Source organism: Hydrogenophaga sp. (genome assembly GCF_051858985.1).
In the GTDB taxonomy this organism is placed as follows: Bacteria; Pseudomonadota; Gammaproteobacteria; order Burkholderiales; family Burkholderiaceae_C; genus Hydrogenophaga.
Map to the genome: position 1 here is coordinate 391,463 of NZ_JBHYGM010000003.1, position 52,926 is coordinate 444,388.

Annotated in this window: 61 protein-coding genes and 1 tRNA gene (2 of these 62 only partly in view); 39 read left to right on the forward strand and 23 right to left on the reverse strand. The window is 66.5% G+C overall.

From position 1 onward, the window contains the following. Positions 1–273: the 3' portion of an SDR family NAD(P)-dependent oxidoreductase gene (locus ACTIEY_RS14235; RefSeq protein WP_439519791.1), read on the forward strand. The gene continues 654 nt to the left of window position 1, outside the view; the window shows 273 of its 927 coding nt (coding positions 655–927); its start codon lies beyond the left edge, outside the window; the stop codon is at positions 271–273. Then, a complete protein-coding gene (locus ACTIEY_RS14240) occupies positions 270–1,082 on the forward strand; it encodes an SDR family oxidoreductase (RefSeq protein WP_439519792.1) in 813 nt (270 codons plus the stop codon). The genes ACTIEY_RS14235 and ACTIEY_RS14240 overlap by 4 nt, the downstream gene beginning before the upstream one ends. On the opposite strand, the gene ACTIEY_RS14245 is transcribed toward ACTIEY_RS14240, so the two are convergent. After that, positions 1,042–1,734 carry a TetR/AcrR family transcriptional regulator gene (locus ACTIEY_RS14245; RefSeq protein ID WP_439519793.1) on the reverse strand — a complete coding sequence of 231 codons (693 nt, stop codon included), beginning with the start codon at positions 1,732–1,734 and terminating at the stop codon, positions 1,042–1,044. The genes ACTIEY_RS14240 and ACTIEY_RS14245 overlap by 41 nt on opposite strands. 154 nt (positions 1,735–1,888) lie before the next feature. Between ACTIEY_RS14245 and pcaF the strand changes: the two genes are divergently transcribed. Continuing rightward, positions 1,889–3,094, forward strand: coding sequence for a 3-oxoadipyl-CoA thiolase (pcaF, locus tag ACTIEY_RS14250; RefSeq protein WP_439519794.1), 1,206 nt, complete (start codon positions 1,889–1,891; stop codon positions 3,092–3,094). Positions 3,095–3,097: 3 nt separating this feature from the next. Here pcaF and ACTIEY_RS14255 read toward each other — a convergent pair whose 3' ends face one another. Then, positions 3,098–3,736, reverse strand: a complete 639-nt coding sequence (locus ACTIEY_RS14255; RefSeq protein WP_439519795.1) for a trimeric intracellular cation channel family protein — start codon at positions 3,734–3,736, stop codon at positions 3,098–3,100. A 30-nt stretch (positions 3,737–3,766) separates the two neighbouring features. Here ACTIEY_RS14255 and ACTIEY_RS14260 point away from each other — a divergent pair, with 30 nt between their 5' ends. The 3 genes from ACTIEY_RS14260 to ACTIEY_RS14270 all read left to right on the forward strand — a co-directional run bounded on the left by ACTIEY_RS14260 (position 3,767) and on the right by ACTIEY_RS14270 (position 5,661). Further along, positions 3,767–4,522 (forward strand): sulfite exporter TauE/SafE family protein, encoded by a 756-nt coding sequence (locus ACTIEY_RS14260; RefSeq protein WP_439519796.1) that lies wholly within the window; start codon positions 3,767–3,769, stop codon positions 4,520–4,522. Positions 4,523–4,588: 66 nt separating this feature from the next. Continuing rightward, positions 4,589–5,206 carry a nucleotide-binding protein gene (locus tag ACTIEY_RS14265; protein WP_439519797.1) on the forward strand — a complete coding sequence of 206 codons (618 nt, stop codon included), beginning with the start codon at positions 4,589–4,591 and terminating at the stop codon, positions 5,204–5,206. Beyond that, complete coding sequence (locus ACTIEY_RS14270) at positions 5,206–5,661, forward strand: MaoC family dehydratase (protein ID WP_439519798.1); 456 nt, start codon at positions 5,206–5,208, stop codon at positions 5,659–5,661. Before ACTIEY_RS14265 ends, ACTIEY_RS14270 begins: the two co-directional genes overlap by 1 nt. A 114-nt stretch (positions 5,662–5,775) precedes the next feature. Here ACTIEY_RS14270 and ACTIEY_RS14275 read toward each other — a convergent pair whose 3' ends face one another. The 3 genes from ACTIEY_RS14275 to ACTIEY_RS14285 all read right to left on the reverse strand — a co-directional run bounded on the left by ACTIEY_RS14275 (position 5,776) and on the right by ACTIEY_RS14285 (position 7,509). Further along, a complete protein-coding gene (locus ACTIEY_RS14275) occupies positions 5,776–6,099 on the reverse strand; it encodes a hypothetical protein (protein WP_439519799.1) in 324 nt (107 codons plus the stop codon). 149 nt (positions 6,100–6,248) lie between these two features. Then, positions 6,249–6,722: a tRNA (uridine(34)/cytosine(34)/5-carboxymethylaminomethyluridine(34)-2'-O)-methyltransferase TrmL gene (gene trmL / locus ACTIEY_RS14280; protein ID WP_439519800.1), complete on the reverse strand. Its 474-nt coding sequence runs from the start codon at positions 6,720–6,722 to the stop codon at positions 6,249–6,251. Positions 6,723–6,780: 58 nt separating this feature from the next. Beyond that, a complete protein-coding gene (locus ACTIEY_RS14285) occupies positions 6,781–7,509 on the reverse strand; it encodes a ComF family protein (RefSeq protein WP_439519801.1) in 729 nt (242 codons plus the stop codon). Positions 7,510–7,563: 54 nt separating this feature from the next. Between ACTIEY_RS14285 and ACTIEY_RS14290 the strand changes: the two genes are divergently transcribed. From ACTIEY_RS14290 to ACTIEY_RS14325, 8 genes are all read left to right on the forward strand, one after another. Beyond that, the gene (locus ACTIEY_RS14290; RefSeq protein WP_439519802.1) at positions 7,564–8,472 is read left to right on the forward strand and encodes a biotin synthase; all 909 of its coding nucleotides are present in this window, start codon (positions 7,564–7,566) and stop codon (positions 8,470–8,472) included. Between the two features lie 201 nt (positions 8,473–8,673). After that, positions 8,674–9,105, forward strand: coding sequence for a DUF2244 domain-containing protein (locus ACTIEY_RS14295; RefSeq protein WP_439519803.1), 432 nt, complete (start codon positions 8,674–8,676; stop codon positions 9,103–9,105). A gap of 124 nt (positions 9,106–9,229) precedes the next feature. Next, the gene (gene coxB / locus ACTIEY_RS14300; RefSeq protein ID WP_439520298.1) at positions 9,230–10,402 is read left to right on the forward strand and encodes a cytochrome c oxidase subunit II; all 1,173 of its coding nucleotides are present in this window, start codon (positions 9,230–9,232) and stop codon (positions 10,400–10,402) included. Between the two features lie 40 nt (positions 10,403–10,442). Beyond that, positions 10,443–12,068 carry a cytochrome c oxidase subunit I gene (gene ctaD / locus ACTIEY_RS14305; protein WP_439519804.1) on the forward strand — a complete coding sequence of 542 codons (1,626 nt, stop codon included), beginning with the start codon at positions 10,443–10,445 and terminating at the stop codon, positions 12,066–12,068. Positions 12,069–12,084: 16 nt separating this feature from the next. Next, complete coding sequence (locus tag ACTIEY_RS14310) at positions 12,085–12,198, forward strand: cytochrome oxidase small assembly protein (RefSeq protein WP_439519805.1); 114 nt, start codon at positions 12,085–12,087, stop codon at positions 12,196–12,198. 22 nt (positions 12,199–12,220) lie between these two features. Then, positions 12,221–12,841 (forward strand): cytochrome c oxidase assembly protein, encoded by a 621-nt coding sequence (locus ACTIEY_RS14315; protein ID WP_439519806.1) that lies wholly within the window; start codon positions 12,221–12,223, stop codon positions 12,839–12,841. Beyond that, a complete protein-coding gene (locus tag ACTIEY_RS14320) occupies positions 12,838–13,044 on the forward strand; it encodes a DUF2970 domain-containing protein (protein ID WP_439519807.1) in 207 nt (68 codons plus the stop codon). Before ACTIEY_RS14315 ends, ACTIEY_RS14320 begins: the two co-directional genes overlap by 4 nt. A gap of 65 nt (positions 13,045–13,109) precedes the next feature. Beyond that, the gene (locus tag ACTIEY_RS14325; RefSeq protein WP_439519808.1) at positions 13,110–13,991 is read left to right on the forward strand and encodes a cytochrome c oxidase subunit 3; all 882 of its coding nucleotides are present in this window, start codon (positions 13,110–13,112) and stop codon (positions 13,989–13,991) included. An 85-nt stretch (positions 13,992–14,076) separates the two neighbouring features. Here the strand turns inward: ACTIEY_RS14325 and ACTIEY_RS14330 are convergent, their stop codons facing one another. Next, positions 14,077–14,310: a twin transmembrane helix small protein gene (locus tag ACTIEY_RS14330; protein ID WP_439519809.1), complete on the reverse strand. Its 234-nt coding sequence runs from the start codon at positions 14,308–14,310 to the stop codon at positions 14,077–14,079. 41 nt (positions 14,311–14,351) lie between these two features. On the opposite strand from ACTIEY_RS14330, the gene ACTIEY_RS14335 reads away from it, so the two are divergent. The 8 genes from ACTIEY_RS14335 (at position 14,352) to ACTIEY_RS14370 (ending at position 22,006) form a co-directional block, all read left to right on the forward strand. Continuing rightward, a complete protein-coding gene (locus ACTIEY_RS14335; protein ID WP_439519810.1) occupies positions 14,352–15,092 on the forward strand; it encodes an SURF1 family protein in 741 nt (246 codons plus the stop codon). Beyond that, a complete protein-coding gene (locus ACTIEY_RS14340) occupies positions 15,073–15,750 on the forward strand; it encodes an SCO family protein (protein ID WP_439519811.1) in 678 nt (225 codons plus the stop codon). The genes ACTIEY_RS14335 and ACTIEY_RS14340 overlap by 20 nt, the downstream gene beginning before the upstream one ends. Position 15,751: 1 nt before the next feature. Further along, on the forward strand, positions 15,752–16,918 hold the full coding sequence (locus tag ACTIEY_RS14345; RefSeq protein WP_439519812.1) for a COX15/CtaA family protein: 1,167 nt from the start codon (positions 15,752–15,754) through the stop codon (positions 16,916–16,918). Then, on the forward strand, positions 16,915–17,820 hold the full coding sequence (gene cyoE / locus ACTIEY_RS14350) for a heme o synthase (RefSeq protein WP_439519813.1): 906 nt from the start codon (positions 16,915–16,917) through the stop codon (positions 17,818–17,820). Before ACTIEY_RS14345 ends, cyoE begins: the two co-directional genes overlap by 4 nt. Before the next feature lie 4 nt (positions 17,821–17,824). Further along, positions 17,825–18,436 (forward strand): SCO family protein, encoded by a 612-nt coding sequence (locus ACTIEY_RS14355; protein WP_439519814.1) that lies wholly within the window; start codon positions 17,825–17,827, stop codon positions 18,434–18,436. Positions 18,437–18,470: 34 nt separating this feature from the next. Beyond that, a complete protein-coding gene (locus ACTIEY_RS14360; protein ID WP_439519815.1) occupies positions 18,471–19,130 on the forward strand; it encodes a response regulator in 660 nt (219 codons plus the stop codon). Further along, on the forward strand, positions 19,127–20,461 hold the full coding sequence (locus ACTIEY_RS14365) for an ATP-binding protein (protein WP_439519816.1): 1,335 nt from the start codon (positions 19,127–19,129) through the stop codon (positions 20,459–20,461). Before ACTIEY_RS14360 ends, ACTIEY_RS14365 begins: the two co-directional genes overlap by 4 nt. 66 nt (positions 20,462–20,527) lie before the next feature. Next, positions 20,528–22,006 (forward strand): Do family serine endopeptidase, encoded by a 1,479-nt coding sequence (locus ACTIEY_RS14370; protein WP_439519817.1) that lies wholly within the window; start codon positions 20,528–20,530, stop codon positions 22,004–22,006. 5 nt (positions 22,007–22,011) lie between these two features. On the opposite strand, the gene ACTIEY_RS14375 is transcribed toward ACTIEY_RS14370, so the two are convergent. Further along, complete coding sequence (locus ACTIEY_RS14375; protein ID WP_439519818.1) at positions 22,012–22,914, reverse strand: LysR family transcriptional regulator; 903 nt, start codon at positions 22,912–22,914, stop codon at positions 22,012–22,014. 103 nt (positions 22,915–23,017) lie between these two features. Here ACTIEY_RS14375 and styA point away from each other — a divergent pair, with 103 nt between their 5' ends. From styA to ACTIEY_RS14395, 4 genes are read left to right on the forward strand one after another with little or no spacing between them, the layout of a single operon-like run. Then, entirely contained in the window at positions 23,018–24,262 is a 1,245-nt protein-coding gene (styA, locus tag ACTIEY_RS14380) for a styrene monooxygenase subunit StyA (RefSeq protein WP_439519819.1), read from the forward strand. 19 nt (positions 24,263–24,281) lie between these two features. After that, positions 24,282–24,587 carry an EthD family reductase gene (locus ACTIEY_RS14385; protein WP_439519820.1) on the forward strand — a complete coding sequence of 102 codons (306 nt, stop codon included), beginning with the start codon at positions 24,282–24,284 and terminating at the stop codon, positions 24,585–24,587. Beyond that, positions 24,584–25,105 (forward strand): styrene monooxygenase NADH-dependent flavin reductase subunit StyB, encoded by a 522-nt coding sequence (gene styB / locus ACTIEY_RS14390; RefSeq protein WP_439519821.1) that lies wholly within the window; start codon positions 24,584–24,586, stop codon positions 25,103–25,105. Before ACTIEY_RS14385 ends, styB begins: the two co-directional genes overlap by 4 nt. Beyond that, entirely contained in the window at positions 25,102–26,550 is a 1,449-nt protein-coding gene (locus tag ACTIEY_RS14395; protein ID WP_439519822.1) for an aldehyde dehydrogenase family protein, read from the forward strand. Before styB ends, ACTIEY_RS14395 begins: the two co-directional genes overlap by 4 nt. Before the next feature lie 6 nt (positions 26,551–26,556). Here the strand turns inward: ACTIEY_RS14395 and ACTIEY_RS14400 are convergent, their stop codons facing one another. Together ACTIEY_RS14400 and ACTIEY_RS14405 are read right to left on the reverse strand one after the other, a co-directional pair. After that, the gene (locus ACTIEY_RS14400; protein WP_439519823.1) at positions 26,557–27,528 is read right to left on the reverse strand and encodes a Bug family tripartite tricarboxylate transporter substrate binding protein; all 972 of its coding nucleotides are present in this window, start codon (positions 27,526–27,528) and stop codon (positions 26,557–26,559) included. Between the two features lie 30 nt (positions 27,529–27,558). Beyond that, positions 27,559–28,593, reverse strand: coding sequence for a CDP-6-deoxy-delta-3,4-glucoseen reductase (locus tag ACTIEY_RS14405; RefSeq protein WP_439519824.1), 1,035 nt, complete (start codon positions 28,591–28,593; stop codon positions 27,559–27,561). Positions 28,594–28,674: 81 nt separating this feature from the next. Between ACTIEY_RS14405 and ACTIEY_RS14410 the strand changes: the two genes are divergently transcribed. Beyond that, complete coding sequence (locus tag ACTIEY_RS14410) at positions 28,675–29,613, forward strand: SDR family oxidoreductase (RefSeq protein WP_439519825.1); 939 nt, start codon at positions 28,675–28,677, stop codon at positions 29,611–29,613. On the opposite strand, the gene ACTIEY_RS14415 is transcribed toward ACTIEY_RS14410, so the two are convergent. Both ACTIEY_RS14415 and ACTIEY_RS14420 read right to left on the reverse strand, forming a co-directional pair. Next, on the reverse strand, positions 29,585–30,565 hold the full coding sequence (locus tag ACTIEY_RS14415) for a calcium/sodium antiporter (protein ID WP_439519826.1): 981 nt from the start codon (positions 30,563–30,565) through the stop codon (positions 29,585–29,587). The two genes, ACTIEY_RS14410 and ACTIEY_RS14415, sit on opposite strands and share 29 nt — an antisense overlap. A 70-nt stretch (positions 30,566–30,635) precedes the next feature. Next, a tRNA-Leu gene (locus ACTIEY_RS14420) sits at positions 30,636–30,720 on the reverse strand. Between the two features lie 40 nt (positions 30,721–30,760). Between ACTIEY_RS14420 and cysM the strand changes: the two genes are divergently transcribed. The 4 genes from cysM (at position 30,761) to ACTIEY_RS14440 (ending at position 33,634) form a co-directional block, all read left to right on the forward strand. Beyond that, positions 30,761–31,663: a cysteine synthase CysM gene (gene cysM / locus ACTIEY_RS14425; protein ID WP_439519827.1), complete on the forward strand. Its 903-nt coding sequence runs from the start codon at positions 30,761–30,763 to the stop codon at positions 31,661–31,663. Positions 31,664–31,676: 13 nt separating this feature from the next. Continuing rightward, positions 31,677–32,231 (forward strand): NUDIX domain-containing protein, encoded by a 555-nt coding sequence (locus ACTIEY_RS14430; protein WP_439519828.1) that lies wholly within the window; start codon positions 31,677–31,679, stop codon positions 32,229–32,231. A gap of 87 nt (positions 32,232–32,318) precedes the next feature. Next, the gene (locus ACTIEY_RS14435; protein ID WP_439519829.1) at positions 32,319–32,546 is read left to right on the forward strand and encodes a sulfurtransferase TusA family protein; all 228 of its coding nucleotides are present in this window, start codon (positions 32,319–32,321) and stop codon (positions 32,544–32,546) included. 44 nt (positions 32,547–32,590) lie between these two features. Continuing rightward, positions 32,591–33,634, forward strand: coding sequence for an NAD(P)-dependent oxidoreductase (locus ACTIEY_RS14440; protein ID WP_439519830.1), 1,044 nt, complete (start codon positions 32,591–32,593; stop codon positions 33,632–33,634). Positions 33,635–33,646: 12 nt separating this feature from the next. Here the strand turns inward: ACTIEY_RS14440 and ACTIEY_RS14445 are convergent, their stop codons facing one another. From ACTIEY_RS14445 to ACTIEY_RS14460, 4 genes are all read right to left on the reverse strand, one after another. Continuing rightward, positions 33,647–36,616: a valine--tRNA ligase gene (locus ACTIEY_RS14445; RefSeq protein WP_439519831.1), complete on the reverse strand. Its 2,970-nt coding sequence runs from the start codon at positions 36,614–36,616 to the stop codon at positions 33,647–33,649. A gap of 67 nt (positions 36,617–36,683) precedes the next feature. Next, positions 36,684–36,866 (reverse strand): DUF2783 domain-containing protein, encoded by a 183-nt coding sequence (locus tag ACTIEY_RS14450; protein WP_439519832.1) that lies wholly within the window; start codon positions 36,864–36,866, stop codon positions 36,684–36,686. Then, complete coding sequence (locus tag ACTIEY_RS14455) at positions 36,863–38,593, reverse strand: FAD-dependent oxidoreductase (RefSeq protein WP_439519833.1); 1,731 nt, start codon at positions 38,591–38,593, stop codon at positions 36,863–36,865. The genes ACTIEY_RS14450 and ACTIEY_RS14455 overlap by 4 nt, the downstream gene beginning before the upstream one ends. A gap of 190 nt (positions 38,594–38,783) precedes the next feature. Beyond that, positions 38,784–39,398 (reverse strand): VOC family protein, encoded by a 615-nt coding sequence (locus ACTIEY_RS14460; RefSeq protein WP_439519834.1) that lies wholly within the window; start codon positions 39,396–39,398, stop codon positions 38,784–38,786. 288 nt (positions 39,399–39,686) lie between these two features. Here ACTIEY_RS14460 and ACTIEY_RS14465 point away from each other — a divergent pair, with 288 nt between their 5' ends. The 6 genes from ACTIEY_RS14465 to queF all read left to right on the forward strand — a co-directional run bounded on the left by ACTIEY_RS14465 (position 39,687) and on the right by queF (position 44,797). Then, positions 39,687–40,109, forward strand: a complete 423-nt coding sequence (locus tag ACTIEY_RS14465; protein WP_086125420.1) for a rubrerythrin family protein — start codon at positions 39,687–39,689, stop codon at positions 40,107–40,109. A gap of 155 nt (positions 40,110–40,264) precedes the next feature. Continuing rightward, positions 40,265–41,614 (forward strand): (Fe-S)-binding protein, encoded by a 1,350-nt coding sequence (locus tag ACTIEY_RS14470; RefSeq protein WP_439519835.1) that lies wholly within the window; start codon positions 40,265–40,267, stop codon positions 41,612–41,614. An 11-nt stretch (positions 41,615–41,625) separates the two neighbouring features. Beyond that, positions 41,626–42,216: a DUF3501 family protein gene (locus ACTIEY_RS14475; protein WP_439519836.1), complete on the forward strand. Its 591-nt coding sequence runs from the start codon at positions 41,626–41,628 to the stop codon at positions 42,214–42,216. Positions 42,217–42,276: 60 nt separating this feature from the next. After that, entirely contained in the window at positions 42,277–43,053 is a 777-nt protein-coding gene (yaaA, locus tag ACTIEY_RS14480; protein ID WP_439519837.1) for a peroxide stress protein YaaA, read from the forward strand. 11 nt (positions 43,054–43,064) lie between these two features. After that, positions 43,065–43,955 (forward strand): 2OG-Fe(II) oxygenase, encoded by an 891-nt coding sequence (locus tag ACTIEY_RS14485; RefSeq protein WP_439519838.1) that lies wholly within the window; start codon positions 43,065–43,067, stop codon positions 43,953–43,955. Then, positions 43,952–44,797 carry an NADPH-dependent 7-cyano-7-deazaguanine reductase QueF gene (queF, locus tag ACTIEY_RS14490; protein WP_439519839.1) on the forward strand — a complete coding sequence of 282 codons (846 nt, stop codon included), beginning with the start codon at positions 43,952–43,954 and terminating at the stop codon, positions 44,795–44,797. Before ACTIEY_RS14485 ends, queF begins: the two co-directional genes overlap by 4 nt. A gap of 15 nt (positions 44,798–44,812) precedes the next feature. Here queF and ACTIEY_RS14495 read toward each other — a convergent pair whose 3' ends face one another. The 3 genes from ACTIEY_RS14495 to ACTIEY_RS14505 form a co-directional block, all read right to left on the reverse strand. Next, complete coding sequence (locus ACTIEY_RS14495; protein WP_439519840.1) at positions 44,813–45,595, reverse strand: anti-sigma factor; 783 nt, start codon at positions 45,593–45,595, stop codon at positions 44,813–44,815. Between the two features lie 10 nt (positions 45,596–45,605). Beyond that, positions 45,606–46,178 (reverse strand): RNA polymerase sigma factor, encoded by a 573-nt coding sequence (locus tag ACTIEY_RS14500; RefSeq protein ID WP_439519841.1) that lies wholly within the window; start codon positions 46,176–46,178, stop codon positions 45,606–45,608. 173 nt (positions 46,179–46,351) lie between these two features. Further along, complete coding sequence (locus ACTIEY_RS14505; protein ID WP_439519842.1) at positions 46,352–47,413, reverse strand: histone deacetylase family protein; 1,062 nt, start codon at positions 47,411–47,413, stop codon at positions 46,352–46,354. 32 nt (positions 47,414–47,445) lie between these two features. Between ACTIEY_RS14505 and ACTIEY_RS14510 the strand changes: the two genes are divergently transcribed. Next, complete coding sequence (locus ACTIEY_RS14510) at positions 47,446–47,973, forward strand: cysteine hydrolase family protein (protein ID WP_439519843.1); 528 nt, start codon at positions 47,446–47,448, stop codon at positions 47,971–47,973. A gap of 14 nt (positions 47,974–47,987) precedes the next feature. On the opposite strand, the gene ACTIEY_RS14515 is transcribed toward ACTIEY_RS14510, so the two are convergent. The 4 genes from ACTIEY_RS14515 to ACTIEY_RS14530 form a co-directional block, all read right to left on the reverse strand. Beyond that, a complete protein-coding gene (locus tag ACTIEY_RS14515) occupies positions 47,988–48,830 on the reverse strand; it encodes an enoyl-CoA hydratase-related protein (RefSeq protein WP_439519844.1) in 843 nt (280 codons plus the stop codon). After that, positions 48,790–50,028: a Y-family DNA polymerase gene (locus ACTIEY_RS14520; protein ID WP_439520299.1), complete on the reverse strand. Its 1,239-nt coding sequence runs from the start codon at positions 50,026–50,028 to the stop codon at positions 48,790–48,792. The genes ACTIEY_RS14515 and ACTIEY_RS14520 overlap by 41 nt, the downstream gene beginning before the upstream one ends. A 114-nt stretch (positions 50,029–50,142) precedes the next feature. Beyond that, positions 50,143–50,643: an anti-sigma factor domain-containing protein gene (locus tag ACTIEY_RS14525; RefSeq protein ID WP_439519845.1), complete on the reverse strand. Its 501-nt coding sequence runs from the start codon at positions 50,641–50,643 to the stop codon at positions 50,143–50,145. Further along, entirely contained in the window at positions 50,640–51,794 is a 1,155-nt protein-coding gene (locus tag ACTIEY_RS14530) for an alpha-hydroxy acid oxidase (RefSeq protein ID WP_439519846.1), read from the reverse strand. Before ACTIEY_RS14530 ends, ACTIEY_RS14525 begins: the two co-directional genes overlap by 4 nt. Positions 51,795–51,990: 196 nt before the next feature. On the opposite strand from ACTIEY_RS14530, the gene ACTIEY_RS14535 reads away from it, so the two are divergent. Then, a complete protein-coding gene (locus tag ACTIEY_RS14535) occupies positions 51,991–52,302 on the forward strand; it encodes a DUF4124 domain-containing protein (RefSeq protein WP_439519847.1) in 312 nt (103 codons plus the stop codon). Positions 52,303–52,333: 31 nt separating this feature from the next. Here ACTIEY_RS14535 and ACTIEY_RS14540 read toward each other — a convergent pair whose 3' ends face one another. Beyond that, positions 52,334–52,926: the 3' portion of a Bug family tripartite tricarboxylate transporter substrate binding protein gene (locus ACTIEY_RS14540; RefSeq protein ID WP_439519848.1), read on the reverse strand. It continues 397 nt past the right edge of the window; 593 of the gene's 990 nt are visible here — the last part of the coding sequence; its start codon lies off the right edge, out of view; the stop codon is at positions 52,334–52,336.

The following is a 52,926-nucleotide window of genomic DNA, read 5'->3' on the forward strand; positions in this document are numbered from 1 at the left end:
GTGTCCGCCGCTGTCGCGGTGCTGTGCAGCGAGCAGTTCCGGCAATCGGGCGTGATCTGCTCGGCCGCCGCCGGGCACTACGCCCTGGTGCAGGTCTGCAGCACGCTGGGCCTGCAGCTCGACCCGTCTGCCGCCCCGGATCCCGAAACACTGGTGGAGCGCTGGGACGAGATCGCTGATGACCGCGCGATGCGCGTGTTTCCCAACGCGGGTGCCGAGACCACCGCCATCCTGGAGGCCATTCAGGCGCTGCGCGCGGGCGTGGCGCCGTGAGCCATGCCTTCGCCGGACGCTGCTGCGTCGTCACCGGTGCAGGCGGTGGCATTGGCGAAGCGGTGAGTCGGGCTCTCGCGGCGCAAGGCGCGCGCGTGGCCCTGCTCGATGTGGACCTGGCGCGTGCCCGTGCGGTGGCGCAGACCCTGCCACACGCGCGGGCCTACGCCTGCGATGTGGCCGACTCCACCGTGGTGCAGGGCGCGATGGACGCCGTGGCCAGTGACCTCGGGGCGATCGACGTGCTGGTGAACAACGCAGGCATCATCGGTGGCGCCGAATACGCGCGCAACCTGGCGAGCCGCGCGGCCCAGCTCGATGAACTGCAGCAGGCCGGCGCCATCAGCACGCCCACCAACGCCACCGCCAGCATGACCGACGCCCAATGGCGCGCCATGCTGTCCACCCACCTGGACGGCACCTTCTACTGCACACGCGCCGTGCTGTCCGGCATGCAGGCGCGCCGCACCGGCGCCATCGTCAACATGAGCTCGATCATGGGGCTCTCCGGGGGCAACGGCGTGCCGCACTACGCGGCGGCCAAGGCCGGCATCATCGCCTTCACCCGCGCCGTGGCGCAGGAGGTGGCGCCGTTCGGCATCCGTGTCAACGCGGTGGCGCCAGGCTTCATCGACACCGCCATGCGCTCGCAATTGCCGCCCGCCATCGCGGCCGGCCACGTGCGTGCCACGCCCATGGGCCGGCTGGGCACCGCAGCCGAGATCGCCGACGCCGTGCTCTACCTGTGCAGCCCGGGCGCCTCGTTCGTCACGGGGCAGGTGCTGGGGGTGAACGGCGGCTACCTTTGACGCCAGCGGCCATGGGCGGCGGCTGGGTGAAGTCGCGGCTGCGCAGCAGTTCCTGAACCGCGGGTGAGGTACCCAGCAGGTTCAGCGTGAGCTCCACGTACATGCGCTGCAGGTCGGGGATGGAATGGCGCCCGTTCTTCCGGTACCAGTTGGCCACGCCGTTGAGCATGGCCAGGATGGCGAAGGTCGCCACCCGCGCGCTCGGCACCGAAAAAGCGCGTTCCCGGATGCCCGCATCCACCAGGCTCTGCAGCAGTTCCTCGTGCCGGTCGCGCAGCGCCACCAGCACGGTGCGGTTCTCGGGCAGCAGGCTGCGCAGCTCCATCGTGCCGATGAACACCTCGGGCTGGCGCCGGGCGTGGAATTCGACGTGGGCGGCCACGAAGGTGCAGAGCTTGGAGAGCGTCCCCTGCTCCTGCGCCACTTTTTGCGCCACCTCGGCAACCAGATCCTCCATGATCCCGCGCAGCAGCACGAAGAGCAGGTCCTGCTTGTTCTCGATGTGGTTGTAGAGCGATGCCGCCTGGATCCCGATCTCGTCGGCCAGCGTGCGCAGGCTCACACCGTGGTAACCGTGCCGCGCGATCAGCCGGATGGACGCCTCGCGAATCGCCTTCTGCGTGATCTCGCCGCTGACGCGCCCTTTGGCCATGGTGTGTTTCCTTGCTGAACTGGCAAGGTTTATAACGCAGGCCGTCTTTCAGCCTCCAGCGGGCGGCATCTGGAACGCAGCGCCAATAACCCGTGCCGACCGCGCCACTTTGCGGCTGTGGTTACAGTCACAGACCCATACGAGGAGCACCCACATGACCCAGCAAGCCTTCATCTGCGACGCCATTCGCACCCCCATCGGCCGCTACGGCGGCGCCCTGTCCAGCGTGCGCACCGACGACCTGGGCGCCATCCCGCTCAAGGCCCTCATGGACCGCAACCCCGGCGTGGACTGGGCTTCCGTGGTGGATGTGATCTACGGCTGCGCCAACCAGGCCGGCGAGGACAACCGGAACGTGGCGCACATGGCCAGCCTGCTGGCGGGCCTGCCGGTGGAGGTGCCGGGCGCCACCATCAACCGCCTGTGCGGCTCGGGGCTGGACGCGGTGGGCACGGCGGCGCGCGCCATCAAGGCCGGTGAGGCCGGGCTGATGATCGCGGGTGGCGTGGAGAGCATGAGCCGGGGGCCTTTCGTGATGCCCAAGGCGGAGTCGGCCTTCAGCCGCAACAACGCGGTGTACGACACCACCATCGGCTGGCGCTTCGTGAACAAGCTGATGAAAGCGCAATACGGCGTGGACTCCATGCCGGAGACGGCCGAGAACGTCGCCACGGACTACAAGATTGAACGCGAGGCGCAGGACCGCATGGCGCTGTCCAGCCAGTTGAAGGCCGTGGCCGCACAGCAGGCTGGCCACCTGGCGCGGGAGATCGTGGGCGTGACGATTCCGCAGAAGAAGGGCGACGCAATCGTGGTGGAGCAGGACGAACACCCGCGGGCGACGAGTCTGGAGTCGCTGGCGAAACTCAAGGGTGTGGTGCGGCCCGACGGCACGGTGACGGCGGGCAACGCGAGCGGCGTGAACGACGGCGCCTGCGCGCTGTTGCTGGCCGACGAGGCGTCGGCCACGAAGAACGGTCTCACGCCCAAGGCGCGTGTGGTGGGCATGGCCACGGCCGGCGTGGCGCCGCGCGTGATGGGCATCGGCCCGGCGCCGGCCACCCAGAAGGTGCTGGCACTCACGGGCCTGAAGCTGGAACAGATGGACGTGATCGAGCTCAACGAGGCGTTTGCCGCGCAGGGCATCGCCGTGCTGCGCATGCTGGGTTTGAAGGACGATGACGAGCGCGTGAACGCTTGGGGCGGCGCCATCGCCCTGGGTCACCCGCTGGGCGCCAGCGGTGCGCGCCTCGCCACCACGGCCATCAACCGCCTGCACCACACCGGCGGGCGTTACGCGCTGTGCACCATGTGCATCGGGGTGGGGCAGGGGATTGCGCTCGTTCTTGAGCGCGTCTGAAGGCTACAGCTTCCACGCGGGGAGTTGCCAGTTGCGCCATAGCGCGAGGCCGCGCAGGCCGGCCGTGAACACCACGCAGGCCACCAGCGCGAGCCACCCCGGCGCCTCGATCTGCCACAGGCCGACATACAGCCAGCCGCCGGCGAACGCGCACAGCGCGTAGGGCCGGTGGTCCTTGAACGCGGTGGGGATCTCATTGCAAACCACATCGCGCAGCACGCCGCCAAACACACCGGTGATCAAGCCCATGAGCACGGCCACCAGAGCCGGCATCTCCAGCAGCAGCGCCTGGTGCACGCCGGTGGCGGTGAACAGGCCCAGGCCCAGGGCGTCTGGCCACTGGATGGCACGCTCGGTGAGCTTCACGTGGCGCCCGCGCAGGAACACCATGGCGAGCGCGCACAACACCAGCACGCCCCAGAGCATTTCCACGTGGCGCACCCAGAAGAACGGGCGCTGGTCCAGCAACAGGTCGCGCAGTGTGCCACCGCCGAAGGCGGCCAGGAAACCCACCACCGCCACACCCACCGCGTCCAGCCGCATGCGCGCTCCCATGAGAATGCCGGAGAGCGCGAAGGCGGCCGTGGCCGCGAGTTCGACCAGCAGCCTCAGGGTCTCGCCCCAGAATTGAACGTTTTGCATCTCCCGGATTGTCCACCTCGCTGACCTCGCATGCCCCTCATCACCGACCCGCATTTCTATTTCGTCGCCATCCCTGCGGTGCTGCTCCTGGGCATGAGCAAGAGCGGATTCGGGGCCGGCTTCGGTTCGCTGGCGGTGCCCATGATGGCGCTGGCCGTCACGGTGCCGCAGGCGGCCGCCATCCTCATGCCGGTGTTGCTGCTGATGGACCTGCTGGGCATGGCCGCCTTCCGCAAGAACGTGGACCCCCACCTGCTCATGTTCCTGATTCCCTGGGGGCTGGCGGGCATCGTCATTGGTGCCTTGCTCTTCAAGGTGCTGGACGCGCGGCTGGTGGCCGGCATCGTGGGGGTGTTCACGCTGCTGTTCCTGGCGCAGCGCCTGCTCTTTCCGCCGCGGGCGGACAGTGCGCCACCGCCGCGGTGGGTGGGGGCGATCCTCACGGTCACTTCGGGATTCACCAGCTTCATTGCGCATGCGGGAGGCCCGCCCATCAACGCTTACGTGATACCGATGCGACTCTCGCCAGTGCTGTTCACGGGCACCATGGCGTTCTTCTTTTTCTTCGTCAATCTCGCGAAATGGATTCCCTACGCCTGGCTGGGCCTGCTCGACCTCCGCAACATGACGACGTCGCTGGCGCTGCTGCCGTTCGCGCCCATCGGGGTCTGGGTGGGTGTGCGGATCGCCCATCGCATCCAGCCGGTGTGGTTCTATCGGCTCGTGTACAGCGGCATGTTCCTCACCGGCTGCAAACTGGTGTGGGACGCCGTGGCGATACCATAGGGACCCATTCCGCCTTCCCCACCGCGCCACGCGGCCGGGGTGTCTACACGCACAAAGGAGCTTCACATGCCCATCGTGGTGGTTGCCAATCCCAAAGGAGGCGTGGGCAAGTCCACGCTGTCGACCAACGTCGCCGGCTACTTCGCCCGCCAGGGCCATTCGGTCATGCTGGGCGATGCGGACCGGCAGCAATCGTCGGCGTTGTGGCTCAAGCTGCGTCCACCCACCGCGCGCCCCATTCAGACCTGGGACATTTCTGAAGAGCTCGTCGGGCGCCCGCCGAAGGATGTGACCCATGTGGTGCTGGATACGCCGGCCGGGCTGCAGGGTTCGCGCCTGAAGGACATCCTGAAAGTGGCCGACAAGGTGCTCGTGCCGCTGCAGCCCAGCATCTTCGACATGTACGCCACGCGCACCTTCCTGGACGAACTGGCCCAGTCCAGCCGCGCGACCAAGGTGCAGGTGGGCCTGGTGGGCATGCGCGTGGACATGCGCACCATCTCGGCCGACAAGCTGCGGGAGTTCGTGGTGTCCCTGGGCCTGCCGGTGCTGGGCGCGCTGCGCGACACGCAGAACTATGTGCACCTGGCCGCTCGCGGCCTGACGCTGTTCGATGTGGCGCCCGGTCGGCTGCAGAAAGACCTGGCCCAGTGGGAAGGCATCTGCCAGTGGCTGGACCGCTGATGCGCAGCTTTGAAACCCTGGCCGATCTGGCGGCCTGTGTCGGGCAAGAGGTGGCGGTGAGCGACTGGATCGAGATCACCCAGGAACGGGTGAACCAGTTTGCCCAGTCCACCGGCGACCACCAGTGGATCCATGTGGACGTGGAGCGCGCGAAAGCCGGGCCGTTCGGCGCACCGATCGCGCACGGCTTCCTCACGCTGTCGCTGCTGCCGGCGTTTTTCGACTCGGCCCTGGACATCCAGGGTGCCCGCATGGGCGTGAACTACGGTTTGAACCGGGTGCGCTTTCCCTCCCCGGTGCCCGTGGGCAGCCGCCTGCGCGGACGCATGACGCTGCAGGCCGCCGAACCGATCGATCGCGACGGGCTGCAACTGACCTGGCTCGTGGTGGTGGAGCGCGAGGGCGGCGAGAAGCCAGCCTGCGTGGCCGAGTCGATGGCGCGCCTGTATCCCTGAGGCGCTTCATCCGGAGCGAGGTCTCCCCTTCCAGAGACACCGAGGAACCGGCTCCGCCGGGCCTCAGGTGTCGCCCCCTTGAGGGGGTCGCGCGCAGCGCGGCGGGGGTGCTCGCTACTTGATCAGAACGAGCTGCTTCGGCTCGAGCCAGCCTTCAAAACACTGAATCAGCGCGTTGATGCGTTCGGCGGCGATGGACTGGTTGTGCTGCTGGGAGATCAGCTGGAAGGCGTCGTTGCGCAGCAGCCAGAGTTCCTGCGCGGTGCGGGCCTGATCGATCTTGCTGCGCAGGCGTTGCGCTGCCTGGGTCGTGCAGTCCGCGATGCTGCGCATCAACTGGTTGCGGATCATGGCCAGGTCTTTCAGACTGGCCGACCGGGGCGAGCGCTGATGCGGCGCCTGGTGCACCCCGAAGATCCGGGCAAGAGAAGTGATCAATATGGTCTCCGTGCAGCCCGCGGGTTGGCGGGTAGCTGGTCGGACCATGCCATTGGATGATCGGCATGGCCTGTAACAGGCTGCAAGCGAGATGTTGCGCGTTTCGCGGCCGTTGTGAAGCAGGCTCCCCCGCGCCCGCGTGACCTGCGTCACGGAACCGGTCGGGAAAATTGAATCTGGCGCCAGGCCTCGTACACCGTGACCGCCACCGCGTTCGACAGGTTGAGGCTGCGCTGGCCTTCCAGCATGGGCAGGCGCAGGCGTCGCCCGGCGGGAAAGGTTTCTCGCAGTGCTTCGGGCAGGCCCCGGGTTTCGGAGCCGAACACCAGCCAGTCGCCGGCCTGGAAGGTGTTGTCGAACACGCTGTGGCTGGCACGCGTGGTGAAGGCGAAGACGCGTTGCGGGTCGGGCGACTCGGCCTGCAGGAAGGCTGCCCAGCTGGCGTGACGGCGAATGTCGGCGTACTCGTGGTAGTCCAGTCCGGCGCGGCGCATGTGCCGGTCGTCCATGGAAAAACCCAGCGGTTCGATCAGGTGCAGCGTGCAGCCCGTGTTCGCGCTCAGGCGGATCACGTTGCCCGTGTTGGGCGGAATCTCGGGTTCGACAAGGACGATGTGGAACATGGGTCTGCGGGTTGGGGGTGGACTGTAACCCGCGCCGCCGGGCGCGCCAGCCGCTCGTTCAGGGCGTTCGCGCGAACACCAGCGCGCTCACCCGCGCAGCGCCGGCCTGCAGCAAGGCCTGGGCCGATGCGTGCAGCGTCGCGCCGGTGGTCGTCACATCGTCCACCAGCAGCACGTGCGCCGCGTGGATATGGGCCACGCGTTCGGGATGCGCCGCGAACACCCCGCGCAGGTTGTGCAGCCGCTGTTCGCGAGTGAGCGTGTGCTGGTCCGGTGCCTCCACCAGCCGCACGAGCGCGTCGGCACATGCCGAGGAGGGAGCCGCGATGCCTTGCCGCCGCGCCAGGTGCCGCAGGGCCTTGATCAGCTCCCAAGCCTGGTTGTGACCTCGCTCGCCCAGCCGCCGGGCGGTGAGCGGCACCGGGACCATCAGGTCGCCGAGCGCCAGCAGTTCACGCGCAAGCGAGGCGTTCAGCAACAACTGCGAAAAAGGCATGGCCCAGCCCGGTTCACCACGGAACTTGAACCGCGCGATCAGTCGATCCCAGGGATAGCCGTAGTCCACCGCAGCGGCGCAAGCCTGCAAAGCTGGGGGGATGGTGCGGGTCACGCAGGCGCCGCAACGCGAGAGGCCCTCGGGCAGCGGCGCTGCGCAGCCGGTGCAGCGCGCCGCAGGGCCGGCAAAGCGCGCGGTGCAGGAATCGCACACCGGGCCAGCGGGCCATGCCCCGCACACCTGGCAGATGCCGGGAAGAGGGTCGAGCAGGCTTCGCCAGGTCGGGAACATGGGGCGCCAATATACTGGGCCGCTTTTCCCAGTACTCCCCCTGCGGGCCCCCGATTGAACACGTCTTCCGTTCCCGAAACTGCCGTGCCTGGGCTGGATCCCGTCGCCGCGCAGCGCTGGCAACGGCTGGCGCGCAGCGAAAGCCCGTGGTTGCATGAGGAAGTGGCCACCCGCATGGCCGAGCGGCTGCACTGGTTTCGCGAACAGCCCACCAGCTGGTTGCACTGGGAGCCGGTGGCCGGTGGCCTGCGGACGCACCGCTACCTGCGCACGCTGCTGCCACAAGCTCCCTGCCACGTGGTGGCCGAGCGCCTGGACGAGGCGCTGGAAGCCACGCGCGAAGGCGCCGGTCCGGCCTGGAACCCCGTCAACTGGGGACGCCACAAGGGCGCGATGCCGGCGCAGGCACAGACCCGTGTGAGCATGGTCTGGGCGAACATGCAGCTGCACATGGAGCCGCGCCCGCAGGCGTTGATCCAGCGCTGGAATTCGCACATCGAAACCAACGGCTTCCTCATGTTCTCGTGTCTCGGTCCGGACAGCCTGCGCGAGCTCCGGCCGTTGTTCGCGCGACACGGCTGGCCCGAGCCCGCCCACGCCTACACGGACATGCACGATTGGGGCGACATGCTGGTGCACAGCGGCTTTGCCGAGCCGGTGATGGACATGGAGCGCATCACCCTGTCTTACAGCGGTGCCGAGCCTTTGCTCAAGGAACTGGGCGAACTGGGGCGCAACCTGAGCACCGCGCGCTTCCCGGCCTGCCGTTCGCGCGCCTGGCGAGAACGCCTGTGCCGGGCCATCGAAACCGAACTTCCCCGCGCGCCCGACGGGCGGCTGCTGCTGACCTTCGAGGTCATCTACGGCCACGCCTTCAAGCCGGTGCCCCGCGTGGCCATGGGCCCGTCGACGACCCTGCCGGTGGACGACCTGCGTGCCATGTTGCGAAATCCGCGCCGCTGATACCGATCCGTCGCACTTGAATGTGTTGGTACTGCCCGGGGCAGCGGGTGAGCGCCGCTACAATCCGGGGTTGTCGTTTCGTCAAGGGCATCTTCCCTGCATCGGCGCGTCGGCCTGATGGCTGGCGGCAGCTTGAATCGGTGGTGGTTGGTGAGCCATACCTGCAGCGTCTATCGCTTCGCGACCCGGTCTGAGCAAGGCATGGAATGGTCGCTCAAGCGCAATTGTTCGGTCACACCCGCTCAGCTGGGCTGGCTTTACGCCTCCCTGTGCGTGGTGTCGCTGGGTGTCGCGGCGGGTTTCTGGTTTCAGGGCGCCACCCTGGTGCTGCCTTTTGCCCTGCTGGAACTGGTGGCGGTGGGCGCGGCGTTCCTGGTGTACGCCCGTCACTCCACCGACCGCGAGCGCATCCATTTGCTGGATGGCCGGCTGGTGGTGGAGCTGGAAACGGCGGGAAGGCTGAAGCGGTGCGAGTTCGCCCGCGAGTGGGTTCGGGTGGAGCCGCGAGGACATGAGGGTCAGCTGATCGAAGTCCGCGGTGGAGGCCAGTCGGTGACAGTGGGGCGGTACCTGCGCTCCGATCTCCGGCCGGTGCTGGCGAGGGAAATCCGGCTGGCATTGCGGGGTGGATGACGAGTGCGTTGGGTGGGTTTCGGTGGGCGAGCCCGGGAAAATTTGTTCTAATCGGCATTGATATAAATCAATACTTATATTTGAGGCGCTTAAAGTGAGTACGACGAAGAAAACGGTGCATTCCCTGCGAAATCGGTGGTCCACGCTTTGCGCAGCAGGTACCACCCTGGCGCTGGGGGCCGGTGCCTGGACCTCCGTGGCGGCCCAGGTCAAGGACCTTCCCGGCGGCCCCGCCGTCAACCAGTTGAACTTTCACCCCCCAGTGACCCGCATTGCGGTGGAGCAGCACTGGTTGCACTGGTTCATGATGGTGCTGTGCGCCGTCATCTTCGTCATCGTCTTCGGCGTGATGTTCTATTCCATCCTGAAGCACCGCAAGTCGGTCGGCCACAAGTCGAAGGTGCTGGCCGAGCCGATCTGGGTGGAGCTGGGCTGGACCATCGTCCCGCTGCTCATCGTCATCGGCATGGCGCTGCCCGCGACCAAGGTGCTGGTGGCCCAGAAGGACACCACCAACAGCGACCTCACCATCAAGGCCACGGGCATGCAGTGGAAGTGGGGATACGACTACATCAAGGGCGAAGGCGAGGGCATCGGCTTTGTCTCCACGCTGGACAACAGCCACCGCGTCATGTCCAACAGCGGCAAGCCGGAAGCGACCGACGACTACCTGCTCAAGGTCGATAACCCGCTGGTCGTGCCGGTGGACCGCAAGGTGCGCATCATCACCACCGCCAACGACGTGATCCACGCCTGGATGGTGCCTGCCTTCGGCGTCAAGCAGGACGCCATCCCCGGCTTCGTGCGCGACACCTGGTTCCGCGCCGAGAAAACCGGCGATTTCTACGGCCAGTGCGCCGAGCTGTGCGGCAAGGAACATGCCTACATGCCCATCCATGTGAAGGTGGTGACGGCCGAGCAGTACACCGCGTGGGTGGCGGACCGCCAGAAGGCGATGGCCGCCGCGGCCGATGACCCGAGCAAGGTCTGGAACCTGGCCGACCTGGTCAAGCGCGGCGAATCCGTGTATGCCGCCAACTGCGCCGCCTGCCACCAGGCCAACGGCAAGGGCGCTGGGCCCATCAAGGCCCTGGACGGCTCGGCCATCGTCACCGACGCCGATCACGCCAAGATGATCGGCGTGCTGCTCAACGGCGCTGCGGGCGGTGCCATGCCGGCCTGGAAGCAGCTGTCCGACACCGAGCTGGCTGCGGTCATGACCTTCGCCAAGAACAGCTGGTCGAACAAGACCGAGCAGGTCATCCAGCCCGCCGAAGTGCAGGCTGCGCGCAAGTGACCCGTCTGGCTAAAAACATAGAGTCTCAAAGGAATCGATGATGAGTGCAGTTCTTGACCACCACGACGCGCACGGCCACGACCACGATCACGACCACCACGCCCCGACGGGCTGGCGTCGCTGGGTCTACGCCACCAACCACAAGGACATCGGCACGCTGTACCTGCTGTTCGCCTTCACCATGCTCATGGTGGGCGGCGTGCTTGCACTGCTGATCCGTGCCGAGCTGTTCCAGCCGGGCCTGCAACTGGTGAACCCCGGGCTGTTCAACCAGCTCACCACCATGCACGGCCTGATCATGGTGTTTGGCGCCATCATGCCGGCCTTCGTGGGCTTCGCGAACTGGATGATTCCGCTGCAGATCGGTGCCGGCGACATGGCGTTCGCCCGCATGAACAACTTCAGCTTCTGGCTGATGATCCCGGCAGCCATCATGCTGGTGGCCTCGTTCTTCATGCCGGGTGGCGCACCCGCCGCCGGCTGGACGCTCTACGCCCCGCTGACCCTGCAGATGGGCCCCAGCATGGACGCCGGCATCTTCGCGATGCACATCCTCGGCGCCTCCTCCATCATGGGCTCGATCAACATCATCGTCACCATCCTCAACATGCGCGCGCCTGGCATGACGCTGATGAAGATGCCGATGTTCTGCTGGACGTGGCTGATCACCGCCTACCTGCTGATCGCCGTCATGCCCGTGCTGGCCGGCGCCATCACCATGACGCTGACCGACCGCCACTTCGGCACCAGCTTCTTCAACCCCGCCGGCGGCGGCGACCCGGTGATGTACCAGCACATCTTCTGGTTCTTCGGCCACCCCGAGGTCTACATCATGATCCTGCCGGCCTTCGGCATCGTGAGCCAGGTCGTGCCCGCGTTTGCGCGCAAGAAGCTGTTCGGCTACGCCTCCATGGTCTATGCCACCGGCTCCATCGCCATCCTTTCCTTCGTCGTCTGGGCGCACCACATGTTCACCACCGGCATGCCGGTGACGGGCCAGCTGTTCTTCATGTACTCCACCATGTTGATCGCAGTGCCCACGGGCGTGAAGATCTTCAACTGGATCGCGACCATGTGGAAGGGCTCGATGACTTTCGAGACGCCGATGCTGTGGGCCGTGGGCTTCATCTTCGTGTTCACGATCGGCGGCTTCACTGGCCTGATCCTGTCGGTGGCGCCGATCGACATCCAGATGCAGGACACCTACTACGTGGTGGCGCACTTCCATTACGTGCTGGTGGCGGGCTCGCTGTTCGCCATGTTCTCGGGCATCTACTACTGGCTCCCCAAGTGGACCGGCGTGATGTACAAGGAATCGCGCGGCAAGATCCACTTCTGGTGGTCGATGATCTCGTTCAACATCACCTTCTTCCCGATGCACTTCCTGGGCCTGGCCGGCATGCCACGCCGCTATGCCGACTACCCGATGCAGTTCGCCGACTTCAACGCCATCGCTTCCGTCGGCGCCTTCGGCTTCGGCATCGCCCAGGTCTATTTCTTCCTCTTCGTGGCCCTGCCAGCGATGCGCGGCCAGGGAGAAAAGGCCGTTCAGAAGCCTTGGGAAGGCGCCGAGGGCCTGGAATGGGAAGTGCCTTCGCCCGCACCGTTCCACACTTTCGAGAACCCGCCCAAGCTGGACGCGACCGCCACCAAGGTGATCGGTTGAACCAGAGAGCATGGTCATGACGACGTCTGAACAGAAGAAGAACAACCGCCGCCTGGGCCTGATCCTGGCCTCGGTGGCCGTGGTGTTCTTCCTCGGCTTCGTCGGCAAGCGGTTCCTGCTGGGTTTCTGACCCCGCAACCTGGGCACACACCATGGGACTTCAGCGCGAAAACCTCAAGATGGTGAGCAAGCTCTGCGTGATCGCGCTGGGCATGTTCGCCTTCGGCTATGCGCTGGTGCCCATTTACCGACACATCTGCGAGGCCCTGGGCATCAATGTGCTGGCGGTCTCCGAACTGCGCGTGCCCGGCGCGGCGCCCACCAGCATGCCCGCCAATTCCCAGGTGGATCGCACGCGCACCATCACCGTGGAGTTCGATGTGAACACCCGCGGTCCCTGGCACTTCAAGCCGGCGGTGCGTTCCCTGCAGGTGCATCCTGGCGAGCTCACCACGGTGGTGTACGAGTTCCAGAACATCCAGAACCGCACCATGGCCGCGCAGGCCATTCCGAGCTACGCGCCCAAGCAGGCGGCCGCCCACTTCAACAAGCTGGAGTGCTTCTGCTTCACGCAGTACACGTTGCAACCCGGCGAGAAGAAGGAATGGCCAGTCGCCTTCGTGATCGATCCACGACTTTCGAAGGACGTCAGCACCATCACGCTGTCGTATACGTTCTTCGAGGTGGGTGGCAAGGTGCCCGATGCGCCGCGAGACGATCTTCCGCAGGCCTTGAGCCCGGTGGTGGTCAAGCAGGCAGCAGGAGCCGTATGAACGAACCCGTCCATCGTCGCAAGGGCACGTTCCTGGGCACCGTGAGGGCGGTGCTGTGGGGGTTCCTCGGCGTGCGCCGCAATGCGGACTACCAGGACGACATTGCCAAGCTCAACCCGCTGCACCTGATCGCGGTGGGCCTGGGGATGGCGCTTCTCTTCGTGCTGGGGCTCATCCTGCTGGTGAACTGGGTGGCCGGCTGAAGTCCAGCGAACCGTTTTTTTGATTCTTAGACATTGATACAAGCGAAAGCAAAACAGGAGTGAGCATGTCAGCAGCATCCCACGGCACGACGCCCTACTACTACGTCCCCGGTCCCTCGCGCCACCCCGTGATGGCCGCCATCGGCCTCTTCTTTGTCATCCTGGGCGCCGGTCAGTGGATCAATGGCGCCGGCTGGGGCGCGTATTCGCTGGCCTTTGGCCTGCTGTTCTGGCTGTTCGTGCTGTTCCAGTGGTTCAGCGAATCGGTGCACGAGAGCGAGACCGGCATGTACGGCCGCAAGATCGATCTCTCGTTCCGCTGGAGCATGAGCTGGTTCATCTTTTCGGAAGTGATGTTCTTCGGCGCCTTCTTCACCGCGCTCTGGTGGACGCGCACGCACTCGGTGCCGGCACTGGGCAGCTTCGAGAACTCGCTGCTCTGGCCGAATTTCTCGGCTGTGTGGCCCAGCGTGCAGGCCGGTGCCACCGCGTCACCCGGTGGCATCGTCGAGCCCTTCCAGACCATGGGCCCTTTCTGGCTGCCCACGATCAACACCGCGCTGCTGCTCACTTCCGGCGTGACGCTCACCATCGCTCACCATGCACTGCAGGCAGGCAACCGCGCGCGCACCATCGCCTTCATGTGGATGACCGTGCTGCTGGGCATCATCTTTCTGTTCGTGCAGGGCTACGAATACGCCCACGCCTACGCCGACCTGAACCTCAAGCTGTCGTCGGGTGTGTTTGGTTCCACTTTCTTCATGCTGACCGGCTTCCACGGTTTCCACGTGTTCGTGGGCATGTTGATGCTGCTGTTCATCACCCTGCGTCTGCAGAAGGGCCACTTCACCGCCCAGCGCCATTTTGGATTCGAAGGTGCGGCCTGGTACTGGCACTTCGTGGACGTGGTCTGGCTGGGCCTCTACATCCTGGTCTACTGGATGTGATTCGACGGGGGCGGGAACTTCGCCCCGGAATGGCCCCCAAGAAAAAGCGCCTCCCGGCGCTTTTTTGCTGAGAGAACGGATCGAATCAGCCGCGCAACGGCAAGCCGGTGGGCTGGATCCAGCCCATGAAGTAGCTGATGATCACCACCACGAAGAGCAGGATGGAAAAGCCCACGCGAAAGGCCAGGGCTCGGGCCATGTGGTTCTTGCGCGGTGCGGTGCCTTCCTCCTCATTCCGGCCACCGCGCATCATGTAGACCAGCGCGGCGCCCAGGCTTCCAATGATGGCAACGAACGCCACGATGACCAAATATTTCATCCCCCGGATTATGGGTGCCTCGCGCGCCCGCCGCTGACCCCATGCCGAGTTCCCGCTTGCGTTTCTGGATCGTCACGGCCGCCACCGCGCTGACGATGGCGATCACGGCCTCGCTGGGTCTGTGGCAGCTCGACCGCGCGGCGCAGAAGCTGGCCCTGCAGGCGCAGATCAGCGAACGCAGCGCGTTGCCCGCCTGGAACAATGCCAATCTTCTGCAGAGTGCGGACCTCGGGACCGGGGTGCATCGTCCCGTGGAACTGGTGGGTGAGTGGGTGCAGAACGCCAGCGTCTTCCTGGACAACCGCCAGATGAACACGCGGGTCGGATTTTTCCTCGTCACGCCCTTGCGGCTGGCGGGCAGCGACCGCGTGGTGCTGGTGCAGCGCGGCTGGGTGGGTCGCGATTTCACCGATCGCACCCGCGTGCCCTCCATCGCCACCCCCACGGGCGAGGTGCGCGTCCCGGGCCGGCTGGCCCCACCGCCCGGCAAGCTGTATCAGCTGGGCGAGGCGGGCACGGGCCCGATCCGGCAAAATATCGACCTCGCGGCGTTCACGCGGGAAACCGGCCTGCCCCTGCTGGAGGTGTCGGTCCTGCAATCCGGTGCTGCCTCCGATGGTCTGTTGCGCGAATGGCCGCAGGTGGCCGTCGATGTGAGCAAGCACCACGGCTACGCCTTCCAGTGGTTCTCCCTGTGTGCCCTTGCGGGCATCCTGTATTTCTGGTTCCAGATCGTTTCCCCTCGCCGAAAGCGCAGATCCCATGGTACAGACGCCCGATGAACCCCTGACGATGACCGTGCACAGCCTGCCGCGACTGGACGAGGCAGGCGCCCAGGCCGTGGCCAGCACACGTTCGGGGCGCTGGAAGCTGATCGGCCTCATGCTGGTGTGCGCGGCGCCCGTGATCGCCTCTTACTTCACCTATTACGTGATCCGCCCGGAAGGCCGACGCAACTACGGCGAGCTCATCGATCCGCAGCGTCCCTTGCCCAACTGGAGCGGCACCAACGCGCAGGGACAGCCAGTGGCGCTGGCATCGCTCAAGGACCAGTGGCTGCTCATCAGCGTGGCCGACAGCGCGTGCGCTGAAGCCTGCCAGCAGCACCTGTATCTGCAGCGCCAGTTGCGCGAGACGCTGGGCCGCGAAAAGGACCGTCTCGACTGGGTTTGGTTGCGCACGGGTGATGCGGCGCTCTCCGCACCGTTGAAGCAGGCCACCGCTGCAGCCCAGGTGCTTCACGTGGACGCACAGGCGCTGGCCGGCTGGTTGCAGCCAGCCCCTGGCCAGAAGATCGAGGACCACCTGTATGTGGTCGATCCACTGGGCAACTGGATGATGCGGTTTCCGGCGAACCTGGATCCTGCACAGGCCAAGCGCGATCTCGACCGCCTCCTCAGAGCCTCTGCCTTCTGGGACAAGGAAGGCAGGCAGAACTGACATGGAAGCCCAGCCTTTGTACGATCTGGCCCCCGTCGCCCGCCTCATGCTGCTGGGCGTGGTGATCGCGCTGGGGCCGCTGGCCTGGGTGTGGCTGCGCAACCGGCACGCGCCGCCCGCGCACCGCTTGCGCGTGCTCACGCTCGTGACGCTGTTCCTCACGTTTGACCTGGTGCTGTTCGGCGCCTTCACGCGACTCACCGACTCCGGCCTCGGTTGCCCGGACTGGCCGGGCTGTTACGGCAGCGCAAGCCCGGTGGGCGCGAGCGCATCCATTGCGGCGGCGCAGTCGGCCATGCCCACGGGTCCGGTCACCTTCTCCAAGGCGTGGATCGAAATGATCCATCGGTACCTGGCCACCGCGGTGGGTGTGCTCATCCTCGTGCTGGCGCTGGTGAGCTGGATCGAACGGCGTCGGCTCGCGGTGTCTTTCGTCTGGCCGCTGGTGACGCTGGTGTGGGTGTGCCTGCAGGGCGCTTTTGGCGCGCTCACCGTCACCATGAAGCTCTTTCCCGCCATCGTCACCCTGCACCTGCTGGGGGGCATGGTGCTCCTGGCACTGCTTCGCGCGCAGTCGGTCAGCTACGCACTGGCCGAGCCGGGCAGCAAAGGCCCGGTGGCCCTGGCCGGGCGGTTGCGGCTCGCCTTGGGCCTTGTGACGGGCTTGCTCTGGCTGCAGATCGCGCTGGGCGGCTGGGTCAGCACCAACTACGCCGTGCTGGCCTGCAGCGAGTTTCCCACCTGCCAGGGAAGCTGGTGGCCGGCCATGAATTTCCGCGAAGGCTTCACGCTCTGGCGCGAGCTCGGCCAGAACCGCGCGGGCGACGCCATTGCCTTCCCGGCCCTCACCGCCATTCACTACGTGCACCGCCTGATGGCATACGCCGTGCTGGCCGCCATGGTCTGGCTGGGCTGGCGCCTGTGGCGCGAGCCCGGCATGCGCAGCACCGCGCGCGCCGTGTTGCTGCTGGCCGCGTGGCAGTTTGCCAGCGGCCTCACCAACGTGGTGCTGGACTGGCCCTTGCTCGCCGCGGTGGGCCACACCGGTGGCGCCGCTGCGCTGGTGGTGGTCTTCACCGGCGCGTTCGCGGGCACGCGCCGCGCCCGCCAGCACGACGCCTCGCCGGTGAACGCCACCCCGATGCATTTCTCCAGGCCCACCCCATGAGCGCTGCGTCCACTCCTCCCGTTGCCCTGCCCATGCCCTCGGTCTGGCGGCAATACCACGCGCTGACCAAGCCGCGCGTGATCCAGCTCATCGTGTTCTGCGCGCTCATCGGCATGGTGCTGGCCGTGCCTGGAGCCCCCACCTGGGCGCAGGTGCAGCTCGCGGCCATCGCGTGTTTCGGCATCTGGCTGGTGGCGGGTGCCGCCGCCGCCTTCAACTGCGTGGTGGAGCAGCACATCGACGCGAAAATGAAGCGCACGGCCTGGCGGCCCACCGCCAAGGGCGAGCTCACGAACGGCAAGACCCTGTCGTTCTCGGCCGTGCTGTGCGCTGCGGGTTCTGCGGTGCTCTATTTCTGGGTCAACCCCCTCACCATGTGGCTGACGTTCGCCACGTTTGTGGGCTACGCGGTGGTCTACACCGTCATCCTCAAGCCGCTGACGCCGCAGAACATCGTGATCGGCGGGGCCTCTGGCGCCATGCCGCCGGTGCTGGGCTGGGCCGCCATGACCGGTGTGGTTGCGCCCGAAGCGCTGATCCTGTTCCTCATCATCTTCCTGTGGACGCCGCCGCACTTCTGGGCGCTGGCGCTCTACCGCGTGGAGGACTACCGCAAGTCCGGCCTGCCCATGCTGCCGGTCACCCACGGCTCGGAATTCACGCGGCTGCAGATCCTGCTCTACACGGTGGTGCTGTTTGCGGCCTGCCTGATGCCCTTCGTGATGCGCATGAGCGGCTGGATCTATCTGGCCGCCGCGATCGCCCTGTCTATCGGCTTTTGTGGCTACGCCTTTGCCCTGTGGCGCAACTACTCCGACGCGCTGGCCCGCAAGACCTTTCGCTTTTCCCTGATCCACCTGTCGCTGCTGTTTGCCGCGCTGCTGGTTGACCACTACATCTGAAGACATGACGCACCTGCACCTTCAACGCCGCCAACTGATGCTCGCCACCCTGGGCGCCACCGGTTTGTTGCTCGCTGGCTGTTCCGACGAGCCCGCCCCGTCGTTCGCCGCCATCGACATCACGGGCGCCGACTACGCCACCGGCTTCTCGCTCACCGATCACAACGGCCAGCCTCGCACGCTGGCCGACTTCAAGGGCAAGGTGGTGGTGGTGTTCTTTGGCTTCACGCAGTGCCCCGACGTGTGCCCCACGTCCATGAGCGAACTCGCGGAGGTCAAGCGCCTGCTGGGTGCCGATGGCGATCGGCTGCAAGGCCTGTTCATCAGCGTCGACCCCGAGCGCGACACGCCCGAGATCATGAAGCAGTACATGGCCAGCTTCGACCCCACCTTCCTGGCGCTGTACGCCGCGCCCGATGCGCTGCCCGATGTGGCCAAGAGTTTCAAGGTCTATTACAAGAAGGTGGACGGCCCCACGCCCACCAGCTACACGATGGACCATTCAGCCGGCAGCTACGTGTACGACCCGCAGGGCCGCATCCGCCTGTACCACCGCTATGGGAGCGGTGCCGCCGCACTGGCAGGCGACGTGAAGAAGCTGCTGTCGCAGGCCTAAGACAGGCCTAAGTCAAGCCCGGCAACATCGTCTTATGAGGCTGCTGCTGGTCGAAGACGACACCATGATCGGCGAGGCCGTGCTCGACCTGCTGCGCGCGGAGCACTACGCGGTGGACTGGGTGCGCGATGGCGAGATGGCCACCACCGCTGCGAATTCGCTCGATTACGACCTCATCCTGCTGGACCTCGGGCTGCCGCGCCGCGACGGGCTGGAGGTGCTGCGCGATCTGCGCGCGCGAAAGAACCGCGTGCCGGTGCTGATCGCCACCGCGCGCGACTCCGTGCAGCAGCGCGTGCAAGGGCTGGACGCGGGGGCGGACGACTACATCCTCAAGCCCTACGACCTGGACGAACTGCTCGCGCGCATCCGGGCCCTGGTGCGACGCGCGGCAGGGCGCGCCGAGCCGGTGTACGAGCACATGGGCGTGAGCATCAACACCGCCACGCGCGAGGTGAGCGCGCACGGCCAGCCGGTGGTGCTCTCGGCGCGCGAATGGGCCGTGCTCGAGCCGCTGATCGCGCGGCCCGGCCTGGTGCTCTCGCGCGAACAGCTGGAGGAAAAGCTGTACGGCTGGAAAGACGATGTGAGCAGCAACGCGGTGGAGGTGTACATCCACGGCGTGCGCAAGAAGCTCGGTGCCGGGCTCATCGTCAACGTGCGGGGTGTCGGCTACATGGTGCCCAAGGCATGAGGTTGTCCCTGAACTCGCTGCGCACACGCCTGCTGGGCCTGCTGCTGCTGGCCATCGTGGGAGCGGCCTGCCTGCAGGCGGCCATCGTGTACCGGCAGGCGCGGGCCGAGGCCGACGGCATCTTCGATTACCACATGGAGCAGATGGCCCAGGCGCTGCGCGCGGGCGTGCCGCTGCCGGGTCTGGGTCTGCCGCCGCAGGAAACACCACCCCAGGAGGCGTTTGACTTCTTCGTGCAGGTCTGGACGCACGACGGACTGCGCGTGTTCCAGTCCGGCACCGGCGCGGACCTGCCGCAGCGCGCCGTGCTGGGCTTCGCCAACATCGAGGTCGACGGCAGGCCTTATCGCGTGTACTCCATGCGGTCACGCTCCCAGTTGATCCAGGTGGCGCAGGACATGCGACCGCGGCAGGCCATGGCGCGCACGCTCGCCTGGCGCACCGTGTGGCCCATTGCCTGGATGGCGCCGCTGCTGATGCTGGTGGCCTGGTGGGTCGTCAGCGCCTCGCTGGCGCCGGTGGCGCGGGTGCGACGGCAGCTGGCCCAGCGCGATGCCGACGAGCTCACCGAGGTGGGCGAAGAGGGTCTCCCCGACGAGGTGCGCCCGCTCGTGCACGAACTCAACCTCCTGCTCGGACGCGTGCGCCAGGCCTTCGACGCGCAGAAGCATTTTGTGGCGGAAGCCGCGCACGAACTGCGCTCGCCGCTGGCGGCGTTGCGCTTGCAGGCGCAAGGTCTGCAGCGCGCACGCGACGACGCCACCCGCGATCTCGCGGTGGAGCGTCTGCTGGCGGGCATCGACCGCGCCACGCGCCTGGTGGAGCAGTTGCTGGTGCTCGCGCGCCAGCAGGCCCACCGGCTGGAGGAAGCGCCGGCCCAACCCGTGCCGATCGCGGCGCTGGCGGGGCAGGTGGTGGCGGATGCCGCGACGCAGGCCGCGGCCAGGCACATCGACCTGGGCCTGCGCTCGTCCGAGGCCGCGCTGGTGGTGGGGCATGCCGAGCCGCTGCGCATCCTGCTGGCCAACCTGGTGGACAACGCGCTGAAGTACACGCCCGAGGGCGGCACCGTGGACGTGAGTTTGTCGCGCGAGGGTGAGCACCTGATGCTCGCAGTGGAGGACAGTGGCCCCGGCATCGATGAACGCGACCGGGAGCGGGTGCTGGACCACTTCTACCGAGTCCCTGGCCATGCCGCCACCGGCAGCGGACTGGGCCTGGCGATCGCGAATGCCATCGCTCAGACGCATGGCGGCCCCCTGTTCCTGGACCGCTCTCCGCGTCTGGGCGGCCTGCGCATCGGCCTTCGCCTGCGCCTGGCGCCGGCCTAAGAATCGTCTAACACTGCGGGTTCACAGTGGCGGCATGTTCAATCTGCCTCTGCTGAAGGAGTTTTCATGAAAACCATGTCCCTCACCGCTTCGCGTCTGGTGCTTTCGCTGGCGGCGGCCGGCATCGTCGGCGGGGCCAGCGTTGGCCTCGTGTCGGGCTACCGGGCCAACGCCGCCGTGCCCGCCGTCACCGCGCAGGCGTCCGCCACCGCCCCGGCGGCCCTGCCGGACTTCGCCCAGATCGCGCAGCGGCACGGCGCGGCGGTGGTCAACATCAGCGTGATCGGCAAGACCGCGCCTGACGACGAGCAACAGGCCGCCGCACGCCGCGCGCCCGGCATCGACCCCGACGATCCGTTCTTTGAGTTCTTCAAGCGCTTCCAGATGCCCGATGCACCGGGTGGCGGGCGTCCGATGCCCGCACGCGGCCAGGGTTCTGGCTTCATCGTGAGCGCAGACGGCCTGGTGCTGACCAATGCGCACGTCGTGAAAGATGCCGAGCGGGTCACCGTCAAACTGACCGACCGGCGCGAGTTCGTGGCCAAGGTGCTGGGCAGCGACCCGAGGACGGACGTCGCGGTGCTGCGCATCGACGCGAAAGACCTGCCGGTGGTGCCCCTGGGCAGTGCGCGCGACCTGCAGGTGGGTGAATGGGTGCTGGCCATTGGCTCGCCCTTCGGCTTCGAGAACAGTGTGACGGCCGGTGTGGTCAGTGCCAAGGGACGATCCTTGCCCGACGACAGCTTTGTGCCCTTCATCCAGACCGACGTGGCCGTGAACCCGGGCAACTCGGGCGGGCCGCTGTTCAACGCGCGCGGCCAGGTGGTGGGCATCAACTCGCAGATCTACAGCCGCACCGGTGGCTACCAGGGCGTGTCGTTCGCCATCCCCATGGAGACGGTGCTGCAGGTCAAGGACCAGATCGTTGCCCACGGCAAGGCAAGCCACGCACGCCTGGGTGTGTCGGTGCAGGAGATCAACCAGACGCTGGCCGAATCGTTCCGGCTGGACAAGCCCCAGGGCGCTCTCGTCTCAGGCGTGGAGCGCGGCGGGCCTGCGGACAAGGCCGGGCTGTTGGTGGGCGACGTGATCCGGCAGGTGAACGGCCAGGCCATCGTGGGCTCCGGCGATCTGCCAGCGCTGATCGGCCAGGCATCGCCCGGTGCCGACGTGCGCCTGGACGTGTGGCGACAGGGCAAGGGCGTGGTCGTGAACGCGAAGCTCGGGGACGCTGCCGACAAGGCGGTGAAGACCGCGCGCGCTGAAACCCCGGCGGACCAGGGCCGCCTGGGTCTGGCCTTGAGGCCGCTGGCGCCCCAGGAGCGGCGGGAAGCGGGTGTGGACGCAGGCCTGCTGGTGGAAGACGCTCGAGGCCCCGCTGCGCTGGCCGGCGTTCAGCAAGGCGACGTCCTGCTGGCCATCAATGGCGAACGGGTGCAGAGCGTGGATCAGGTCAAGGCGATGCTGGGCAAGTCCGCCCAGTCACTCGCCTTGCTGATTCAGCGCGACGGCGACCAGATCTTCGTGCCGGTTCGCCTGGGCTGAAACCTTCAGACTGTGCGGCCAGGCGCGGGCGCGGCGATCTCCAGCAGGAAATCGATGAATGCGCGAGCGCGCGACGACAGCACACGGGTTTGCGGGTACACGATGTGGATCGGCAGGGAGGTCGGCCAGTCGTCCGGCAACAGGCTTTTCACGCGCCCGTGCCGGAGGTCATCGCCCACGACCCAGCTCGGTACCCGCGCGATACCCAGGTGGGCGCGCGCGGCGTCGTACATGGCGTCTGCGCTGTTCATGCCCAGTGTGCTGGGTACCTCGATGGTCTGGCGCCCATGTTCGGAATCGAACACCCACCGGTTGGCCTTGGCAAAGCCGGTGTAGACGATGCAGTTGTGGTGCAGCAGATCGGTTGGATGACGCGGCTCGCCATGGGCTGCGAGGTACTCCGGTGTCGCCACGATCAGGTGTTCGATCGCGCCCATGGATCTGGCCACCAGCGTGCTCGATGCCAGATCGCCGATGCGCACCGCCACTTCCACCCCGTCCTCCACCAGATTGACGGCCTGATCGCTCAACCGAACGTCCAGACGCACTTTCGGATGCTGCTTCATGAAGACCGCCAGTCTTGGAAGGACCATCGCGCGACCGTAGGAATCCGGCAGTGAAATGCGCAGCAGTCCGGAGGGCTCAGCGCGTTGGCCGCCCACCGCGGCTTGTACGGCGTCGGCCGCGTCGAGCAATTGCAGCACGCCTTCATACAGACGGGCGGCGTCCTGCGTGGGATTGAGCTTGCGCGTGGTGCGCGCAAACAGCTGCACCTTCAGCTCGGATTCCAGGGCTGCGATGTGCTTGCTGACCGTCGACTGCGTCAGCCCCATCTCTCGCGCGACGGCGGAGAAACTTCGCAACTCGTAGGCGCGCGCAAAGGCGGTGTAGGCGCTGAGACCCTGCATTCTTTTCAGTCGGAAAATGAATGGATGTTATCGAATTCATGGCCTTCTGCAAGGACATGGCTGTTTGCACAATGGCTCGCATACCAACAGAAGGAGACGGAACATGAGCAAACATATCGCCATCGTCGGCGGCGGCGTCGGTGGCTTGCACCTCGGGCTCTACTTGCGTGCCCGCGGCATTGCGGTCACGGTGTACACCGACCGGCAACCGCATGAATTCGCCGGTGCCAGGCTGCTGAACACAGTGGCCCACCACAGCATCACGGTGGCACGCGAAACCGAACTGGGTGTCAATCACTGGCCCACAGACCAGTACGGCTACTACTGCCACTACCACCATTTCGGTGGTGAGCAGCCGTTGTTCTTCCGGGGCGACTTCAAGTCGGCGAGCCGCGCGGTGGACTACCGCCTCTACCTGCCGCGCCTGATGGAAGACCTCGCCAGCCGGGGAGGGCGTTTCGTCTACGGTGCGTTGAATGCCGATGACGTCACCCACCTGGTCGACGGTGCCGATCTGGTGGTCGTGTGCGCCGGCAAGGGACCGCTCGGACAGATGTTCCAGCACGATCCTGCCCATTCCCCTTTCGATGGCCCGCAGCGCATGCTGTGCGTGGGTCTGTACAAAGGGGTGAAGGAGGAAGCCACCCGAAGCGTCACCCTCTCGGTGTCGCCGGGGCAGGGCGAACTGATCGACATCCCCACGGTTACCTTCAGCGGCATGGCCCACGCCCTTCTCATGGAAAACGTGCCGGGCGGCGATATGGAGACCCTGGCCCACCTGCGCTACGAAGAGGACCCTCGCTTCTTCCTCGACACTTTGCTGGACAAGCTGGAGAAGCACCACCCCACCGTGTACCGCCGCATTGATCGGGAAGTCTTCGACCTGGCCCAGGGTGGGCTGGACCTGCTGCAAGGTGGCGTCACGCCCACGGTGCGCCAGGGGCACATGACGCTGCCCGGCGGCAAGATCGCTATCGCGCTCGGCGATGTGCAGGCGGTGGTCGATCCCCTGTGTGGCCAGGGTGCGAACATGGCCTCGCATGCCGCTTTCGTTCTGGGCGAGCAGATCGTGCGCCAGTCGGTGTACGACGAGCGTTTCTGCGAGATCGTCGAGGCGCAGCGCCGCGATCGCATCCTGGGTGCGACGCGCTGGACCAACCTGTTCCTTCAGCCCCCGTCGCCCGAACTCATGCAGCTGATCGGCACCATGAGCCAGGACCGTGCGCTCTGCGACGAGTTCACCGACAACTTCAACCGGCCCGAGGAACAGTGGAACCGGCTGGCCAGTCCGCAACGCATCCTCCACTGGCTGGCCGAGCCTCGCGCCCGCGTCGCCCTGGCGGCCTGACCGGACAAAAGGAACCGACATGCACCGATTGCTGGTGACCTACCCCTCGCCCCCCGACGCAAACGCCTTCCTCGACTACTACGTGAACACGCACGTGCCGCTGGCCCGCCGCTGGCCGGGTCTTCGTGGCTGCCGGTGGTTTCTGCCGCAGGCACTGGGCCAAGGGACCCCGCCGAATTTTCTGCACTTCGAGGCCGACTTCGACAGCGAGGCCGATCTGATGGCCGCGCTGCAATCGCCGATGGGCGCGCAGGTGGCCGCCGATGTGCCGAACTACTCGCCCGCTGGTGCGACGCTGGTGCACTACGACGTGGCCTCGTCATGAACCCGGCGCCCGTCATCGACGGGGCGGTGGATTCGCTGCGGTTCCGGAGCAGCGTCTCGCGGTTTGCCACCGGCATCGCCATCGTCAGTTGCCTGGATGAGCAGGGACAGCCCCAGGGCATGACTGTCAGCAGCTTCACATCGATCAGCCTGGAGCCGCCCACCGTGCTGGTGTCCTTGCGGCCCGGCCGAACCCATGCCCGGATTTGCCAGCAGGGCCGCTACGGAGTGAGCATCCTAGGTGCGGAACAGGAGGCTTGGTCGCAGCATTTCAGCGGCCACCCCCAAACAGAGACCGCCCCGGCCTGGGAGACTGCGGCGCGCGTGCCGGTGCTGCGCGATGCCCTGGCCTGGTTCGAATGCCAGGTCGACGAACTGCTTCAGGTTCACGACCACACGCTCTTCGTGGCGCGCGTGACGGCTTGTGGACACGCCAGCGGCGCACCGCTGATGTTCTTTGCCAGCAGCTACCACCGCGCCATGGACCGTTCAACCATCACACAGGATCGTCGAGCATGAAACTGGAAACCATCACCCGGACTTTTCTCAACACCGTCAATGGCCGGCACGTTCCAGCCGATGCCACGTTCGAGTCCTTCAACCCCGCAACGGGTGAAGTCATCGGCCATGTGGCCAGGTCCTCGGTCGCGCAGGTCCACGATGCGGTGGCTGCCGCTCGGGCCGCTCAACCTGCGTGGGCTGCCCGACCGGACGCCGAGCGCAAGGCCTTGATGCTGAAGGTGGCGCAGACCATCGAGAAGCATGCCGAAGAGCTTGCCTTGTGGGTCACCCGAGAACAGGGCAAACCCCTGGGCGGCCTGGGCCCAGGGCAGGTGCCAGGGTCGCGCTTCGAGGTCATGGGCTGCAAGGTCTGGACGGAAGTACCCGCCAGCCTCGACCTCGCGCCCGAAGTCGTGTTCGAGGACAGTGCGCGGCGCGACACCGTGTACCGCAAGCCCTTCGGTGTGGTAGCCGCCATCGCCCCCTGGAACTGGCCATTGCTCATTGCGATCTGGCAGATGATCCCGGCCGTTCGCGCGGGCAACACCGTGGTGATCAAGCCTTCCGAACACACGAGCATCGGAACACTGGAACTTGTCCGGTTGATCTCGGCAGAGCTGCCCGTTGGTGTCATCAACTCGGTCAGTGGTGGTGGCGATGTGGGTGCCGCGCTGGTCGAACATCCCGACGTCGACAAGATCATGTTCACCGGATCCTCCGCCACGGGCGCGAAGATCGCGGCCACGGCAGCCCGCCTGCTCAAACCCACCACGCTGGAACTGGGGGGGAACGACGCGGCCATCGTGATGCCCGATGCCGACCCCAAAGCGATCGCGATGGACCTGTTCTGGGGCGCCTTCATCAACATGGGGCAAACCTGCGCCTGCGCCAAGCGCGTGTACGTGCACGAATCCTTGCACGATGAACTGGTCAGCGAGTTGCAGGCCATTGCCGAAGCGGTTCCCATGGGCGAGGGCACGCAGGAAGGCATGGCCATGGGGCCTGTCCAGAACCGCATGCAGTTCGACAAGGTGGTCTCCCTGGTCGAATCCGCGCGGCAGGCCGGCGCCAGGATCGTGTGCGGTGGGCATCCCAGCCCGGGTGCTGGCCACTTCTTTCCACTGACCCTGGTCACCGGCCTCGGGGATGGGTCGCCACTGGTCGACGAAGAGCAGTTCGGGCCGGTGTTGCCTATCGTCCGCTACAGCAGGGTGGAGGACGCCATCGCCAGCGCGAACCGTTTGCGGGCGGGGCTGGGCGCATCGGTGTGGTCGAGTGACCTTGAGGCTGCGCGGGAGGTGGCGAGCCGCATGGACGCTGGCACGGTCTGGATCAACCAGCATGGAACCATCCATCCGATGGTGCCGTTCGGCGGCATCAAGGGATCGGGATGGGGCGTGGAGTTCGGGCTGGACGGCTTGAAGGCCGTGACCCAGGCCCAGGTGATCAGCGAGCGGAAGTAGGGGGCCTCAGTCGACCTTCGCACCACTGAGCTTGACCATGCGCTCGTACTTCACGCGCTCGCGCTTCATGAAGTCGTCGAACTGCTCGGGGGTGTTGGGCGCCGGTTCGGCCAGCAGCAGTGCGAAGCGGGATTTCACATCGGGCGAGTTCAGCGCGGCGTTGAAAGCGGCGTTGAGCTTGCGCACGGTCTCGACCGGTGTGCCGGCCGGGGCGATCAGGCCCCACCAGGTGTCGATCTCGAAGCCGGGCAGGGTGGCGGCCACGGTGGGCACGTCGGGCATCACGGCGGTGCGCTGCTGCGTCGTCACGGCCAGCGCCTTGAGCTTGCCCGAGCGGATGTTGGCCGCGGCAGTGGCCAGGTTGTCGAAGTTGAAGTCGACCTGGCCCGAGAGCAGGCCCAGCTGTGCCGGGTTGCCGCCGTTGTAGGGGATGTGCACGGCGAAGATGCCGGTCTGGTTCTTGAACAGTTCTCCGGCCAGGTGTCCCGCGCTGCCGTTGCCGCCCGAACCGTAGTTGAGCTTGCCGGGGTTGGCCTTGCCGTACGCAATCAGGTCGGCCACGGTGTTGATCTTCAGGCGCGCTGCGGTCTCGGTGTTCATCACCAGCACGTTGGGCACGCTCAGCATCTGCGTGATGGCGGCGAAATCCTTGGCCGGGTCGTAGGGCAGCTTGCTGAACAGCCACGGGTTGATGCCGTGCGAAGCCGTGGTGGCAATGCCCAGCGTGAGGCCGTCGGCCGGCGCCTTGGCCACCGCACTCACGCCGATGTTGCCGCCCGCGCCGGGCCGGTTTTCCACGATCACCGTGCCCAGGGATCCCTTGACCGCCTCGGCCAGGATGCGCGCGGTCACGTCGATGGGGCCACCGGCGGCGAAGGGCACAACGATGCGCGTGGGAGCGGCCTGGGCCCATGAAAGACCGGGTGCAGCCAGGGTGGCGGCGGCCAGGGCGGTGATGGCTTGTCGGCGGTTGGGCATGGGGTCGTCTCCTGGTGGTTCGAAAGGGAATCAGGTGGCCTTGTCGAGGGCGCTGGTGAAGGAATCGGCGAAGAAGCACTCGTCGGGCAGCCCGGCCTTTGCCACGTAGTCGCGATGGGCGGACTCCACCACGATCGGTGCGCCACACGCGTAGACCTCGTGGCCCGAGAGGTCGGGAAAGTCCTGCAGCACGGCCTGGTGCACAAAGCCCGTGCGACCGGTCCAAGCGTCCTCGGGCAGGGCGTCGGACACCACCGGCACGTAGCGCAGTTGGGGCATCTCGGCCAGTCGGGCCTGGATCCAGGCGTCCTGGTACAGGTCGGCCGGACGGCGGCCGCCCCAGTACAGCGTGGCAGGACGCTCGATGCCTTTGTGCAGCATGTGTTCGATGACCGCCTTGATCGGGGCGAAGCCAGTTCCGGATGCCAGGAACACGATGGGCTTGTCGCTGTCTTCGCGAAGAAAGAAGCTGCCGTAGGGGCCTTCGATGCGAAGGATGTCCTTCTCCTTCATGGCGCTGAACACGTGGTCGGTGAACTTGCCGCCGGGCATGTGCCGCAGGTGAAGTTCCAGCCCCGGTTGCGTGGCCTGCAGGTGCGGTGCGTTGGCCATCGAATAGCTGCGGCGGTCGCCGTCGCGCAACAGGAATTCCACGTACTGACCGGCGTGGTACTGGAACACGTCACTGGCCGGCAGTTGGAGGCGCAGCACGATCACATCGTGAGACGCGCGTTCAAGCGAGTTCACGCGGACCGGCATCTTCTTGATCGGGAACGCACCGGCCTCGGTGACCTGGCGCGATTCGAGCACCACGTCGCTGTGGGCCACGCCACAGCAGGTGAGCACATAGCCCGCCGCCTCTTCGTCGGCACTCAGCGCCTTGCTCTGGTGCGGGCCGTGCACCACGCTGCCCGAGACCAGCCTGCATTTGCACGAGCCACACGCCCCGTCCTTGCAGCCGTAGGGCAACCCGATGCCCTGGCGGATGCCGGCGGCCAGCATGGCCTCATCGGGTTCGGCGGAGAACTGGCGCCCGCTGGGCTGCACGGTGATCTGGAATGTCATACTGGCGCTTCGGTCTTTGGAACGGCCCGCGCGCATGGTGCGCTCGTGGCAATCGGGCATTGTCTCAAATTCGGATTTCGCATGAGCCTCCTGGGCGCATTGCCCGCGCGCTTCCGGCGTGAACGGGTTCTCATCATCGGTTGCGGCGATGTCGGCACGCGTGCCGCGCGCCTGCTCGATCCCGCGCGACGTGTTCGCGTGATGGCGCTCACGTCCAGCTCCGAACGGGTGCCGGCCCTGCGCCAGATCGGCATCACCCCTCTGCAGGGCAACCTGGACGATGCCCGCACCCTGCGCCGGCTGGCGGGCGTCGCCACCCGCGTCCTGCACCTCGCGCCTCCCCCTTCTGGCGAGACGCCCGACTGGCGCATCGACCCGCGCACGCGCGCAATCGTGCGTGCGCTGGTGCAGCGGTCCTTGCCTGCGGCGCTGGTGTACGGCTCCACCAGCGGCGTGTACGGCGACGCGCAGGGCGCCTGGGTGAGCGAGGCCACACCTGCGCGCCCCCTTACACCGCGTGCCTGGCGCCGCGTGGACGCAGAAAGTGCCGTGCACTGGCTTGGGCGCGCCACGGGCGTGCGCACCACGGTGCTGCGCATTCCCGGCATCTACGCGCCAGACCGGCCAGGCGGCACGCCGCGTGACCGCCTGCAGCGAGGCACGCCGGTGCTGCGTGCCGAGGACGATGTCTACACCAACCACATCCATGCCGAGGATCTGGCGCGCGCCTGCGTGCTGGCGCTCTGGCGCGGCCGCATGCAGCGAAATGTGAACGTGGTGGACGACACCGAACTCAAGATGGGCGACTACTTCGACTTCGCGGCGGATCTGTATGGGCTGCCCCGGCCGCGTCGCGTGGCGCGTGACGCGGCGGCCGACGAGTTGCCGTTGTCGTTGCTGAGCTTCATGGGCGAGTCGCGCCGGCTGCGCAACCAGCGCATGAAGCAGGAGCTGCGCTTGCGCCTGCGCTACCCCAGCGTGGCAGAGGGCCTCAGCCCATTGCCGAAGCCGACGACATGAACAGCCAGGCCGTGTAGCCCAGGTACACGGCCACCAGCACACTGGCCTCGACGCGGTTGATGCGCCCCTTGCGCCCCCGAAAGCCCCAGCCCATGGCAAAGAGCACCGCCGTGAGGCCGAGCATCACGGGCCAGTCGCGCGTGAGCACCGCGGGGTCGACCTGCATGGGTGCGATCGCGCCCGCGAGGCCCACCACTGCCAGCGAGTTGAACAGGTTGGAGCCCAGCACGTTGCCCACGGCGATGTCGTGCTCCCCCTTGCGCGCTGCGGCCACGCAGGAAGCGAGTTCCGGCAGTGAGGTGCCCACCGCCACCACCGTGAGACCGATGATCAGGTCGCTGACCCCGAGCGACTGCGCGATCTGCACGGCGCCCCACACCAGCAACTGCGAGCTGCCCACCAGCACCACCAGTCCGATGACCACCCAGAGCAGCGAACGGTTCAGCGGCATGGCGCGGCTCTGCAGTTCGGCGGCGGTTTCCGTGCCCAGCGCATCGTCGCCACCGCGCAGTCCCTCCACGATCGACCACGCCACCAGCGCCACGAACACGCCCAGCAGGACCCACGCATCGTTGCGCGACAGCGTGCCGTCCCAGACCAGGTAGCCCGCCATCAAGGTGACCGCCGTGAGAACCGGCAGCTCCTTTCGAAGGATGGCCGACCGCACGGTGATCGGCGCGACCAGCGCCGTGATGCCGAGGATCAGGGCGATGTTGACGATGTTGGAGCCCCATGCGTTGCCCAGGGCGAGTGCGGGATTGCCCTGCGAGGCGGCAAGGGTGGAGACCACCATCTCCGGGGCGGATGTGCCGAAGCCGACGATGACCATGCCCACCAGCAGGGGCGGCATGCCGAAATGCCCGGCGGTGGCCGATGCGCCTTCGACGAATCGATCGGCGCTCCAGACCAGCAATGCCAGACCAGCGATGAGGGCCAGGATGGGCAGGAGCATGTCTTGAAAGCAAAAAGGCCGTGCGTTGGAACTTGCACGGCCTGTGGTCTGGTGCCCGGGGTCGGAATCGTGGTGCCCGGGGTCGGAATCGAACCGACACTCCTTTCGGAACCGGATTTTGAGTCCGGCGCGTCTACCAATTTCACCACCCGGGCAGCTCGGAACGGCGACCGGAAATTATGGCACAGTGACGCCATGAACTACCCGACGATCGAAGACGCCATCGGCAACACGCCCCTGGTCGCCCTGCAGCGCATCGGCGCTGCGTCCAACGCCGAACGCGGCAACGTGATTCTGGGCAAGCTCGAAGGCAACAACCCGGCCGGGTCGGTGAAGGACCGGCCGGCGGTGTCCATGATCAGGCGCGCCGAGGAACGCGGCGACATCAAGCCGGGCGACACGCTGATCGAGGCCACTTCGGGCAACACCGGCATTGCCCTGGCGATGGCCGCCGCCATCAAGGGTTACCGCATGGTGCTCATCATGCCGGAGGACCTGTCCATTGAACGCGCGCAGACCATGAAGGCCTTTGGCGCCGAACTCATCCTCACACCGAAAAGCGGGGGCATGGAATCGGCGCGCGATCTGGCCGAACGCATGCAGACCGAAGGCAAGGGCCGCGTGCTCGACCAGTTCGCCAACGAAGACAACCCGCGCGTGCACTACGAGACCACCGGTCCCGAGATCTGGGCGCAGACCGGCGGGCGCATCACGCACTTCGTGAGCGCCATGGGCACCACCGGCACCATCACTGGCGTCTCGCGTTTCCTGAAGGAAAAGAATCCGGCGGTGCGCATCATCGGCGCGCAACCCAGCGAGGGCTCGCGCATTCCGGGCATCCGCAAGTGGCCGGTGGAATACCTGCCGAAGATCTACGACGCGAGCCGCGTGGACGAACTGGTGTATGTGGAGCAGTCCGATGCCGAGGAGATGTGCCGTCAGCTGGCCCGCGAAGAGGGCATCTTCGGGGGCATTTCGGCGGCTGGCGCCTGCTGGGTGGCGCAGCAGATCGCGCGCCAGGTGGAAAACGCCACCATCGTCTTCATCGTCTGCGACCGGGGCGACCGCTACCTGTCCACCGGCGTGTTCCCGGCCTGACGCGCTTTCGATCATGAGCAGCGAATACCGCTTTTGCCCGAACTGCGCCACGCCGCTGGAGCTGCTCGGACTGCAGGAAGACAGTGGCCTGGTCGAGCGCCTGCGTTGCCCGGCCTGCGGCTTCACCCACTGGAACAACCCGACGCCGGTGCTTGCGGCCATCGTCGAACTCGACGGCCGCATCATGCTGGCCCGCAACGCAGCCTGGCCTCGCCCGGACATGTTCGGTCTCATCACCGGTTTCATGGAGGCGGGCGAAACCCCCGAAGAGGGGATTCGGCGGGAGATCGCCGAAGAGACCACGCTCGTGGTGGACGAACTCTCGCTCGTGGCGGTCCACGATTTCCAGCGCATGAACCAGGTGATCATCACCTACCACGCCCGGGTTCACGGCGAGGTGAAGCTCTCGCCCGAGCTGGTGGAGTACCGGCTTTTGCCGCCTGAGCAGGTGCTCTGCTGGCGCGCCGGTACCGGCCTGGCGCTGGCCCAATGGCTGCGGGCGCGCGGCATCGAACCGGGTTTTCGGGACGATCCGCCACGCCCGGGCACCGCAAGTCCGGCCGCTTGAACCGGCCAGCGGGTATCCGGGGTCGGCCCGGCCTGCGCCGGCCGTGCGCCACGCTTAGAATGTCGTGAACCCCAGGAATACTCCCCCATGAATGCTGATCGAGAACTCGACGCGCGCGGTCTGAACTGCCCGTTGCCCATCCTGAAGGCCAAGAAGGCGCTGGCCGACATGCACAGCGGCCAGACGCTGAAGGTGATTTCCACCGACGCGGGCTCCGTGCGCGATTTCCAGGCTTTTGCCAAGCAGACGGGCAACGTCTTGCTGGAGCAGTCTTCGCTCGGTGGCGATCACATCAGCGTGCTCAAGCGCCGCTGATCAGCTTTTTCATCCCTCCAACGACCTCCAACCCGCTGCGCACCATGGAAGTCCTGCTCCTAGATCCGCTTGTGCCCGAGGCGCTGGCCTGGCTGCAGGAACGCCATGAGGTGAGCTTTCGCCCCGAACTCGCCGACGATCCGCCGGAGTTGCGCAAGAGCACCTACAAGTCGCGCGCCATCGTGCTGCCGCCGCATGTGGTGGTCTCGCACGAGTTCCTGGACTTCGCGCCCAAGCTGGAGATCGTGGCGCGCATGCAGATCTCCAGCGACAACACCGACCTGGACGCTTGCGCACGGCGCAATGTGCGCGTGCTGCAGGCGCGCAGCGCCACGGTGCGATCCAACGCCGAGTATTTGCTCTACGGCCTGCTCATGCTGTACCGCCGCGGCATGATCAGCGCGCTGCTGGGCCGCAAGATCTCGCAGGTGCGCATGGGCCGCGAGCTCTCGGGCAGCACGGTGGGCCTGCTGGGTCTGGCGCCCGTGGCCCACACGCTCGCGCCCATGCTGCGCAGCCTGGGCGTGCGCCTGCTGGGCTACGACCCGGCGGTGCACCACGCCGCCGACATCTGGGACAAGCTCAAGGTTGAGCCCGTTTCGCTGCAGGAACTGCTGAACCACTCGGACGCCATTTCGCTGCAGATGGTCTACGCCTCGCGCTTCAAGGGCTGGATCAACGAACGCCTTCTCAACCATTGCAAGCCCGGCCAGTTGTGGGTGGGTGTGAGCCGCAGTTCGCTGTTCGACGCCGAGGCCCTGGCCCTGGCCTTGTGCGACGGGCGCATCGATGCCTGCCTGCTCGATGGTGCCAACCCGCAGTTCGCGGCCGAAGGCACGCCGCTGCACGGCATTCCAAACCTGCACCTCACACCGCGACTGGGTTCGCACACCCGCGAGGCCAAGCTGCGCGCAAGCTGGTATGTGGCGCACCGCATCCACGAAACGCTCACACCGGGTGCGGCCGCGCAGGCCGAGAACCGCGTGAGCGATTTCTCGGTGCTGGACAGCCTGGACTACCAGGAACCGGGCGACCCGCAGACGGTCACGCCGTCACAGTGGAGCTCCATAGCCCTGCACAGGAACTGAGGCTTCGCTCTCTCAGAGACGCTGAAGCTGTTCCCGCACCTTGACCAACGTGGCCGAAAAGTCGGCCACGCGTTTCTTCTCCTGATCGATCACCGCCGGCGGCGCCTTGGCCACAAAGGCTTCGTTGCCGAGCTTGGCGTTGGCCTTGGTGATCTCGCCCTCCAGCCTCAGCGCTTCCTTTCCCAGGCGCGCCTTCTCGGCCGCCACGTCGATCTCCATGAAGAGGCACAGGCGCGCCTCGCCCACCACGGCCACGGGCGCGGCCTGCGCCGCTGTGGCCCAGGCGGCCTCGTCGTCGAACACGCGCACCTCGCTCAGCTTGGCCAGCGCCTGCAGCACCGGCCCGGCGGCGCGCATGAAGTCCGCGTCGCCCAGCACATAGAGCGGCAGGCGTGTGGCGGGTGACACGTTCATCTCGCCGCGCAAGGTGCGGCACGCATCGACCAGCGATTTCAGTTTGACCACGTGCGCAATGGCGGCCTCGTCGATCTTGTTCGGCTGGCTCTCTGGGTAGCGCGCCACGCTGACCGTGGGACCCGCAAGACCCGCGACCGGCGCCACCTTCTGCCACAACTCTTCGGTGATGAAGGGAATCACCGGATGCGCGAGCCGCAGGATGGCTTCGAGCGTGCGGATCAGCGTGCGGCGGGTGGCGCGCTGCTGCGATGCGTCGCCGGTCTGGATCTGAACCTTGGCGATCTCCAGGTACCAGTCGCAGAACTCGTTCCAAACGAAGTCGTAGATCGCGTTGGCAACGTTGTCCAGCCGGTACTCGGCGAAGCCCTTGGCCACCTCGGCTTCGACCTTCTGCAACACCGAGCTGATCCAGCGGTCGGCCTGGCTGAAGTGCATGTAGTTGTGGAAAGGGCCGCCCGGCTCGCACTCGGCCTTGGTGTGTTCCTTCAGGCCACAGTCCTGGCCCTCGCAGTTCATCAACGTGAATCGGGTGGCGTTCCAGAGCTTGTTGCAGAAATTGCGGTAGCCCTCGCAGCGTTTCGAATCGAAGTTGATGCTGCGGCCCAGTGAGGCCAGCGCGGCGAAGGTGAAGCGCAGCGCGTCGGCGCCGTAGGCCGGAATGCCGTCGGGAAACTCCTTCTCCGTGTCCTTGCGCACCTTGGGCGCGGTCTCGGGCTTGCGCAGGCCGGTGGTGCGCTTTTCCAGCAGGGGGGCGAGCGAGATGCCGTCGATCAGGTCCACCGGGTCGAGCACGTTGCCTTCGCTCTTGCTCATCTTGCGGCCCTGCGCGTCGCGCACCAGGCCGTGGATGTAGACGTGCTTGAATGGCACGCGGCCGGTGAAGTGCGTGGTCATCATGATCATCCGGGCCACCCAGAAGAAGATGATGTCGTAGCCGGTCACGAGCACGCTGCTGGGGAGATAAAGATCGTAGTCCGACAACCTCCGTTCGCCCTGAGCTTGTCGAAGGGCATCCAGGCCCTGCTCGCGCTGGGCTTCGACCGGCTCAGCCCGAACGGCATGGGCGGACTCGGGCCAGCCCATGGTGCTGAACGGCACCAGGGCCGACGAGTACCAGGTGTCCAGCACATCGGGGTCACGCGTGAGCGCCTGGCCCGGCGCCTTCGCCTGGGCTTCGGCTTCGTTGCGCGCCACGATCACATGGCCTGCTTCGTCGTACCAGGCGGGAATCTGGTGACCCCACCAGAGCTGGCGGCTGATGCACCAGTCCTGGATGTTGTTCATCCACTGGTTGTACGTGTTGACCCAGTTCTCTGGCACGAAGGTCACTTCGCCCGACCGCACCGCTGCGATCGCTTTCTCGGCGATCGACGTGCCGCTGGTGTTCTTCTCGTTGCCCCTGGACTGCATCGCCACGAACCACTGGTCGGTGAGCATGGGCTCCACCACCTGGCCGGTGCGCGCGCAGCGGGGCACCATGAGCTTGTGCTTCTTCGTTTCCACCAGCAGGCCGGCGGCCTCGAGGTCGGCGACGATGGCCTTGCGCGCCACGAAACGGTCCATGCCCTGGTATTTCGCGGGCGCGTTCTCATTGATGGCGGCGTCCAGGGTAAGCACGCCGATGATGGGCAGGCCGTGGCGTTGACCGACTGCGTAGTCGTTGGTGTCGTGCGCGGGTGTGACCTTCACCACGCCGGTGCCGAACTCGCGGTCCACATACGCGTCGGCAATCACCGGGATGTCCCGGTCGCACAGCGGCAACTTCACGGTCTTGCCGATCAGCGCGGTGTAGCGTTCGTCCTGCGGGTGCACCATCACCGCCACGTCGCCCAGCATGGTCTCTGGGCGGGTGGTGGCCACGGTGAGCGACCCGCTGCCGTCGGTCAACGGGTAGGCGATGTGCCAGAGGAAGCCGTCCTCCTCCTCGCTCTCCACCTCGAGGTCGGACACGGCGGTCTTGAGCACCGGGTCCCAGTTCACCAGCCGCTTGCCCCGGTAGATGAGGCCCTGCTCGTACAGGCGCACGAAGGTCTCGGTGACGATGGTCGAGAGCTTCTCGTCCATGGTGAAGTATTCGCGGCTCCAGTCCACGGTGTCGCCCATGCGGCGCATCTGCGTGGTGATGGTGTTGCCGCTCTGCTCCTTCCACTCCCACACCTTGGCGACGAAGTTCTTGCGGGCCTCGGCCGGCGTGGGTCCCATGTCGTGGCGGCTGATGCCTTGCGCCTGCAACTGGCGTTCCACCACGATCTGCGTGGCGATGCCGGCGTGGTCGGTGCCGGGCACCCAGACCGTGTTTGCGCCCGCCATGCGGTGGTAGCGCGTCAGGCTGTCCATGATGGTCTGGTTGAACGCGTGACCCATGTGCAGCGTGCCGGTCACGTTCGGCGGCGGCAACTGGATCGAGAAAGCGGGGACGCCCGCCTTGGGGCTGCCCGTGCCGCGGAAACCCGCCACGCCGACGCCACGCTGTTCCCATTCCGGACCCCAGCGGGCTTCGATCGGGGCAGGTTCGAACGATTTGGCCAGGGATTGCAGGCCAGGCTGGTTCAAGGTGTCGGTCATGGGGCGCGCCAGAATGGAAACGGCATCCCGCAGGATGCCGTCAGGGAGAACAGGGGAGCCGTCGATTCTATCGTTGCCCTGCCGCGGCGATGCATTCGCGCAGCACCTGCGCGTCGCCAATCTGGTTGGCCAGCAGCAGGATCAGGCGGGCGTTGAACAGCTCGGCTTCGTCGCGGCTCAGGCCCGCTTGCGCGTCGAGCAACTGCTCGTAGAACGTGTCGGGGTCCTGGAACTGAGGTGTGGTCTTCATGGGGTGTCTCCACGCAGGCCCAGCGCGCGTTCGATCGCCTCGACGAGCGGGGTGTTGATGGTGTCGCCGGTGGCGGCAAGGTAGCCGTCGGGCCGCAGCAATGCCCACGCCTTGCCGACCGCATGGCATGCGCCCTGAAGATGACCTTTGGGGTCGCGCACGCATTCCTTTGCTTGCGGCACGGCTTGTTTGCCCAGCACCTGGACGCAGCGCACCGGCGCGTCTGTGCACAGCCGGCGCAGGCGCTGCACGCCAGGAGGGGACAGTTCGCTGAACACCAGCAGCAGCAGGTCGCCGGTGGCCCAGTCGAGAAGGTCGTTGACCTTGCCCTGTGTGCCATCGGCCCATTCAAAGTGCACGTTCTGCACGGAGTGGCCAGCCGAGCTGTCGGCGGCGTAGGTGCAGGCGCTCGAGCGGCTGTAGGGGTTGGCCACGGCCATGCGCCCGGTGTTGATGAGGCTGCGTGCGAACGGGTATTGCCTGGCCAGGCCGATGGCGGCCTGACGGAACAGGCGTTCGCTGCCGTCGGCCGGGCGCAGGAAACGTGCGGTGCGGTTGGTCACGCTCACGTTCTGCTGTGCGGCTTCCAGGCGCTCCTGGTCGTAGCTCTCCAGCAGGGCAGGGGCGGCCTTGCCGCGCAGCACCGCGGCCAGCTTCCAGGCCAGGTTGTCGGCGTCGGCGACGCCCGTGTTGCCGCCGCGCGCGCCAAAGGGGCTGACCACCTTGGCTGAATCGCCCATGAGGTAAACGTGGCCGTGACGCATGCCGTGCACACATTCGCTGCGGTAGGCATACGGGCCGACCCAGACGATGTCGACTTCCACGTCGTCGCCGAACTGGCGCTGAAGACGTTCGCGAACCACGTCTTCGCGGCTCACGTATTCCGGGTCGGCGTTGGGCGCCATCTGATAGTCGATGCGCCAGACGTCGTCGGCCATGAGGTGCTGCCACACCGCGCGGTTCTCGTTGAAGGGCGCCTCGATCCAGGTGTGGCGCTCCACCGGCGGACGCTTGGTGAACCGGACGTCGGCAATGCACCAGCGGTCGTCGCCACGGCGCGAGTCAAAGGGCACGTCGAGCCATTTGCGCAAGGGGCTGTGCGAGCCGGTCGCGTCGATCACATGATCGGCCTCGATGCGGTAGCTGCCGGCGGGCGTTTCCACCGTGAGGGTGGCGCATTCGGTGTTCTGTTCGAAGGCGGTGAGGCGGTTCTGCCAGCGCAGCTCGACCGTGCCGAGTTCCTGGATGCGCTCGACCAGGAAGCCTTCGATGTAGAACTGCTGGATGTTGATGAAGGGCGGCTGGCTGGAGAGGTGGAAGTTGCCTTGCTGGCGCAGGTCGAAGCTGTAGACCTCGTCCTCACCCGCAAAGGTGCGGCCCACGCTCCACTGCACACCCTTGGCGGCGATGCGTTCGAAGATGCCCAGGCGCTCGAAGATTTCCAGCGACTTCTGCGTGTAGCAGATGCCACGCGAAGAAGCGCCTTTGACGCCCACGGTGTTGTCTTCGTCGATCAGCACGGCCTTGACGCCGAGGCGTGCGAGCGAGCAGGCGAGGGTGAGGCCGGTGATGCCACCGCCCACGATGACGATCGGATGCCTCGCGACCTGTTTGCTGTTCAGTTCAGGCGGGGCGACGAAGGGGTACTCGGGGAGTTCGTAGCCTGTGCCGGCGGTGAACTGGTAGCTGTTGGTGTGGGCGGTTTCCTTGTACGCTGTCAGGGACATGCGTTGCTCCTTGTTGCTGATTTCATTCGACTACCTCGCGTGGCTCGTTGACGTCGGGCGCTCTGCTCCGCGAATGTCCCCCGGCGGCGGGAGGCCGCCTCCTCCTTTATTTCTCTGCGCAGAGCGCCCGACGCCAACGATCCTGTGACACGCCGGCAGGCCGACCGGAGCCTCTACAACGCCAACGAACTCAGGCCTTCACCCGCTCAGCCACCTCAGGCCGATCGTTCTTCTGCGGCTTCAGCGGTGCTGCGGACTTGCCTTCAGCCCGCTCCTTGCGCCATTGCTCCTTGCGCGCGTTCCACTCGTTCAGTCGCGCGTGCGCCGTCTTGCTCTCCTCCAGCATCTCGAACTCGTCGGCCAGTTGCGCCGTGAGTTCCAGGCGGATGCCGTTCGGATCAAAGAAATAGATGCTCTTGAAGATGTGGTGGTCCGTCACGCCCAGCACCTCGATGCCATGGGCCTCCAGGCGCGTCTTCGTGTTCTCCAGTTCCTGCTCCGTGTCCACACGGAAGCTGATGTGGTTCACCCACTTCGGTGTGTTCGGGCTCGGCTGCGCCGCTTCGTCGTCGCCCAGGTCAAAGAAGGCGATGAAGGAGCCGTCCTGCAGGCGGAAGAAGAAGTGGGTGTATGGGCAGTACTCGCCCGTGCTGGGCACGTGGTCGCTCTGGATGATGTGGTACAGCGGCAGACCCAGGATGTCCTCGTAGAAGCGACGCGTCTCCTCCGCATCACGGGCGCGGTACGCGTAGTGGTGCAGCTGCTGGATGGGGGCGGGTGCGGGCAGGGTGGCGTTGGACGGCATGCTTGTCTCCTGATGGCGGTGAACCGATTCACCATTATGCAATGCATTTCCCTTATCGTAATCAAAGGACCTGTTGAGCGCTCCAGTTTGAGCGTTTCACCGTGCCCTGTCGACGTTGTTGAGAACCGCTATCCATGCATTCCCGTTCATAGCCCCGCCCAATCGGCTGGATAGCCCAGAACAATTAGACCTCTCTGCGCGGCGGGCGTACCGTGCTCTGGCTCCAGGAGAACGGACGTGTCTTTCGGGCTCCCTGGCGCTTCTTCCAACCACACCAGGAGATACCCCATGCCCGCATTGAAAGGCTCGAAGACCGAGCAATGCCTCAAGGACGCCTTTGCCGGCGAATCCCAGGCCAATCGACGCTACCTGTACTTCGCGAACAAGGCCGACGTGGAAGGCCAGAACGATGTGGCGGCGCTGTTCCGCTCCACCGCCGAAGGTGAAACCGGCCATGCGCACGGCCACCTCGAATTCCTGGAGCAGTCGGGCGATCCGGCCACCGGCCTGCCGATCGGCTCCACCCGCAACAACCTCGCGTCTGCCGTGGCCGGCGAAACGCACGAGTACACCGACATGTACCCGGGCATGGCCAAGACCGCGCGCGAAGAAGGCTTTGATGAAGTGGCGGACTGGTTCGAGACACTCGCCAAGGCCGAGCGCTCGCACGCCAACCGTTACCAGAAAGCCCTCAACGAACTGGTGGACTGAACCCACCCCCGCGCCGCGCCTTCGGCGCGTCACCCCCTCAAGGGGCAACGCCAGCGGTCCGGCCAAGCCGGTTCCACGGCGTTCTGGAGGCTGCGCTCACACAGGCGCAGCCATCCCCACGATCCTGACTCGCGCAAGACGAGGAGACGACCACCATGGCCACCGAAGGCAACCTGCAGGCACCCACGCGCCATCCGCTCGACTGGAAGAACCCCGAGTTCTACGACGAGGAAAAGTGCTTCCATGAACTGGAGCGCATCTTCGACATCTGCCACGGTTGCCGCCGTTGCGTGAGTCTTTGCGGTTCCTTCCCCACCTTGTTCGACCTCGTGGACGAGAGCTCGACGATGGAAGTCGATGGGGTCGACAAGAAGGACTACTGGAAGGTGGTGGACCAGTGCTACATGTGCGACCTGTGCTACATGACGAAGTGCCCGTACACGCCGCCGCACGAGTGGAACCTGGATTTCCCGCACACCATGCTTCGCGCCAAGGCCATCAAGTTCAGGAAAGGCCAGGTCGGACTGGCCGAGAAATTCCTCGCTTCTACGGACGTTCATGGCCAGTTCGCCGGCATCCCCGTCGTGGTGCAGGTGGCCAATGCGGTCACGCAGACGAAGGCCGCGCGCAGCCTGATGGAAAGCGTGGCCGGTGTCGACAAGGACGCGTGGCTGCCCGAACTGGCCACCAAGAAGTTCCGCTCCGGCACACCGGCGGCAAAGGCCACGCAGGTCAGGGACGGCGAAAAAACGCCGGGCAAGGTCGCCATCTTCGCCACCTGCTACATCAACTACAACGAACCCGGCATCGGCCTGGACCTGCTGAAGATCCTCGATCACAACGAGATTCCCTACGTGATCGTCGAGAAGGAACAGTGCTGCGGCATGCCCCGTCTTGAGCTCGGCGACCTGGATTCGGTCCAGAAGAGCCAGGCGGCCAACATCCCGGTGCTGGCGAAGTACGCGAAGGACGGCTACGCCATCCTTGCGGCGGTGCCCAGTTGTGCGCTCATGTTCAAGCAGGAGATACCGCTGATGTTCCCCATGGATGCCGACACCCAGCTGGTGAAAGAGCATGTGTGGGACCCTTTCGAATACTTCATGGCGCGCAAGCGCGATGGACTGCTCAAGACCGAATTTCCGCAGAAGCTGGGCAACGTGAGCTATCAGATCCCCTGCCACGGCCGCGTGCAGAACATCGGGCGCAAGACCGAAGAGATGTTGAAGATGATTCCCGAGACCACGCTCAATACCATCGAGCGCTGCTCGGGCCACGCCGGCACCTTCGGCGTGAAGAAGGCCTACCACCAGACCGCCCTGAAGATCGGCAAGCCGGTCTTCAAGGCCATGGCGAACATGAAGGATGGCAGCAAGCCCGACTACATCAGTTCCGACTGCCCGCTGGGTGGGCATCACATTGCGCAGGGCTTCGAGGTCAACGGCCTGGGCGCACCAACCTTGAAGCATCCGCTGAGCCTGGTGGCCCAGGCGTACGGCTTGAAATAGGGAGAAGCCGCATGCAACTCACCGGCCGCATCACCGCCGACACGCTCATGAGCCTGGAGGCCTACACCAAGTGGCGCAAGGTCCACAAGCCCGAGGTCATCGCACACCGCAAGCTGCGCAGTGTGCAGCTCGGTGAACACATCCACCTGCAGTTCGAGAGCGAGACCACCATCCGCTACCAGATCCAGGAGATGCTGCGCATCGAGAAGATTTTCGAGGAAGAAGGCATCGAGCAGGAGATCGAGGCCTATGCTCCGCTGGTGCCCGACGGCACCAACTGGAAGGCGACGATGATGATCGAGTACACCGACATCAACGAGCGCAAGCGCGAGCTCGCGCGCCTGATCGGCGTGGAGGACCGCATGTTCGTCGAGGTGGAAGGCCATGCGCGCGTGTACGCCATCGCCGACGAGGACCTGGATCGCGAGAACGACGAAAAGACGTCGGCGGTGCACTTCGTGCGGTTCGAATTCACACCCACCATGCGGGCCGCCATCCAGGCGGGTGCGGCGGTCAAGATCGGCTGCGACCACACGCATTACCCCGCCCACATGCAGGTGCCCATCGAAACGCTGGCGAGCCTGGCCGGTGATCTGAAGTAAATCCCGCCCGTGGTCATAATCAGGGCTTCCCTCGGGAAGCCCTTTTCACATCCCTTCGCCATGCTGTTTCTCATTTCTCCCGCCAAGGCGCTCGACTACGACACGCCGCCCCATGTGGCCACCCACACCCAGCCGCTGTTCATGAAACAGGCGACGGAACTCGTGGGTGTGATGCGAGAGAAGTCGCCGCTGCAGATCGCCGAACTCATGGACCTGTCCGATGCGCTGGCGGGACTGAACGCGGCGCGCTACCAGGCCTGGCGTCCGCGATTCACGCCGAAGAACGCCAAGCAGGCCGTGCTCGCGTTCGATGGCGATGTCTACGGCGGCCTGGATGCGAAGACCCTGCCGGAGGCCGACCTCGACTGGCTGCAGCAGCACCTGTGCATCCTGAGCGGGCTGTACGGCGTGCTGCGCCCGCTCGATCTGATGCAGGCTTACCGCCTGGAGATGGGCACGCGCCTCAAGACCGATCGCGGTACCAACCTCTACCAGTTCTGGGGCCGTCAGATCGCCGAACACCTCAACGAGCGCGTGCGCGCCGAACTGAGCCCGGTGGTGGTCAACCTCGCGAGTGAAGAGTATTTCAAGGTGGTGGACCGGCAGGCGCTGGTGCCGCGCGTGGTCACCTGCGCGTTCGAGGAGCGCAGGCCCGATGGCTACAAGGTCATCAGCTTCATGGCCAAGCGCGCCCGTGGCCTGATGGTGCGCTACGCGGTGCAGCACCGTATCACGGTGGTGGAGCAGCTCAAGCGCTTCGATGTGGAAGGCTACCGGTTCCACGCCGGTGAGTCGACCACGGAGCGGCTGGTTTTCCGCCGCGACGCCCGTTCCTGAGGAAGCAGCCCATGGCCCACCAGACCATCACCCCCGAATTGCGCCGCTGGATCGTCGAGCAGGCCACCGCCGGCTTCACGCCCGATGTGGTGCTCGCGTCCATGGTGGCCTCGGGCTGGAGCGAACCGGTGGCGGTGAAAGCGCTCGAGACCACGCTGCGCGAGCACCTGCGCACGCAAGCCGCCGCCAGGGCGGTGGCCGCCGCGCCCGTCACGGGCGCAGGCGCAGCGCCGGCGCAGGCGGGCGTGCCGGTGCCCGACCTGGACCTCAGTCAGTCGCCGCGTCAGATCGATGCGGGCGATCGCGTCGTGGACGTCATCGCCACCCTCAGCAACCCGCGCGTGGTGGTGCTGGGCAACCTGCTCAGCCATGAGGAGTGCGATGCGCTCATCGAGGCGGCCCGGCCCCAGCTTGCGCGCTCGCTCACGGTGGAAACCAAGACCGGTGGCGAGGAAATGAACCCCGACCGCACCAGCAGCGGCATGTTCTTCACGCGCGGGCAGATCCCCGAGGTGGCGCGCATCGAGGCGCGCATCGCCCGCCTCGTGAGCTGGCCGGTGGAAAACGGCGAGGGCTTCCAGGTGCTGCGCTACCACCCTGGCGCCGAGTACAAGCCGCACTACGATTACTTCGACCCAGCAGAACCGGGCACCTCCACCATCCTGCGGCGTGGCGGCCAGCGCGTGGCCACGCTGGTGATGTACCTCAACGAGCCCACGCGCGGCGGCGGCACCACATTTCCCGATGTGGGCTTCGAGGTGGCTCCGGTGCGCGGCAACGCGGTGTTCTTCACCTACGACCGCCCCCATCCCTCCACGCGCACCCTGCACGGTGGCGCGCCGGTGATCGAAGGCGAAAAATGGGTGGCCACCAAGTGGTTGCGTGAACGGGAGTTTGTTTGAACACGCCTGAACAATCCCAGCTCGGGCGCGCGTCGGCCTATGTCGACCAGTACGACGCCTCGTTGCTGTTTCCATTGCCGCGCGAAGCCAAGCGGCGCGAGATCGGCATCGCCGGCAGTGTGCCTTTCCTCGGCGCCGATCTCTGGACCGCGTTCGAGCTGAGCTGGCTCAACCCGCGCGGCAAGCCCCAGGTGGCGCTGGCCCACATCACCGTGCCCTGCGAGAGCACGCACATGGTCGAGAGCAAGTCCTTCAAGCTCTACCTCAACAGCTTCAACAACAGCCCATTCGCCAGCGCCGACGCGGTGCGTGAGCGCATCCGCGCCGATGTGAGCGCGGCCATCTGGCACGGCGGGCCCGTGCAGGCAGGGGCGGGTGTGAAGCTGCTGCTGCCGGAGCAGTTCGATGCGGAACCGGTGCACGAACTCAGTGGCCTGTCCATCGACAGGCTCGACGTCGAGTGCACGCAGTACCAGCCCGCGCCCGAACTGCTCACGGCGGCGCTGGATGAAAAGCCGGTGGATGAAACGCTGGTCAGCCACCTGCTCAAGAGCAATTGCCTGGTGACCGGCCAGCCCGACTGGGGCAGTGTGCAGATCAGCTACAGCGGTCCGCAGATCGACCAGGCCGGGCTGCTGCAGTACATCGTGAGTTTTCGCAACCACAACGAATTCCACGAGCAGTGCGTCGAACGCATCTACATGGACATCTGGCAGCGCTGCAAGCCCGCCAAGCTCACGGTGTATGCGCGCTACACGCGCCGGGGCGGCCTGGACATCAACCCCTGGCGCAGCAGCCACCCGCAGTCGCCGCCGGCCAACGTGCGCACCGCGCGGCAGTGAGCGCGCGGGCGGTGTTCAGAGCATCTTCTGGATCAGCGCGCCCTTGAACAGCACCGGCCCGGTGGGGCCGGTCTCGCTGGGCACGCCGCCCTTGGGTTCGAGGCTGATGGCCAGCGCGGGCACTTCGCGCACATCGGTCTGGTCGGCAGCCAGCTGCAGCAGCCGTTCCTGACTCAGCACGCCGAGCGAGCGTGGCCCCCCCGAAGGCGGCAGGGCCCAGAGTTGCAGCGACTTGTCGCTCGCTTCCTGGAAACCCCCCACGCGCTGCAACGTCAGTTTCTTGCTCTTCGGATCGAAGGTCACCAGCATCGATGCGCTGGCCTTGTCGTCGTTGAGCACGGCCACGTACTCGATGGCAGGCGTTGCTTCGAGCCTGGCCTGCAGTTCGCCGATCTGGGCGCCCAGGTTGTCGCGCAGGCCCACGGCTGTGACCACCGCCAGCACCGTGGCCAGTGCGCCGGCCGCGGTCGTCCCACGCCACAGCGCCAGGCTGCGCAGCCAGCCGCCCTGGGTGGGCGGCGCTGCGGGGGTTGCCCGCGCCGCCGCCATGGCCTGTTGTTCAGCGTCGGCGCGCACCAGGTTCTCGATGCGCGTCCACACAGCGGGCGCGGGGTCGCGAGGTGCCTGCAGCTCGTTCATGCTGGCCACGCGGCTCTGCCACACCAGCGCGGCGGCGCGCACAGGCGCCTGTTCACGCGCCATGGCTTCGAATCGGCGGCGCGCACCGCCACGCAGCGTGCCCAGCGCGTGGGCAGCGGCGAGTCGGTCGAGGAGTTCAGGGTGGCGGATGAGGTTCATGGCAAGGTCTTCATGCGAAACGCGCCATGCAGGTGCGCAGCTGGTCCAGACCGCGACGGATCCAGGTCTTGACCGTGCCCAGCGGCAGCTTGAGTTGTTCGGCGAGCTCGCTGTGGGAGAGGTCGCGCAGGTAGGCCAGGCTCACCACCTCGCGCTGCTTGCTCTCCAGCTTGCCCAGGCACTGGTGCAGGGCCCACGCCTGCTGACTGGCCAGGCTCACGTCCATGGGGTTGGGTGAATCGCCTTCCATGGTGTCGGCCATGACGTCGTCGATCTCGTCGGTGAGGTGCGCGCGTTCGGCGGTGCGGCGGCGCAGGAAATCCAGCGAACGGCTGCGCACGATCAGGCCCAGCCACGCCATGGGCGGGCTCAGGCTGGCCCGGTAGTCGCCCGCCGAGCGCCAGATCTGCAGGAAGGTTTCCTGCAGCACGTCCTCGGCCCATTCGTGCTTGTTCACCACCCGAAGGGAGAGTCCGTAGAGCTTGGACGACACCAGGTCGTAAAGGCCTTTCAGGGCCGCTTCGTCGCGCTGGGCGATGCGGTCGATCAGGGCAATCAGGGTGTCGTCGGGTTGGTCGCTCATGGCTGCATTGTGCGGTAGCGCAGCGTTCAAAGGGGCGATGACCGGACGGCTCCACACGAGCACGGGGCGCGAGCCGGCCACGGCGCGGGGCGCTGAATCAGGGAATGGGGGAGGGCGGGAGGGCATCATGGCCCTCTGAATACGCGCGGAGCGGTCGTCTGGATTCAGCCGCTTCAGCAGGCCCGCTGGAACCCCTCCAGCAGGTTGACGGCGTTGGTGCCCACTTCGTCCACCGCGTAGCCGCCCTCGAAGGTGAACACGGTGGGCAGGCCGGCGTCGGCCAGTGCCGAACCGACCGTGAAATAGTCGCCACTTTTCAGCGTGAAGCCGGAGATCGGGTCGCCCTCGAAGGTGTCCAGGCCCATGGGCACCACCAGCGCGCTCGCGCCGAAGTCGTGCACGGCTTGCAGGGCGGTCGCCAGCGCGGCGCGCCAGGTCGCGAAGCCGGCGCCGCGCTGCAGGGGCAGGTTGAGGTTGAAACCCTCGCCAGCGCCCGCACCCCGTTCGTCGGCGTGGCCCAGGAAGAACGGGTATTCGGTCGCCGGGTCACCGTGGATGGACACGGTGAACACGTCGGCGCGCTCATAGAAGATCGCTTGCGTGCCGTTCCCGTGGTGGTAGTCCACGTCCAGCACGGCCACTTTCGCGTGGCCGGCATGGCGAATCGCCTGCGCGGCGATGGCGGCGTTGTTCAGGAAGCAGTAGCCGCCGAAGAAATCGGCACCGGCGTGGTGGCCGGGCGGGCGCGTGAGCGCGAACGCGCTGCGGTCACCGGCGGCCACTGCCTGTGCGGCGGCTAGTGCGCAGGCGGCACCGCCGCGCGCCGCCGCCCAGGTGCCGGCGGTCAGGGGCGAGCCGGAGTCGAATGAAAAAAGGCCAAGCCGGGCAGCGAAGTTGGCGGGCAGCACGTCGCTGCGAAACGCATGCGGGTTGCCGAGTGGCCAGACCGAAGGCAGGGCGTCGCGCTGGGCATTGGCCGGGTCCATGGCCACCCAGTCGGCCCAGGCGCTGGCCAGGAAAGCGAGGTAGCGCGCGTCGTGCACGCGGGCGATGCCCTGGTCCAGCGCGGACTCGCTCAGGGCCGGCGGCTCCAGCGCACCCAATGGTCGGCGTTGCAACTCGGTGAGCACGTAGTCCAGCCGCGCGGGCACTTCGTGGCACGGCACCATGCGGCCGCGAAACATTTCCTGCTGGCCGGCATGGCCGGCGTGGTGCGGATTGTGGAAGGTCTTCATGGCTGGGGTTTGTACCTCTAAACTCGAGAACCATGAAAACTGCCCTGCTCGTGATCGACATGCAACAAGGCCTTTGCGAGGGCGAGGGCCGCGCCTGGGCGTCGGATGAGGTGATCGCGCGCATCAACGACATGGCCAACCGGCTTCGCGAGGCCGGCGTGCCCATCGTGTTCATCCAGCACGAGTCCACCACCGGCTATCTCGAACACGGAACGCGCGAATGGCAGCTGGCCGAAGGCCTGCAGGTGCAACCGGGCGACCTGCGCGTGCGCAAGAAGACGCCCGATTCGTTCCTGAACACCGACCTGGAAGCACTGCTCAAGGCCAGGGGTGTGGAGGAAGTCATCGTGTGCGGCATGCACACCGAGTTCTGCATCGACACCACGACGCGCCGGGCGCTGGCGCTGGGTTATCCCGTCGTGCTGGTGGCCGATGCCCACACCTCCGCCGGCAACGCGGTGCTGAATGCGCCGCAGGTGATTGCGCACCACAACGCCACCTTGACCAACATCTCCAGCTTCGGGCCGCGCGTGCGCGCGCTCGCCAGCGCAGACATCTGACGCGCGGGGTGCGCTCAGCCGAGCGACTTGAACGGCTGCAGCGCGGAGAGCGGCGTGAAGTCACCCGCGCGTTTGTCCTTCATCGCGGTGATCGCCTCGCGCACATGCGCATTGCTCCACACCGCCCCCTGCAGCCAGCCCATCTGGCGAAGGCTGTCCTCCACCGAGTGGTCGCGCGCGTAGGTGACGGCCTGCTTGGTGCCCCAGATGGCCACCGGGGGCTTGGCGGCAATCTCGCTGGCGCATTGAAGTGCCGCGGCCACGGTGGCTTCGTGGGTGTCGAACACCTCGTTCACCAGCCCATAGGCCAGGGCCCGCGCCGCCGGCAGGCGGCGGCCGGTGTAGGCCATCTCTTTCACCACCGCGAAGGGAATCAGTTTGGGCAGGCGCTGGAGCGTGCCGACGTCGGCCACCATGCCGATGTTGATTTCCTGGATGCAGAAGAACGCATCGCTGCTGGCGTAGCGGATGCAGGCGGCGGTCACCATGTCCACCGCGCCGCCGATGCAGCCGCCCTGGATGGCGCAGATCACCGGGATGCGCAGGTTCTCCAGCTTCGTGAAAGTGCCCTGCATGTCGGTGAGCAGGTCGAAGATGGCGGCCCGGCCCTCGGGGCTCTGGTCGTCCATGGTGATGGCGCCGGCGAAAGTGTCCAGCGACATGCCCGCGCTGAAATGCTTGCCCGTGCTGCTGATCACCAGGGCGCGCGCCTTGCCTGCCAGATGGATATGTGTGAGCAGCTCGTCGAGTTCACGCCAGAACGTGGGATTCATGGTGTTGAGCTCGGCGGCCCGGTTCATCACCAGGTGCGCGACGTCATCCGTCAAGCTCAGGGAAAAGCAGGTCGGTGTGTTCATGGCGGTGTTTGTCTCGCTGGCGTTGGGGAGGCTCAATGTAGCTGGCGGTGGCGTCCGCCTCTGTCCCGGGCTTGACCAGCTTGCCCACGCGCACCCCCAGCAGGCGGATGCGCCGGCTCAGGTCCACCCGCTTGAGGCACAGCCCGGCCTGGCGGCGGATGGCGGCGGCGTCGCTGGTGAAATGGTCGATGGTCACGTCGCGCGTGACGATCTGGAAATTGTCGTAGCGCAGCTTGATGCCGATGGTCTTGCCCGCGTAGCCCTTGCGCTGCAGGTCGTCGGCCACCTGCTCGCACAGCCGCGTGAACACGCCACCCAGCTCAGCGCGGTCGCGCACGGCGTGCAGGTCGCGGTCGAAGGTGGTCTCGCGGCTCATGCTCACCGGCTCGCTCTCGGTCTGTACAGCGCGCTCGTCGCGCCCCCACGACACCTCGTGCAGCCAGGCGCCATAGCTCCGGCCGAAGTGTTCCACCAGCCAACCGCGATCGCGCTGGGCCAGATCGCCGATGGTGTGGATGCCGTGGCCTTGCAGTTTCGCGTCGGCCTTGGGGCCGACGCCATTGATCTTGCGACAGGGCAGCGGCCAGATCAGGCTTTGCAGGTCGTCGACCTGCACGATGCTGATGCCGTTGGGCTTGTTGAACTCGCTCGCCATCTTGGCAATGAGCTTGTTGGGTGCCACGCCGATGGAGCAGGTCAGGCCCGTGGCCTGGAAGATGCTTTTCTGGATCAGGCGCGCCAGCACGCGCCCCCCCTCGCGCTGGCCACCCGGCACGTCGGTGAAGTCGATGTAGACCTCGTCGACTCCCCGGTCTTCCACCACCGGTGCGATCTCGCGGATGGTGCTCTTGAAGAGGCGCGACACGCGCCTGACCTCGTCGAAGTCCACCGGCAGCAGGATGGCCTGCGGGCAGAGTTTGGCGGCCTTCATCAGCCCCATCGCCGAGCCCACACCGAACTGGCGCGCGGCGTAGGTGGCCGTGGTGGCCACACCGCGGCCCACGTAGTTCTCCAGCCGGGGAAAGAACTCGGGCGGGATGCGTGAGAGATCGGTGCCGCTCCAGTCGCGATCGGGATGCGCCTGGCGCAACCGCTCGAACATCTCGTCCTCGCGCCGGCGCCCGCCACCGATCACCACCGGCAGGCCCTTGAGCTGCGGGTAGCGCAGCAACTCGACCGAAGCGAAGAACGCGTCCATGTCCAGGTGCGCGATGCGGCGCGGCCGGGTGGAAGGCGCGGGAGTCGAAGAAGCAGGGTCGGTCACGCGCCAAGCATAGCTCTGGCGCCACGACGGCACAGTGAATGCCCGGCCTCAGATCGCCCGCTGCACCAGCCAGCCCTTGAACAGGTAGGGCAGGCGAGGGCCCACGCTTTCCGAAACGCCGCCCTTGTCCTCCACGCTCACGGCGAGCTGCGTGGCGGTCTTCAGGGCGGCTTCGGTCGTGGGGAGCTGCGCCGTTCGGGTCTTGCTCTGGATGATGCCCAGGGAGCGCGGTGGGTGGCCGGTGGCCAGCGCCCAGATTTGCATGGTGTCCTGCGGCCCCTCCACCATGTTGTTGAGGCGTTGCAGTTCCAGCATGCCCAGTTGCGGATCGAGCGTCACCAGCATCGCCGGGAGCTGCTGGTCGTCCAGCAGCACGGCGACGTAGCGAACCTGGGGTGTGGTGGCCACCTGGCCCTGCAGGCGCTCGAGCTGCGCCTTCATCTGCTCGTACAGGCTCACCGTGGCCGCGCCGCCCAGAAGCAGCACCAGCGTCAGCACCACACTGACGGCGAGCCAGAACTTCGACGTGCGCGGGGCGGGCGGGGTCATGGTGTGGGGTAGGTACCGGGCAGCAGGATGTTCTTGTCCACGTTCTCGATATCGGTGTGGCCGCAGAAGGCCATGGTGAGGTCGAGCTCTCGGTGGATGATCTCCAGGCATTTGGCCACACCGGCTTCGCCCATGGCGCCCAGGCCGTACAGGAAGGGCCGGCCGATGTAGACGCCGCGCGCACCCAGGGCCCGCGCCTTGAGCACGTCCTGCCCGCTGCGGATGCCGCCGTCCATGTGGATCTCGATCTGGCCTCCGACCGCGTCCACGATGGTGGGCAGCGCCTCGATGCTGCTTTGCGCGCCGTCGAGCTGGCGCCCGCCGTGGTTGCTGACGATCAGCGCGTCGGCGCCAGAAGCCACGGCCAGCTTCGCGTCCTCCACGTCCAGGATGCCCTTGAGAATGAGCTTGCCGCCCCAGCGCTTCTTGATCCACTCCACATCGCCCCAGTTGAGCGCAGGATCGAACTGCTTGGCCGTCCACTCACCCAGGCTGCTCATGTCGGCCACGCCGCTCACGTGGCCCACGATGTTGCCGAACTGGCGCCGTTTGGTGCCCAGCATGCCCAGCGCCCAGCGCGGCTTGCTGGCGATGTTGATCATGTTCGCCAGCGTCAGCTTGGGCGGGGCGGAGAGGCCGTTCTTCAGGTCCTTGTGGCGCTGGCCGATGATCTGCAGGTCCAGGGTGAGCACCAGCGCCGAGCAGCGCGCGGCCTTGGCGCGGTCGATCAGGCGTTCGATGAACGCGCGGTCCTTCATGACGTACAGCTGGAACCAGAAGCCGTCGCCGGCGTGGTGCGCCACATCTTCGATGGAGCAGATGCTCATGGTCGAGAGGGTGAACGGGATGCCCATGGCCCGGGCGGCGCGCGCCGCGAGGATCTCGCCGTCGGCATGCTGCATGCCGGTCAGGCCCGTGGGCGCGATTGCCACCGGCATCGCCACCGGCTGGTCCACCATGGTGCTGCGCGTGCTGCGGTTCTCCATGTTCACGGCCACCCGCTGGCGCAGCTTGATCTTCTGGAAGTCCTCCGCATTGGCGCGGTAGGTGCTCTCGGTCCACGAGCCCGAATCGGCGTAGTCGTAGAACATGCGTGGCACCCGCTGCTGGGCGAGCACGCGAAGGTCTTCCACGGTGGTGATGACGGTCATTCAGGAGTCTCCGGAGGTGGTGTGGTCGTGGCCTGCCCCGCGCCGGGGCGCGGGCAGCCTGGCACGCATGTTAGCGGCCCGCTCCTGAAAAGGCGTGTGAAAGCGGGCGCCGGGCCTTTGAAATATTTGCGCCTGGCAGGCGGCGGCCGCCGGACCAGTGGTGGAACCGGGGGCACACGGGCAGAATCCCACCGTCATGAACATCCGGATGATCTTCCTTGCCGCTGCGCTGTGGCTGCCTGGCGCAGCGATGGCCGGCGACGTGTTTCGCTGGGTGGACGAGTTTGGCCAGATCGTCTATGGCAGCGAGGTGCCTGAACGCTACCGGCACCGGGCCGAGCCCGCCAACGCCCCGCTGCCACCCGGCACCAGCGCCTGTGCGGCCCGGTGGCACCGCTACCTGGCCAGCGCCGCCTGTTTCGACCAGTACCGCGTGGTGGGCGGCGGTCTCAAGCCCGAGGCCTACCGGCGCTGCACCGAGGTGCCGCAGCCCGATCCCTGCGGTTGACGCGACGTCGCGCCCCGTGCGCATCAGGCGATCACTGCGCGGTGATGCCCTGCTCGCGGATCACCTTGCCCCATTCGGTGGACTCTCGCACGATGTCCGCCGCCAGCGGCGCGGCCGGCATGTAGGCAGGCACGGCGCCCTGCTGGGCCGACACCTGCGCGATGTCGGGCGCCTCCATCACGGTGCGCAGGGTTTCGCTGAGTTTCTCGACGATGGGCGCGGGCGTGCCGGCGGGGGCCAGCACGTAGAGGCGCGGCACGGCCGAGAAGCCGGGCAGGGCATCGGACAGCGGGGCGATGTCCTCGCCCCCGGCCAGCTTCACCGGGTTCATCACGGTCAGGGCGCGCAGCTTGCCCGCACGCGCCTGGGCGATGGCCGATGTGGCGCTCACCACCCCGATCGGCACCTGGCCGCTCATCACATCGGGCACGATCTGGGCGGCGCCGCGGTAGGGAATGTGGACGACAAAGCTGCGCGTCTTGCCCTTGAGCATCTCAAACCCCAGGTGGTGCACCGTGCCCACGCCTGAGGTGGCATAGGAATAGCGGCCCGGGTTGTCCCTGAGCAGCTTGACGAATTCGGCAGGCGTCTTTGCGGGCACGTCGTTGTTCACCACGATCACCA

Excerpts from the sequence above, each read along its gene's own strand:
- ACTIEY_RS14245 (WP_439519793.1), bottom strand. The coding sequence starts at position 1,734 with ATGGCCAAAGGGCGCGTCAGCGGCGAGATCACGCAGAAGGCGATTCGC.
- pcaF (WP_439519794.1), top strand. The coding sequence starts at position 1,889 with ATGACCCAGCAAGCCTTCATCTGCGACGCCATTCGCACCCCCATCGGC.
- ACTIEY_RS14255 (WP_439519795.1), bottom strand. The coding sequence starts at position 3,736 with ATGCAAAACGTTCAATTCTGGGGCGAGACCCTGAGGCTGCTGGTCGAA.
- ACTIEY_RS14260 (WP_439519796.1), top strand. The coding sequence starts at position 3,767 with ATGCCCCTCATCACCGACCCGCATTTCTATTTCGTCGCCATCCCTGCG.
- ACTIEY_RS14265 (WP_439519797.1), top strand. The coding sequence starts at position 4,589 with ATGCCCATCGTGGTGGTTGCCAATCCCAAAGGAGGCGTGGGCAAGTCC.
- ACTIEY_RS14270 (WP_439519798.1), top strand. The coding sequence starts at position 5,206 with ATGCGCAGCTTTGAAACCCTGGCCGATCTGGCGGCCTGTGTCGGGCAA.
- trmL (WP_439519800.1), bottom strand. The coding sequence starts at position 6,722 with ATGTTCCACATCGTCCTTGTCGAACCCGAGATTCCGCCCAACACGGGC.
- ACTIEY_RS14285 (WP_439519801.1), bottom strand. The coding sequence starts at position 7,509 with ATGTTCCCGACCTGGCGAAGCCTGCTCGACCCTCTTCCCGGCATCTGC.
- ACTIEY_RS14295 (WP_439519803.1), top strand. The coding sequence starts at position 8,674 with ATGGAATGGTCGCTCAAGCGCAATTGTTCGGTCACACCCGCTCAGCTG.
- ctaD (WP_439519804.1), top strand. The coding sequence starts at position 10,443 with ATGAGTGCAGTTCTTGACCACCACGACGCGCACGGCCACGACCACGAT.
- ACTIEY_RS14310 (WP_439519805.1), top strand. The coding sequence starts at position 12,085 with ATGACGACGTCTGAACAGAAGAAGAACAACCGCCGCCTGGGCCTGATC.
- ACTIEY_RS14315 (WP_439519806.1), top strand. The coding sequence starts at position 12,221 with ATGGGACTTCAGCGCGAAAACCTCAAGATGGTGAGCAAGCTCTGCGTG.
- ACTIEY_RS14320 (WP_439519807.1), top strand. The coding sequence starts at position 12,838 with ATGAACGAACCCGTCCATCGTCGCAAGGGCACGTTCCTGGGCACCGTG.
- ACTIEY_RS14325 (WP_439519808.1), top strand. The coding sequence starts at position 13,110 with ATGTCAGCAGCATCCCACGGCACGACGCCCTACTACTACGTCCCCGGT.
- ACTIEY_RS14330 (WP_439519809.1), bottom strand. The coding sequence starts at position 14,310 with ATGAAATATTTGGTCATCGTGGCGTTCGTTGCCATCATTGGAAGCCTG.
- ACTIEY_RS14335 (WP_439519810.1), top strand. The coding sequence starts at position 14,352 with ATGCCGAGTTCCCGCTTGCGTTTCTGGATCGTCACGGCCGCCACCGCG.
- ACTIEY_RS14340 (WP_439519811.1), top strand. The coding sequence starts at position 15,073 with ATGGTACAGACGCCCGATGAACCCCTGACGATGACCGTGCACAGCCTG.
- ACTIEY_RS14345 (WP_439519812.1), top strand. The coding sequence starts at position 15,752 with ATGGAAGCCCAGCCTTTGTACGATCTGGCCCCCGTCGCCCGCCTCATG.
- cyoE (WP_439519813.1), top strand. The coding sequence starts at position 16,915 with ATGAGCGCTGCGTCCACTCCTCCCGTTGCCCTGCCCATGCCCTCGGTC.
- ACTIEY_RS14355 (WP_439519814.1), top strand. The coding sequence starts at position 17,825 with ATGACGCACCTGCACCTTCAACGCCGCCAACTGATGCTCGCCACCCTG.
- ACTIEY_RS14360 (WP_439519815.1), top strand. The coding sequence starts at position 18,471 with ATGAGGCTGCTGCTGGTCGAAGACGACACCATGATCGGCGAGGCCGTG.
- ACTIEY_RS14365 (WP_439519816.1), top strand. The coding sequence starts at position 19,127 with ATGAGGTTGTCCCTGAACTCGCTGCGCACACGCCTGCTGGGCCTGCTG.
- ACTIEY_RS14370 (WP_439519817.1), top strand. The coding sequence starts at position 20,528 with ATGAAAACCATGTCCCTCACCGCTTCGCGTCTGGTGCTTTCGCTGGCG.
- ACTIEY_RS14375 (WP_439519818.1), bottom strand. The coding sequence starts at position 22,914 with ATGCAGGGTCTCAGCGCCTACACCGCCTTTGCGCGCGCCTACGAGTTG.
- styA (WP_439519819.1), top strand. The coding sequence starts at position 23,018 with ATGAGCAAACATATCGCCATCGTCGGCGGCGGCGTCGGTGGCTTGCAC.
- ACTIEY_RS14385 (WP_439519820.1), top strand. The coding sequence starts at position 24,282 with ATGCACCGATTGCTGGTGACCTACCCCTCGCCCCCCGACGCAAACGCC.
- styB (WP_439519821.1), top strand. The coding sequence starts at position 24,584 with ATGAACCCGGCGCCCGTCATCGACGGGGCGGTGGATTCGCTGCGGTTC.
- ACTIEY_RS14395 (WP_439519822.1), top strand. The coding sequence starts at position 25,102 with ATGAAACTGGAAACCATCACCCGGACTTTTCTCAACACCGTCAATGGC.
- ACTIEY_RS14400 (WP_439519823.1), bottom strand. The coding sequence starts at position 27,528 with ATGCCCAACCGCCGACAAGCCATCACCGCCCTGGCCGCCGCCACCCTG.
- ACTIEY_RS14405 (WP_439519824.1), bottom strand. The coding sequence starts at position 28,593 with ATGACATTCCAGATCACCGTGCAGCCCAGCGGGCGCCAGTTCTCCGCC.
- ACTIEY_RS14410 (WP_439519825.1), top strand. The coding sequence starts at position 28,675 with ATGAGCCTCCTGGGCGCATTGCCCGCGCGCTTCCGGCGTGAACGGGTT.
- ACTIEY_RS14415 (WP_439519826.1), bottom strand. The coding sequence starts at position 30,565 with ATGCTCCTGCCCATCCTGGCCCTCATCGCTGGTCTGGCATTGCTGGTC.
- cysM (WP_439519827.1), top strand. The coding sequence starts at position 30,761 with ATGAACTACCCGACGATCGAAGACGCCATCGGCAACACGCCCCTGGTC.
- ACTIEY_RS14430 (WP_439519828.1), top strand. The coding sequence starts at position 31,677 with ATGAGCAGCGAATACCGCTTTTGCCCGAACTGCGCCACGCCGCTGGAG.
- ACTIEY_RS14435 (WP_439519829.1), top strand. The coding sequence starts at position 32,319 with ATGAATGCTGATCGAGAACTCGACGCGCGCGGTCTGAACTGCCCGTTG.
- ACTIEY_RS14440 (WP_439519830.1), top strand. The coding sequence starts at position 32,591 with ATGGAAGTCCTGCTCCTAGATCCGCTTGTGCCCGAGGCGCTGGCCTGG.
- ACTIEY_RS14445 (WP_439519831.1), bottom strand. The coding sequence starts at position 36,616 with ATGACCGACACCTTGAACCAGCCTGGCCTGCAATCCCTGGCCAAATCG.
- ACTIEY_RS14450 (WP_439519832.1), bottom strand. The coding sequence starts at position 36,866 with ATGAAGACCACACCTCAGTTCCAGGACCCCGACACGTTCTACGAGCAG.
- ACTIEY_RS14455 (WP_439519833.1), bottom strand. The coding sequence starts at position 38,593 with ATGTCCCTGACAGCGTACAAGGAAACCGCCCACACCAACAGCTACCAG.
- ACTIEY_RS14460 (WP_439519834.1), bottom strand. The coding sequence starts at position 39,398 with ATGCCGTCCAACGCCACCCTGCCCGCACCCGCCCCCATCCAGCAGCTG.
- ACTIEY_RS14465 (WP_086125420.1), top strand. The coding sequence starts at position 39,687 with ATGCCCGCATTGAAAGGCTCGAAGACCGAGCAATGCCTCAAGGACGCC.
- ACTIEY_RS14470 (WP_439519835.1), top strand. The coding sequence starts at position 40,265 with ATGGCCACCGAAGGCAACCTGCAGGCACCCACGCGCCATCCGCTCGAC.
- ACTIEY_RS14475 (WP_439519836.1), top strand. The coding sequence starts at position 41,626 with ATGCAACTCACCGGCCGCATCACCGCCGACACGCTCATGAGCCTGGAG.
- yaaA (WP_439519837.1), top strand. The coding sequence starts at position 42,277 with ATGCTGTTTCTCATTTCTCCCGCCAAGGCGCTCGACTACGACACGCCG.
- ACTIEY_RS14485 (WP_439519838.1), top strand. The coding sequence starts at position 43,065 with ATGGCCCACCAGACCATCACCCCCGAATTGCGCCGCTGGATCGTCGAG.
- ACTIEY_RS14495 (WP_439519840.1), bottom strand. The coding sequence starts at position 45,595 with ATGAACCTCATCCGCCACCCTGAACTCCTCGACCGACTCGCCGCTGCC.
- ACTIEY_RS14500 (WP_439519841.1), bottom strand. The coding sequence starts at position 46,178 with ATGAGCGACCAACCCGACGACACCCTGATTGCCCTGATCGACCGCATC.
- ACTIEY_RS14505 (WP_439519842.1), bottom strand. The coding sequence starts at position 47,413 with ATGAAGACCTTCCACAATCCGCACCACGCCGGCCATGCCGGCCAGCAG.
- ACTIEY_RS14510 (WP_439519843.1), top strand. The coding sequence starts at position 47,446 with ATGAAAACTGCCCTGCTCGTGATCGACATGCAACAAGGCCTTTGCGAG.
- ACTIEY_RS14515 (WP_439519844.1), bottom strand. The coding sequence starts at position 48,830 with ATGAACACACCGACCTGCTTTTCCCTGAGCTTGACGGATGACGTCGCG.
- ACTIEY_RS14520 (WP_439520299.1), bottom strand. The coding sequence starts at position 50,028 with ATGGACGCGTTCTTCGCTTCGGTCGAGTTGCTGCGCTACCCGCAGCTC.
- ACTIEY_RS14525 (WP_439519845.1), bottom strand. The coding sequence starts at position 50,643 with ATGACCCCGCCCGCCCCGCGCACGTCGAAGTTCTGGCTCGCCGTCAGT.
- ACTIEY_RS14530 (WP_439519846.1), bottom strand. The coding sequence starts at position 51,794 with ATGACCGTCATCACCACCGTGGAAGACCTTCGCGTGCTCGCCCAGCAG.
- ACTIEY_RS14535 (WP_439519847.1), top strand. The coding sequence starts at position 51,991 with ATGAACATCCGGATGATCTTCCTTGCCGCTGCGCTGTGGCTGCCTGGC.